The following is a 57671-nucleotide window of genomic DNA, read 5'->3' as shown; positions in this document are numbered from 1 at the left end:
GTGTTGATGCCGCCCAGCGGATCGACAACGCCCTGGTAGAGGAAATAGCCCCAGGCCGCCACGCACAGTCCGGTCGCGATCAGGTTGGCCACCCAAGACTCGGTGCGCTTGAGCGAGGGCACGAAGCTGCCCAGCAGGTCCTGCAGCATGAAGCGGCCGGCTCGGGTGCCGGCGTCCACGGCGGTCAGGATGAAGAGGGCTTCGAACAGGATGGCGAAGTGGTACCAGAAGGCCATCAGGGCTTTGCCGCCCACCACCTGGTGCAGGATCTCGGCCATGCCCACGGCCAGCGTCGGCGCACCGCCTGCCCGGGCCAAGATGGTCTTCTCCCCGACATCGGCCGCGGCCTGGGTCAGCATCTCTGGCGTCACAACAAAGCCCCAGGTCGACAACGTCTGCGCGACCGTGGCGGCGTCCTTGCCGACGACCGCGGCCGGGCTGTTCATCGCAAAGTAGACGCCCGGCTCGATGCAGGAGGCCGCCACCAGCGCCATCACGGCGACGAAGCTCTCGGCCAGCATGCCGCCGTAGCCGATGTAGCGGGCGTGGGCCTCGTTCTCCAGCAGCTTTGGGCTGGTGCCCGACGAGATCAGCGCATGGAAGCCCGACACGGCGCCGCAGGCGATGGTGATGAACAGGAAGGGGAACAGGCTGCCAGCCCAGACCGGCCCGCCACCCGACGCGAACTGCGTCAGCGCCGGCATCTTCAGCGGCGGCGCGACGATGACGATGCCGATGGCCAGCGCGATGATGGTGCCGATCTTCAGGAAGGTGCTGAGGTAGTCGCGCGGCGCGAGCAGCAGCCACACCGGGATGCAGGCGGCGACAAAGCCATAGCCGATCAGCAGGCCGACGAGTGTGGTCGGGGCCAGCGTGAAGATGGGCGCCAGCGTGGCGCTCTCGCTGACCGCCTGGCCGCCGAAGATGGCGCCCATCAGCAGCACGAAGCCGATGACCGACACCTCGCCGATGCGGCCCGGGCGGATGAAGCGCAGGTAGACGCCCATGAACAGCGCCACCGGAATCGTCGCCGCCACCGTGAACAGGCCCCAGGGCGAATCCGCCAGGGCCTTCACGACGATCAGCGCCAGCACCGCCAGGATGATGATCATGATCATGAAGGCGCCGAACAACGCGATCAGGCCCGGCACCGTGCCCATCTCCTGCTTGACGAGGTCGCCGAGCGACCGGCCATCACGGCGCGTGGAAATGAAAAGAACGATGAAGTCCTGCACTGCGCCGGCGAAGACGACGCCGGCCAGGATCCACAAGAGGCCCGGCAGATAGCCCATCTGCGCCGCCAGCACGGGGCCGACCAGCGGGCCGGCGCCGGCAATCGCCGCGAAGTGGTGGCCGTAGAGCACGTGCTTGTTGGTGGGCACGTAGTCCAGCCCATCGTTGTACTTCCAGGCCGGCGTCTGCCGCTTGGGGTCCAGCTCCAGCACCTTGTTCGCGATGAACAGGCTGTAGTAGCGGTAGGCGATGAGGTAGGTGCACAGGGCGGCAGCCACGACCCACAGTGCGCTGATCGTCTCGCCGCGGCTCAGGGCCACGGTGGCGAGGGATGCGGCACCCAGGATCGCAACGCCCGCCCACGCAAGGTGGCGGCGCAGATTCATGAGGTTTGTCTCCGTTGCGGTGCACTCCTCGACACGGGGCGCGACCGTGATGCAAGTCTCGGCAAACGGGCGCTCCGCGGCATCGGTCAAGCCACGCAGGCCTGGCGCGCGGCAATACCTAAGGGTCAACCCCGAAACACCCTCTTACGCAACGGCGCAGGACGGCGTCAACGTCGGGCGGGGCCTGGCGTTGTTCGAGCACGGCCAGCATCTTGTTCGGCCCTGTAGGAGTTCCGCCATGCTTCGTCCCCTCATCGCCGTTTTTGCCGCCACCGCCGCCCTGCTGGGCGCCGCTTCTGCCCAGGCGGGCACACACTGGTCCATCGGCGTCAGCCTGCCGGCCGCGGGTGTCGTCGTGTCGAACGGCGGTTACTACGCACCGGCACCCGCTCCGGTTTATTACGAGCCGGCACCGGTCTACTACGAGCCGGCACCCGTCGTGCGCTATGCGCCGGCGCGCCGCTATGTCGAGCGCGACGTCTACTACGCGCCGGCCCCGCGGGTGGTTTATGCCCCGTCCTACCGCGAGCGTCGCTGGGAAGGTCGCGACGACCGTTGGGACCATGGTCGCCACGAGCGCAACGACCGCTGGAGCCACGACCGGGACGACTCCGGCCCGCGCCGCGGGCACTGAGCCCGCGCCCGTCAGCGCCGCGCCATCTCGCCGCGGATCTCGGTCTGCAGCAGTTGCAGGTCGGGCAGGTCGAAGGGCTTGAGCAGCGCCCGCACATGGGGGCCGAAGTCCGACAGGTCCGAGCCCATCTCATAGCCCGACGAGAACACCACCCACGTGTCCGGCGCGTGGCGCAGGATGGCCCGGGCGAGGTCGATGCCTGACATCCCCGGCAGGCTGACGTCGGTCATGACGAGGTCGAACTTGTCGGGCGCATAGGCCGCCAGCGCTTCCTCTGCTGTCGCGCAGCTTTCGGGCTGCATCCCCACCTCCTCCAGCAAATAGGCGATCTGTTCACGCAGATCGGCGTTGTCCTCCACGAACAGCACCCGCAAGGCCGGCGCCTGCGTGGGCCGGGCAGCACTGAGCTCGGCCACGGCGCGGGCCAGCAGATGCGGGGACACTGCCTTGGGCACGCAGCGCTGGAAGCCTGCCTCGAGCGCGGCCTCGCGGTCGGTCGCGCGCACATAGGCCGTGACGGCCGCTGCGGGCAGCACGTCCGGGCCCAGTTCCATGGCCTGGCGCACATGTCGGATCAGGTCATAGCCCCCCATGCCGGGCATGCCGAGATCGCTCAGCAGCACATCGAAGCGCTGCTGCTGCAGCAAGGCTATTGCCGCCTCCGCCGACTCGGCCGTGACAACATCAGCGCCGCGCTCTGACAGCAGGCGGGCATGGGCCTCGAGCACGTCGGGGTGGTCATCGACGAGCAGCACCCGCACGCCAGAGATCAAGGGCTCGACACCGCCCGCCTCGGTTTCAACACCCGCCACGTTCGACTGGCCGGCGCGCGGCAGGCGCAGGCTGAACACCGAGCCCTGGCCGCGGCCCGCACTGTGGGCTGCCACCTCGCCGCCGTGCAGCTCGACGAGGTTCTTGACGATGGACAAGCCCAGCCCCAGGCCGCCATGCACGCTGGAGGCGGTGCCGTCGGCCTGGGTGAAGCGGTCGAAGAGCTGCGGCAGGAATTCAGGGTCGATGCCCTGGCCGGTGTCGCTGACCGCGACCTCGACGATGGTACCGTTCAGCTTCGTCGACAGCGTGATGCTGCCGCCCGTGGGGGTGAACTTCATTGCGTTGGTGATCAGGTTCATGACGATCTGCGTGAGCCGGCGCGCGTCGCCAAAGACCTCGGCGGCCTCGGGCACCAGCTGCAGCACGATCTCGAGCTGGCGGGACTGGGCTGTCGGGCGGGCCGTGTCGGCCGCGCCCGCAACGATGCCGTTCAGGTCCACCCGCTCGACATTCATCAGCTGCTTGCCGGCGACGATGCGGCTCATCTCCAGCAGGTCGTCGACCAGGACGGCCTGGGCCTGGGCATTGCGCGCGATGGCCTGGATGCCCCGTTGCAGCATGCCGGGCTGCACGCCGGGGTGGGTGAGCACGTTGACCCAGCCGAGGATGGCCGCCAGCGGCGTGCGCAGCTCGTGGCTGATCGCGGCGACGAACTCCTCCTTGGCGCGCGCGGCCTGGTCGGCGGCGCCGCGCGCGGCCTGCTCGGCGGACAGCAACTGATCGCGGCGCAGCTGCAGCTCGCGGCGGTCGGTGATGTCGTGGAAGTAGACGGACAGACCGTCGTGCGAGGGATAGCAATGGCATTCCAGCCAGCGCTCCGGGGCACCTGGCGCCATGGCCTCGAAAGACACGGCCTGACCGCCCTTGGACCGGGCCTTGTCGAAGCCGGCCTCGAACTCGCCGGCGCCAAAGACCTCGCCACTGCGCCGCCCGGTCAGCTCGTCGGCCCCACGGCCGAGCAGCCGGGCGCCCTGCTCGTTGACGTAGCCGATGCGCCCGTCATGCTCGATGAGCAGCAGGCCATCGGTGATGCTGCTCATCATGGCCCGCAAGCGGCGGTCGGCCACGTGGAAGGCCTCGGTCCGCTCGGTGACGCGCCGCTCCAGCGTCTCGTTGAGATCGCGCAAGCGCTCCTCGGCGCGGCGCCTCTCCTCCACCTCGGCCTGCAGGGCCAGGTTGGCGCGCTGCAGCTGGCGGGTCTTGCGGTCCAGTTCGGCAAAGACGGCCACCTTGGAACGCAGCACCGCCGGGTTCACGGGCTTGTGCAGATAGTCGACGGCGCCTGAGCCATAGCCCTGCAGGCGGTACTGGTCCTGATCGAAATAGGCGGTCAGGAAGATGATGGGCAGGTGGGCATTGCGCTTGCGCTCCTTGATCATCTGCGCCAGCTCGATGCCGTTCATGTCCGGCAGCTGGATGTCCAGCACCATGACGGCGAACTCCTGGCCCATCAGCGCGAGCAGGGCCTGGTCGGCCGACAGCGCCCGCACGATGCGGTAGCCCGGGTCCGCCAGCACGCTCTCCAGCACCAGCAGGTTGGCCGGTTCGTCGTCGACGATCAGGATGTTGGTCAGCTCTTCAGCGCCCGCCACCTGCTCCACGACGTCGATCGTTGTCGGCATCGTCATCACCGGTACAGCCACACGCGCATCAGCGACAGCAGCTGGGCCGTGTTGACGGGTTTGGAGATGTAGTCGCTGGCGCCCGCCTCCAGGCATTTCTCGCGATCACCCTTCATGGCCTTGGCGGTCAGGGCCAGGATGGGCAGGTTGCGGAACTCGGCGTGGGAGCGGATCTCGCGCATGGTCTCGTAGCCATCCATGTCCGGCATCATGATGTCCATCAGCACCAGGTCGAGATCGGGCGTGTGCTGGATGATCTCGACGGCGGCCCGGCCGCTGGTGGCGGTCAGTACCTGCATCTCCTGATTCTCCAGCAACGTCGTCAGCGCAAAGATGTTGCGGGCGTCGTCGTCCACCACCAGCACGCGTCGGCCATGCAGCATCTCGGCGGCGCCGTGCAGCTTGTGCAGGATCTCCTGCTTGCCCTGCGGCAGCTCGGTGACGACGCGGTGCAGGAAGAGGGCCGTCTCGTCGAGCAGGCGTTCGGGGCTCTGCACATCCTTGAGCACCACGCTCTTGGCCAGGGCACGCAGCTGCTTTTGCTCGGCGCTCGTCAGGTCCTTGCCGGTGAAGACGACGACCGGCACGGCCGCCAGGGAAGGGTCGGCATGCAGTTGCTCCAGCAGGCCGAAACCGCTGACGTCGGGCAGGCGCAGATCCAGCACGATGCAGTCGAAGGTCTGCTCACGCAGCATCTGCAACGCCGCCGCGCCGGTACCGACGGCCTGCAGCTCGATGTCGTCATGGCCGAGCAGCTCGATGATGGCCTGGCGCTCGATGTCGTTGTCCTCGATGACGAGCAGCTGCTTGGTGCGCGGCACCGTGAAGTCGCGGATGCGGTCCAGCGCCGCCTCCATCTCCTCGCTGGTGGATGACTTCACCACATAGGAGAAGGCGCCGTGCGCCAGGCCGTGGTTGCGGTCCTCCTCGGCGACGCTGAAGATCTGCACCGGGATGTGGCGGGTCAGCGGGTCGAGCTTGAGCTGGTTGAGCACCGTCCAGCCCAGCATGTCGGGCAGGAAGATGTCCAGCGACACGGCAGTTGGCTTGAAGCGCCGCGCCAGCTCCAGGCCTAGGCTGCCCTTGAGCGCCACCAGGCCCTTGAAGCCGCGGTCCCGCGCCAGGCCCAGCACGATGCGGGCGAAGTGAGGGTCGTCCTCGATGATGAGCAGGACCGAGTCGCCCTCCTCGATGTTCTCGCGGTCATCAGGTACCTGGGTTTCTCGCACCAGCGGCAGGTTGTTGCGCGCCGGGGCCATCGGGCGGCTGTGCGCGGGCAGGGGCACCATGCTGGCACTGTCCGCGCCGGCGAAGTGCAAGGGCAGGAACAGCGTGAAGGTGCTGCCATGGCCATGCACGCTGGTCAGGCGGATTTCGCCGCCGAGCAGGGCCGCCAGCTCACGGCTGATGGCCAGGCCCAGGCCGGTGCCGCCGTATTTGCGCGACGTGCCGGCGTCGGCCTGCTGGAAGGCCTCGAAGATCAGGCGCTGCTTCTCGGGCGCCACGCCAATGCCGGTGTCCTCGACGGCAAAGGCCAGCACATGCTGGGCCTTGCTCAGCACGGGATGCTCCGTGCTCCAGCCCTCGTTGGCCAGGCTGACGCGCAGCTCCACATGGCCGTGCGCCGTGAACTTCACCGCGTTGGACAGCAGGTTCTTCAGGATCTGCTGCAGCCGCTTGGCATCGCTTTCCATGCTGCGCGGCAGGTCGTCGGCGAACGTCAGGCGCAGCGGCAGGCTCTTGGCTTCGGCCACATGGCGAAAGTTGCGGTCGATGCTGTCGCGCAGCGACACAAACGAGATGTCCTCGATCTCTACCGTGACGGTGCCCGACTCGATCTTGGACAGGTCCAGGATGTCGTTGATGAGGTGCAGCAGGTCGGAGCCGGACGAGTTGATGTTGCGCGAGAACTCGACCTGCTTGCCTGAAAGGTTGCCGTCGTTGTTGCTGGCCAGCTGCTGGCTCAGGATCAGGATGGAGTTCAGCGGCGTGCGCAGCTCGTGCGACATGTTGGCCAGGAACTCCGACTTGTACTTGGACGTCAGCGCCAGCTCGGCCGCCTTGTCTTCCAGCGCGTGGCGGGCCTGCTCGACCTCGGCGTTCTTGCGCTCCACTTCCTCGTTCTGCTCGGCCAGCAGGCGGGCCTTGGTGCCGAGCTGCTCATTGGTCTCCTGCAGCTCGCTCTGGCGCGACTGCAGCTCCACCGTCAGCTGCTGCGACTGCGACAGCAGCGACTCGGTGCGCATCGTCGCCTCGATGGTGTTGAACACCGCGCCGATGCTCTGCGTCAGCAGTTCCAGGAAGGCCAGCGAAGCGCTGCTGAAGGGCTGCAACGTGGCCAGCTCGATGACGGCCTTGGTCTGGCCCTCGAACAGCACCGGCAGCACGATGACGCTGACGCGCGGCGCGTAGCCGAGGCTGGACGAGATAGCGACGAAGTCCGAAGCGATGTCGGCCAGCAGGGTGCTGCGCTTCTCCAGCGCGCACTGGCCGACCAGGCCTTCGCCCATCTCGATGGTGGGCGCCAGCCGCACGGTGCCGGATTGGGCGTAGCTGGCCAGCAGGCGCAGCTGCTGGCGGTTGTCGGCCTCGGCGCCGGCCACGTGATAGATGGTGCCCTGGTGCGCCTGCACCAGCGGTGCCAGCTCGGTCAGCAGCATCTGGCTGACGGTCTGCAGCTCGCGCTGGCCCTGCAGCATGCCGGTGAACTTGGCCAGGTTGGTCTTCAGCCAGTCCTGCTCGCGGTTGCGCTCGGTGGTCTCGCGCAAGTTGGAGATCATCGTGTTGATGTTGTCCTTGAGCTCGGACACCTCGCCCTTGGCCTCGACCTGGATGGCGCGCGTCAGGTCGCCCTTGGTCACGGCCGTGGCCACCTCGGCAATCGCGCGCACCTGTGTCGTCAGGTTGGCGGCCAGCAGGTTGACGTTGCCGGTCAGGTCCTTCCAGGTGCCGGATGCACCCGGCACATGCGCCTGGCCACCCAGGCGCCCGTCCACGCCCACCTCGCGCGCCACGTTGGTCACCTGCTCGGCGAAGGTGGCCAGCGTGTCGGTCATGTTGTTGATGGTGTCGGCCAGCGCCGCCACCTCACCCTTGGCCTGCACCGTCAGGCGCTGGGTCAGGTTGCCGTTGGCCACGGCCGTCACGACCTTGACGATGCCGCGCACCTGCTCGGTCAGGTTGGAAGCCATGAAGTTGACGTTGTCGGTCAGGTCCTTCCAGGTGCCGCCCACGCCGGCCACCTTGGCCTGGCCGCCGAGCTTGCCTTCGGTGCCCACCTCGCGGGCCACGCGCGTGACCTCGCCGGCGAAGGCATTGAGCTGGTCGACCATGGTGTTGATGGTGTTCTTCAGCTCGAGGATTTCGCCGCTGACGTCCACCGTGATCTTGCGGTTCAGGTCGCCCCGCGCCACGGCGGTGGTCACCTCGGCGATGTTGCGCACCTGGGCGGTCAGATTGGCGCCCATGGTGTTGACCGAGTCGGTCAGGTCCTTCCAGGTGCCGGCCACGCCCGGCACGACGGCCTGCACGCCCAGACGCCCTTCGGTGCCCACCTCACGGGCCACTCGAGTCACTTCCGACGCGAAGGAGCGCAGCTGTTCCACCATCGTGTTGATGGTTTCCTTGAGCTGCAGGATCTCGCCGCGCACGTCCACGGTGATCTTCTTGGACAGGTCGCCGTTGGCCACCGCAATGGTCACGTCGGCGATGTTGCGCACCTGGCCGGTCAGGTTGGACGCCATCGAGTTGACGTTGTCCGTCAAGTCCTTCCACGTGCCGGCCACGCCGGGCACCTGCGCCTGGCCGCCGAGCTTGCCTTCGGTGCCCACCTCGCGCGCCACGCGGCTCACTTCGGAGGCGAAGGCGCCGAGCTGTTCGACCATGGTGTTCATGGTCTCCTTGAGCTGCAGGATCTCGCCCTTCACGTCCACCGTGATCTTGCGGTTCAGGTCGCCGCGGGCGATGGCGGTGGCCACGTCGGCGATGTTGCGCACCTGGCCCGTCAGGTTGGACGCCATCGAGTTGACGTTGTCGGTCAGGTCCTTCCACACGCCGGCCACGCCAGGCACGGCGGCCTGGCCACCGAGCTTGCCTTCGGTGCCGACCTCGCGCGCCACCCGCGTCACTTCGGACGCAAAGGCGCGCAGCTGATCCACCATGGTGTTGATGGTTTCCTTCAGCTGCAGGATCTCGCCGCGCACGTCCACCGTGATCTTCTTGGACAGGTCACCATTGGCCACCGCGATGGTCACGTCGGCGATGTTGCGCACCTGGCCCGTCAGGTTGGAGGCCATCGAGTTGACGTTGTCGGTCAGGTCCTTCCACGTGCCGGCCACGCCGGGCACCTGTGCCTGGCCACCCAGCTTGCCCTCGGTACCCACCTCGCGCGCCACGCGGGTCACTTCACCGGCGAAGGCGTTGAGCTGGTCGACCATGGTGTTGATGGTGTCCTTGAGCTCCAGGATCTCGCCGCGCACGTCCACCGTGATCTTCTTGGACAGGTCGCCGTTGGCCACGGCCGTCGTCACCTCGGCGATGTTGCGCACCTGGCCGGTCAGGTTCGACGCCATGAAGTTGACGTTGTCGGTCAAGTCCTTCCAGGTGCCGGCCACGCCGGGCACCTGGGCCTGGCCACCGAGCTTGCCGTCCGTGCCCACCTCGCGGGCCACGCGGCTCACCTCGGAGGCGAAGCCGTTGAGCTGGTCCACCATGGTGTTCAGCGTGTTCTTCAGCGCCAGGATCTCGCCCTTGACCTCCACGGTGATCTTCTTGGACAGGTCACCGCTGGCCACGGCGGTCGCTACATCGGCGATGTTGCGCACCTGGCCCGTCAGGTTGGAGGCCATGAAGTTGACGTTGTCGGTCAAGTCCTTCCAGGTGCCGGCCACGCCGGGCACCTGGGCCTGGCCGCCGAGCTTGCCGTCCGTGCCCACCTCGCGCGCCACACGGCTCACTTCCGAGGCGAAACCGTTGAGCTGATCCACCATCGTGTTGAGCGTGTTCTTCAGCTCCAGGATCTCGCCCTTCACGTCGACCGTGATCTTCTTGGACAGGTCGCCGCCGGCCACAGCCGTCGCCACGTCGGCGATGTTGCGCACCTGGCCCGTCAGGTTGGACGCCATCGAGTTGACGTTGTCGGTCAAGTCCTTCCACGTACCCGCCACGCCGGGCACCTGGGCCTGGCCACCGAGCTTGCCGTCGGTGCCCACCTCGCGCGCCACGCGGCTTACCTCGCCGGCAAAACCGTTGAGCTGGTCGACCATGGTGTTGATGGTGTTCTTCAGCTCCAGGATTTCGCCGCGCACGTCCACGGTGATCTTCTTGGACAGGTCGCCGTTGGCCACGGCGGTGGTCACGTCGGCGATGTTGCGCACCTGGGCCGTCAGATTGGTCGCCATCGCGTTGACGGAGTCGGTCAGGTCCTTCCAGATGCCGGCCACGCCGCGGCCTTGCGCCTGGCCGCCGAGCTTGCCGTCGGTACCCACCTCACGCGCCACGCGAGTCACTTCGGAGGCAAAGCCGCCGAGCTGGTCGACCATGGTGTTGATGGTGTTCTTCAACTCCAGGATCTCGCCGCGCACGTCCACGGTGATCTTCTTGGACAGGTCGCCATTGGCCACGGCCGTCGTCACCTCGGCAATGTTGCGCACCTGGCCGGTCAGGTTGGAGGCCATGAAGTTGACGTTGTCGGTCAGGTCCTTCCAGGTGCCGGCCACGCCGGGCACCTGGGCCTGGCCACCAAGCTTGCCGTCCGTGCCCACCTCACGCGCCACGCGGCTCACCTCGCCGGCAAAACCGTTGAGCTGGTCGACCATCGTGTTCATGGTGTTCTTCAGGGCAAGAATCTCTCCCTTGACCTCCACGGTGATCTTTTTCGACAAGTCGCCGCTGGCCACGGCGGTGGCCACGTCCGCGATATTGCGCACCTGGTTGGTCAGGTTGGACGCCATCGAGTTGACGTTGTCGGTCAGGTCCTTCCAGGTCCCGGCCACGCCGGGCACGGCGGCCTGGCCGCCGAGCTTGCCCTCGGTGCCCACCTCGCGGGCCACGCGGGTCACTTCGGAGGAGAAGCCGTTGAGCTGGTCGACCATCGTGTTGATGGTTTCCTTCAGCTCCAGGATCTCGCCCTTCACGTCCACCGTGATCTTGCGGCTCAGGTCGCCGCGCGCCACGGCCGTCGTCACGTTGGCGATATTGCGCACCTGGGCCGTCAGGTTGGTCGCCATCGCGTTGACCGAGTCGGTCAGGTCCTTCCAGGTGCCCGCCACGCCGGGCACCACCGCCTGGCCGCCCAGGCGCCCGTCGGTGCCCACCTCGCGGGCCACCCGGGTCACTTCGGACGCGAACGAACGCAGCTGGTCCACCATGGTGTTGGTGGCTTCCTTGAGTTGCAGGATCTCGCCGCGCACGTCCACGGTGATCTTCTTGGACAGGTCGCCGTTGGCCACGCCAATGGTCACCTCGGCGATGTTGCGCACCTGGGCGGTCAGATTGCCGGCCATCTGGTTGACGGAGTCGGTCAGGTCCTTCCAGACGCCCGACACGCCCTTCACCTGGGCCTGGCCGCCGAGCTTGCCCTCGGTGCCCACCTCGCGCGCCACGCGAGTCACTTCACTCGTGAACACCGACAGCTGGTCGATCATGGTGTTGACCAGGCGCGCGGAGCGCAGGAACTCGCCCTTGAGCTCGCGGCCGTCCACCTCCAGCTCCATGGACTGGCTCAGGTCGCCCTTGGCCACCGCGCCGATGGTGCGCGCGATCTCGGCGGTCGGCCGCACCAGGTCGTCCATCAGCGTGTTGATCGAGTCCACCTTGGTGGCCCAGCCGCCCAGCGAGCCCGGCATCGACATGCGGTGCTTGAGCCGCCCTTCCTTGCCGACCGTGGCGGAGAGCCGCGACACCTCGGAGGCGATGCGCGCCTCCTGGGCGGTGATCTGGTTGAAGGCTGCGGCGATCTGGCCGTCGATGCCGTCCCAGCTGTTGGGCAGGCGGATCGTGAAGTCGCCGTCGCGCAGTGCGGACAACGCCGCCAGGATCTGGCGCGAGCGTGGAGCGCTCAGCTCGGCGCCGCCATTCAACACATCGGCCGTAGCGGCCGGAGTGGCCGCCTTGGGGTTGGCGCGCTTTCTGCGAGGTTGCTGCGCGATGTCGACACTCATGGTCCCGCCCGATTCAGAAATTAGGAGTGAGTTTCGCCCGGCGCCGGGTCATTTCAAACCGCTGTGCCAGGTACGAAAAGTGCCCGCTTCTAGCATGGCAATCTAGGGGGATCAAGTCCCTTTTCCGGGCCGCTCTTGCGCGAACGCGCGAGTCATTTCAATCCGGCTTCTCTCGCATGTTCGACCGCATACCGGATCAGCTCCGCCTGCCCGTCCAGCTCCAGCTTGCGCTTGATGCTCTGGCGGTGGGCCTCGACGGTGCGCACCGACAGGTCCAGGTCGCGGGCAATCTGCTTGCTCGACGCGCCCTGCCCCAGCAGGCTGAGGATCTCGCTTTCGCGCGGCGTCAGCACCGGCTTGGGGGCCTGGCCGCGGAATAGCCGGCCTGAGACTGCAGCGCTCAGGAAGGTGCCGCCCGCGGCCACCGCATCGATCGCCGACACGATCTCGGTCGCCGGCGCATCCTTGAGCACATAGCCTCGCGCACCGGCGGTTAGCGCACGTTGCACGTATTCGGGGTTGTCATACATGCTGAACATCAGCAGCCTGATGGACGGCCGGGCGGCCAGCATCTCGGCGCCCAGCGTGATGCCGTTGCCGTCCTTCAAGCCGACATCCATCAGCACGACGTCGGGCGCCGTGCGCATCAATTGCTCCAGGGCCTCGGCACGCCCGCCGGCCTCGCCGACGATCTCGAAGCGCGGCACGGCTGCCAGGCGCGCAACCAGGCCCTCCCGCACCATCGGGTGGTCATCGACGAGCAGGATGCGGATGGGTGTCGGGGTCATGCAGCAGCGCGAGCCAGGTCGGAAGCCGCTAGTTTGACCGTGAGGCGACTGCCCATGCCGGGCGAAGCGAAGAGACTCAGGCGGGCACCGAGGGCGGCCGCCCGTTCGCGCATGCTGCGCAGGCCCAGTCCCCGGTCGGCTGCGGCCTGGGCGGCGTCGGCGTCGAAGCCCTGGCCGTCATCGTTGATTTCCAGCGCCAGGCCACCGTCGCGCTCGAAACGCAGCAGCACGCTCACCGTCGTCGCGTGGGCATGCCGGGCCGCGTTGTTCAGCGCTTCCTGGGCAATGCGGAACAGGGCCGTGTTCACGGCCTCGGGCAAGCCCACCTCCTCACCCTCGACCGCCGCCGAGAAATGCGTGCCACCGGCAGCGTCGAACTCACCCGCCAGATGCTGCAGTGCCGCAGGCAGGCCGAGGGTGTCCAGCAGCGCCGGCCGCAGTGCGTGGGACAGGTGGCGCACCTCGGCCAGCGTGCTGTTCAGGCGCTTCAAGGCCAGCTCCTGCAGCCGCGCAGCGCCCTCGGGTTCGTGCTGGGCGGACTCGATCAGCAGCTTGGTGGCCACCAGCGCCTGGCTGACGCCGTCATGCAGCTCGCGCGCCAGCCGTGCGCGCTCGTCCTCCTGGCTCTGCACGACCTGGCGGGCCAGGGCACGCAGCTTGGCCTCGGCGCTGCGGTGCTCGCTCAGGTTCAGGGCCAGTGCACCGGCGCTGATCAGCGCGACGCCGAAGACGGCGACAGCGCCCACCCACAGCATGGTGGCCGTGATGTTCTGGCGCGCGCCGCGCTCCAGTTCGGCCATCGTGGCCTCGATGCCGTCCAGGTACAGGCCCGTGCCCAGCATCCAGTCCCACTGCGGCACGGTGACGACATAGCCCAGCTTGGGCGCCAGCAGGCTGCTGGACGGCTTGCGCCACAGGTATTCGACATAGCCGCCGCCGGCCTTGGCCTGATTGATGAGCTGCTGGATGGTGGGCCGGCCCTTGGGGTCGCGCATCTCCCAGAGGTTCTGCCCGATCAGATCGGGCTGGCGCGAATGCATCAGCACGTGGCCGTCCAGCGAATAGACGAAGAAATAGCCGTCGCGGCCGTAGTCCAACGAGGACAGGATGGCCAGCGCCCTCTCAGGCCCGCCCGGCTGGCCGAGCAAGGGCTGGATGGTGCTGACCGCCAGGTCGACGTAATGCTTGAGCTCGGTGCGCCGCGCGTCCATATAGCTGGCGCGCACCAGCGCATGCTCGCGCGCCGCCAGCTCGCTTTCCTGCTGGCGCACGGCCAGCGCGATCAGCGCCAACGACGCCAGCAGGGGCAGCAGCGCCAGCAGGAACAGGCGGCCCCGCAGGGACAGGGCCGCCCAGGCTTTCATCAGCGGCCCAAGGTTGCGGCGCTCGGCGCTGCCTTGCGCTGGATCGGCTTCCACCCCTCCAGGCGCTTCAGCACATCGGCAATCGCCGCATCCAGCTGCGTGTCATCGCCGCCGTTGACGGCCGCCGGGTCGAGTTCGACGTCGATGTCCGGCGACACGCCCTCGTTCTCGATGCGCCATTCGCCATCCGGTGTGTAGAAACGAAAGAAGGGCACGGTCAGGAAGCCGCCATCGGCCAGCGGCGGGTTGGCCGAGATGCCAATCAGGCCGCCCCAGGTGCGCTTGCCGATCAGCGGCCCCAGGCCCACGCGCTTGAAGGCATAGGGCATGAAGTCGCCACCCGAACCGGCGTCCTGGTCGATCAGCATGGCCTTGGGGCCGTAGATGGCACCGCCCGGCGTGTCGAAGACGAGGCCGTCACGGTCCTTCCAGCTGCCCAGATACGGCCGCGACAGCAGCTCCGTCACGTAGTTCGCCGCTTGCCCACCGCCATTGCGGCGGTCGTCGACGATCAGCGCCTGCTTGTCGATCTGCGCGAAGAACATGCGGTTGAAGTGCTCGAAGCCCTGGCCCGCAGTGTCGGGCATGTAGACGTAGGCGATCTTGCCGCCGCTCTTTTGCTCCACCTTCCTGCGGTTGCCGTCAATCCAGGCCCAGCGGCGCAGCAGGCTCTCGTTGGCAATGGGCTCGACGGTGATCTCGCGGCGACCCTTGCCGGCGGCGTCCCGCGCGATGGCAATGACGACCTGCTTGCCGACGGTATTTTCCAGCAGCGAATAGATGTTGGTCGGCTCCATCAGCTCATGGCCGTTGATGGCGAGGATGAAGTCCCCTTCCTTCACACCCAGGCCGGCCACCGTCAGCGGCGAGCGCAGATTGGGGCTGAGGCGGTCGCCGGCGTAGAGCCTGGCGACCTTGTAGCGCCCCTGCTCGACGACGAAGTCCGCGCCCAGCAAGCCGACGGCGACGGGCGCCTCCTGATGCACGTCACCACCGCCGGCACGGTTGTGGCCGACCTGCAGTTCGCCAATCATCTGCACGAGCAGGTCGTTCAGATCCTCGCGGCGCTGCACATGGGCCAGTTGCGGCAGGTAGCGGTCATAGACGGCCTGCCAGTTCAACCCATGCATGGCCGGGTCGTAGAAGAATTCCTTCTCCATCCACCAGGCCTCGTCGAAGATCTGCTTCCACTCGGCCCTGGGGTCGACGCGGGCACGCAGGCCCGACAGGTCCAGCGGCTTGCTGTCGCCCTTGTCATTGGCATCGCCCACCTCCAGCTTGCCGCCGGCCACGGTCAGCAGCAGCTTCTTGTGGTCTTCGCTCAGCGAGAACTCGGCAATGCCGGTGCGCAGCAGTTTGGGCTTGCGCTCCTCGAAGTCGAAGCGCCACAGCTCGGCCGTCGCGCGACGCTCGGCCTGCGGCGGCTCGTTGCTGGCGCCGGGTTGCGGGCGCTGCAGATAGAAGAGCGCGCCGTCCGAGGCGACCGCCAGGTTGTCGTAGTTGCGCTCGGCCACCGGCAGGGCCACGACGCGATCGGCCAGGCCATCGAGGTCGACCTTGATCGGCTTGACCGGCTCGGCCTTGGGCTTCTCGTCCTTCTTGGCGTCAGCCTTCTTGTCGTCCTTTTTGTCGTCCTTCTTTTCTTCCTTTTTCTCGTCCTTGTTCTCGTCCTTCTTGTCGTCCTTCTTGCCATCCTCGTCACCCGCCTTGGGCGCCAGCGGCGACTTGCCGTCGGCCGCCAGCACCACGGCGTAGAGGCCGGCGCGGCGCGGGCGCTCCTGTGTGGACAGATCCAGCCCAACCTGGCTGGGGCCGGAGTTGATGGACGCCGTGAAATACAGGTAGTCGCCCTTGGCCGAGAAGGCCGGGTTGCCGGCGTGGGCCAGGCCGTCGGTGACGGCATGGTTGCGGCCGGTCGCCAGGTCGTGCAGCACGATGCGGCTGAAATAGTTCTCGCCCGAGGTCGTGTAGGCCAGCCAGCGGCTGTCCGGCGAGAAGGACACGGCATAGCCGTCGGCGCCGAAGCGGCGCACGTCGGTGGCGACCCTGACGAGCTGGCCGCGCTGCGGGCCGGGCACCAGGCTCAGCCGATAGAGGTTGAGGTGGTTGTCCTGCAGCACGAACTGATTGCCGTCAGGGGACCAGTCCATCAGCGCGAAATAACCCTCCTTGGGCAGCAGGAAGCGCTCCTTCGCCCCCAGGCCGGTCTGGTTCTGCAGCACCAGCTCATGGCGCATGCCCGGGGCGTCGGACAGGTAGGCCACGCGCTGGCCGTCGGCGCTCCACAGCGCGTCCTTCTCGCGCACGCCGGGGCTCTCGGTCAGGTTGCGCACGCTGCCGTCCTTGACCGGCACCGTGAATACCTCGCCGCGGGCGCTGACGACAACGCGCTTGCCGGTGCTGGACAGCTGAGCATGGGTCAGCGTCTTGCCAGCATCCTTCCACTGCGGCCGCGTCTGAGGCGCGATGCTGGTGAGCTGGATGTCGAGCACACGCGGCGTGCCGCCTGCCAGTTCAATCTGCTTGATGCGGCCACCGGACTCGTAGACCAGGGTCGTGCCGACGGCGTCGACGCTGCGCACGTCCCATTGCGTCTCGCGGGTCAGTTGGCGCAGCGATTGGGTCGCCGGGTTGAAAGCGAAGAGATTAGCCGCGCCGTCGGCACGGTCGGAGATGAAAACGACCTCGCTGCCGGCCCAGACCGGTGCGGAGTCGGTCGCATTGACGTGGGGAATCTGCTGCCACTTCTGGCTGGCGACATCCATGACCCACACCGGTGGCGTCGAGCCACCGCGGCTCTGGCGCCAGCCGCTCATGCCGGCATAGGCGGCGTTGTAGGGGCGGTAGGCCAGCTGCTTGCCGTCGGCCGACCAGGCGCCCTCGAAGGCCACGGCCTTCATGACCTGCTTCTCGTAGCCGCCTTCCACGCTGACCTCGTAGAGCTGGTTGCTGCGGTTGTTCAGCACCTCGCGCGGCGAGGCGAACAGCACGCGCTTGCCATCAGGGCTCCAGCCGCTGACGACGTCAGCCGTCGGGTGCCAGGTCAGGCGCTTGGGCGCGCTGCCGTCCAGGCCGATGACGTAGACGTCGGTATTGCCGTCATAGCTGGCCGAGAAGGCGATGCTCCTGCCGTCCGGCGAGAAGCGCGGCGCGAACTCGGCAGCCGCATGGCTGGTCAGGCGCCGGGCATTGCCGCCACTGCGGTCAGCCAGCCAGAGATCGCCGGCATAGACGAAGGCCAGGTGGTCCTTGGAGACGGCGGGCTGGCGCAGCATGAGCGTCGGTTCGGCCGCCAAGGCCGCGCCGGAGGTCATCCAGGCACAGGCCAAAGCCATGGCGATACGGGTCAGGGTCATCGGGATCTCCGATCAGACGAAAACCCGCGACTCTAGTGCGCCTTGGGCGCGGCTCCGAAAGTCAGCGCCGGGCTGAGTTGGCCGTGCCGAGTCAGCCCGGCTGGCGCTTGAACCTGGCCTTCAGGCCGCCGGCGATGATGACCAGGCCGGGTATGAGAATCATGGCCCAGATGATCTTGTCCAGGTTGGTTTTGACCCAGGGCACGTTGCCAAAGACATAGCCGATCAGCGTGACGCCGCAGACCCACAGCACGCCGCCGCCCACGTCATACAGCGTGAACTTGCGCCGCGTCATCTGCGCCACGCCGGCCACGAAGGGCGCGAAAGTGCGCAAAAAGGGCATGAAGCGGGCCGCAACGAGGGTGATGCCGCCGTACTTCTCGTAGAAGGCATGGGCCTTCTCGAAGGCGGCCTTGTTGAAGAAGCGCGAGTCCTCCCACTGGAAGACGCGCGGGCCGAAATGCCGGCCGATGCTGTAGTTGCTCTGGTTGCCGAGGATGGCCGCCGCCGTCAGCAGCGCCATGGACAGGCCCAGGTCCATCAGCCCGACGCCACACATGGCGCCGACGACAAACAGCAGGGAGTCCCCCGGCAGGAAGGGCATGACGACCACGCCGGTCTCGACAAAGATGATCAGGAAGAGCAGCGCATAGACCCAGGCGCCGTAACTCGCGACGAAGTTGGCCAGGTGCTGGTCGACGTGCAGGACGAAGTCGATGAGGAAGGGAAGGAAATCCATGGGCGGCGATTATCCCGGCCCGGACGTGACAGCCGGACGGCGCCGATAATCCCGTCGATGGATTTGCCCCTGCCCGAACTCCCTGCCCCGCGCGCCATCCGCGAACTGCCCGATGAGCTGATCAGCCAGATCGCCGCCGGCGAGGTCGTCGAGCGCCCGGCCTCGGTGGTGCGCGAGCTGGTGGACAACGCGCTGGACGCCGGCGCGAAGAACATCCAGGTCAAGCTGATGGCCGGCGGCGTGCGGGCCATCGTCGTCGAGGACGACGGCTGCGGCATCCCTGTCAACCAGTTGCCCTTGGCGCTCAAGCGCCATGCAACGAGCAAGATCGCCAGCCTGAGTGACCTGGAATCCGTCGCGACGATGGGATTCCGCGGCGAGGCCCTGGCCGCCATCTCGTCGGTCTCCGACATGGCCATTGCCAGCCGCACGGCCGCCGACGCTCACGCCCACCGGCTGGACGCCCGCAGTGGCGAGCTGCAGCCGGCCGCCCGTGCGCGCGGCACCAGCGTCGAGGTGCGCGAGCTGTTTTTCGCCACCCCCGCCCGCCGCAAGTTCCTCAAGACCGACGCCACCGAGCTGGCCCATTGCGTTGAAGCCGTGCGCCGCCATGCGCTGGCGCGTCCCGACGTCGGCTTTGCGATCTGGCACGAAGGCAAGCTCGTCGACCAATGGCGCGCCGCGTCCAGCGAGCAGCGCATTGCCGATGCGCTGGGCGCAGACTTTGTCACCGAGAGCCGCCCCTTCGAGCACAGCTTCGGCCCTCTGGCCCTGACCGGCCGCGCCGGCCTGCCCGAGGCGGCGCGCTCGCGGGCCGACCAGCAATACGTCTGGGTCAATGGCCGCCATGTGCGCGACAAGCTCATCAGCCACGCCGTGCGCTCGGCCTACGAGGACGTGCTGCACGGCCAGCGCCAGCCCAGCTATGTGCTCTTCATCGAGATCGCGCCCGAACTGGTGGATGTGAACGTGCACCCGACCAAGATCGAGGTGCGCTTTCGCGACGGCCGTGCCATCCATCAATCCGTGCGCCGCGCCTTCATCGACGCGTTGGCCCAGTCGCGTGCGGACGCCGCCGGCGTCGAATCGGCCATGGCGCCGCTTGGCTTCGAGCCGACGATGCCGGCCACGCTCTTCGTCTCGGAGCCGCGCCCGGCCTACCAGTCCTATGTGCCGCCCGTGCCGCCGACGGCCGAGCAGGTCAGGCTGTCCCTGGTCCAGCACGAGGCCTTGTGGGCCCCTGGTGAAGCTCCTAAGCCCGCACCTGCGACAGCCGCGCCGACGATCAGCTTGAAGATGAAGTTGCCGGACGAGGACTGGCCGCTGGGCCGCGCCATCGCGCAGATCCAGGGCGTCTACGTCCTGGCCGAGAACAAGCAAGGCCTGGTCATCGTCGACATGCACGCCGCCCACGAGCGCGTCGTCTACGAGCGGCTCAAGGCCAGGCTCGGCGCGACCCAGATCGAAAGCCAGCCGCTGCTGATCCCGGTCAGCTTCGCCGCTACGGCCGAGGAGGTCGCCGCCGCCGAGCAGCATGCCGACACGCTGTCAAAGCTCGGCCTGGATGTCGCCCCGCTGTCCGCCCGCACTTTGGCCGTGCGCTCCCGCCCCGCCCTGCTCGCGGCCTCCGACCTCGTCGCGCTGACCCGCGAGTTGCTCGCCGAGATGGCCCAGTTCGACGCCAGCTCGGTGCTCGAACGCGCCCAGCATGAAATCCTCGCCACCATGGCCTGCCACGGCGCCGTGCGCGCCAACCGGCAATTGACGCTGGACGAAATGAACGCGCTGCTGCGCGACATGGAAGCCACCGAACGCGCCGACCAATGCAACCACGGCCGCCCCACCTGGCGCCAGCTCGACATGCGCGAGCTGGACGCTCTTTTCCTGCGCGGACGCTGAAAGAAAACGATGGCCACCATCACCCTCAAGGGCAAGCCCAAGCCTGCTGCCAAGACTCGCAACGCCGAGGGCGAGAAGCGCGCGCCGGTGCGCGGCAAGGGCGTCTCCAAGCCCCGCACGACGCTTGCCAAGGCGCAAGCCGACCGGGCCGAGCGCGAGGAGCAGTTCCAGAAGTCGCAAGCGCAGCGCGCCGAGCGGCCTGCACCGGCTCGCGACGAGCGGCCGGCTCGCCCGAAGCCGACGGGTTTCAAGTCTGACTGGCAGCAGCAGCCGCGTGGCGATGCGCCGCCGCGCCCCGAGCGTGGCCCGCGTGCACGACCCGACGAGCGCCCGCCGCAATACCGCGGCGACGCGCCACAGCGCCCAGAACGCGCCCCTCGCGCCCGCCCGGACGAACGCCCTCCTGCTGACCGCCCACCGCGCGTCGACCAACGCCGTGTGGCTAACCGCGGCCCCAACTTCGAGCCGCCGCAGCGCCCGCAGCAACGCCGCAACCCGGCTCGCGAAGTCGCGCCCGAGGACGGCGAACGCCTGTCCAAGCGCATGGGCGAGCTCAAGCTCGCCTCGCGCCGCGAGGCCGACGACTGGATTGCCGCCGGCTGGGTGCGCGTCAACGGCAAGGTCGCCGTGCTGGGCCAGCGCGTCGGCCCCGACGTGCAGATCGACATCGACCCCGCCGCCCGCAACCAACAGGCCCAGCTTGTCACCGTGCTGCTGCACAAGCCCATCGGTTACGTCTCGGGCCAGGCCGAAGACGGCTACGAGCCGGCCGTCGTGCTGTTCCAGCCCGAGAACCGCTGGGCGGAAGACGCCTCCGGCATCAAGCCCAACGCCGGCCACCACCGCAACCTGGCTCCCGCCGGGCGGCTGGACATCGACTCCACCGGCCTGCTCGTGCTGACGCAGGACGGCCGCATCGCCCGCGTGCTGATCGGCGACGACTCCGACGTCGAGAAGGAATACCTCGTGCGCGTCGAGTTCGTCGGCCTTCCCGGCGCTGAAGCCGTGCCAGAGGGCACGCTGCCCAACGCGGCGCTGTCGAACAACAAGCTCGCCCTGCTCAACCACGGCCTGGAGCTGGACGGCGAAGAACTCAAGCCCGCCAAGGTCAGCTGGCAGAACGAGCATCAGCTGCGCTTCGTGCTGCGCGAGGGCAAGAAGCGCCAGATCCGCCGCATGTGCGAACTGGTCGGCCTCAAGGTCGTCGGCCTGAAGCGCGTGCGCATCGGCCGCATTCCGCTGGGCCATCTGCCCGTCGGGCAATGGCGCTATCTCGCGCCATGGGAGAAGTTCTGAACCTCGCCGCAGGAAACACAGCCACAGAGGCACAGAGCCACAGAGGAACAGCCTCTTGCTACTGAATTTCTCTGTGCCTCTGTGGCTCTGTGGCTGTGTTGGGCTGTATTGATGAGCGCGCCCTTGTCACCCATTTGCATCGCCGGCCCCACCGGTTGCGGCAAGACGGCAGCGGCTCTCGCCATCGCCGAGGTGCTGCCGGTCGAAATCATCAGCGTCGACTCGGCCCTGGTCTACCGCGGCATGGACATCGGCACGGCCAAGCCCACGGCCGCTGAGCAGGCCGCGGTGCCGCACCATCTCATCGACATCCTTGACCCGACCGAGAGCTATTCGGCCGCCGAGTTCGTGCGCGATGCCAAACGGCTTGCTGCGGAGATCAGCGCGCGTGGCAAGCTGCCGCTGCTGGTGGGCGGCACGATGCTGTACTTCAAGGCGCTGTTCGATGGCCTGTCGACGCTGCCCCAGGCCGACGCCGACCTGCGTGCCGCCATCGACGCCGAGGCGGCCGAGCGCGGCTGGCCAGCGATGCATGCGGAGCTGGCCAAGCTCGACCCTGAAACGGGCGCCCGCTTGGCACCCAACGACAGCCAGCGAATCCAGCGCGCGCTGGAAGTCATCCGCCTGACCGGCCAGCCGCTGAGCGCGCTGCATGCCGCCTCGCGCGACGAAGGCGTGGACTGGCCGCTGTTCTCGCTGGAGCCCAGCGACCGCGCTTGGCTGCACGAGCGCCTGGCGCAGCGTTTCGACGTCATGTTGGCCCAAGGGCTGGTCGACGAGGTCAAGAGCTTGCGGGCCCGTGGCGACCTGAGCCTGGCCTTGCCATCGATGCGTTGCGTCGGCTACCGCCAGGCCTGGGAAGCGCTGGACGCCAACAACTTCTCCGACCTGCGCGAGCGCGGCATTGCCGCCACGCGCCAGTTGGCCAAGCGCCAGATCACCTGGCTGCGCAGCATGCCGCAGCGCCGCGTCATCGCTTGCGACGGCCCCCAACCCATCCCCGAGCTGCTGGTCGGCTTGCAGAGGTTGCTCGCTTGATTCCCCCGCGGGCCGGCGCCGCGCGCAAGGACCCAGAATCCGGTCCATGAGTCTTCTGAGTGCGCGCCGCCTGGCGAAGTCCTACGGCGAGGTGGCCGTGTTTTCCGATGTGGATCTGGACCTGGACGCCGGCGAGATCGTCGCCCTGCTCGGCGAGTCCGGCAGCGGCAAGTCCACGTTGCTGAACTGCCTGGCCGGGCTGGACGAGGCCGACGCCGGCACCATCACGCTGGTGGGCCAGGACCTGCGGGCGCTGGACGATGAGGCCCGCTCGGCGCTGCGGCGCCGCGAGCTGGGATTCATCTTCCAGGCCTTCCATCTGCTGCCGCATCTGAACGTGGCCGACAACGTGGCCCTGCCGCTGCGCCTGCTGGGCCAGCGCGATGACGAACGGGTGCGGCAGATGCTGACGGCGGTGGAACTGGCGCCTCTGGCCGCGCGCATGCCCAGGCAGTTGTCGGGCGGGCAGTTGCAGCGCGTGGCGATCGCGCGGGCCCTGGTGCACCGCCCTCGCCTCGTGCTGGCCGATGAACCCACTGGCAACCTCGACCCGCGCCATGCCGGCGAAGTGCTGGCCCTGCTGCGCCGCTGCACGCAGGAAGCCGGTGCGGCCTGCCTGCTGGTGACGCATTCCGAGCGTGCGGCCGAGGCGGCACACCGCAGGCTTCGGCTGGATGCCAGCGGGCTGCATAGCGCATGACCCTTTGGCGCCATTTCACCTGGCCCGCCTGGCGGGACCAGCCCGGCCGCGTCCTTTTGGCCGTCATCGCCGTCATGCTGGGCGTGGCCCTGGCCTTCGGCGTACATCTGCTCAATGGCGCCGCCCTGACCGAATTCGCGCGTGCGGCGCGCGGCGTCAACGGCCAGCCCGATCTGGTGCTGACGGCCCGCTCCGGCCCGCTGACCGATGCCGACCTCGTCGATCTGCTGAACCGCCCCGAAGTCGCCGCCGCCAACCCCGTCGTCGAGGCCATGGCGCTGTGGCCGGGCCAGGTCGGCCCAGGCGGGCGGGGCCTGTCCATCCGCCTCATCGGCCTGGACCCACTGGCGCTGCTGGCCTCGGCCGCTGCCGGCCGTCCGCTGGCGGCTGAACTGACGCCGCAGGTCGAAGGTGGGCCGGCGGCGCTGCTGAGCCCGCATGTCGTCCACCTGAACGCTGCTGCCCGCAAGCTGCTACCTGGCGGCGCCACCCAGCTGGCGCTGCGCCTGCCAGGCGAAGGCACGCCGCGCGACATCGAGCTGGCCATCGGTGGCCGCGTCGCCGCCGACAACACGCCGCTGGGCGTGCTGGACATCGCCGATGCGCAAGCCCTGTTCGGCCGCGTGGGCAGCCTGGACCGCATCGACGTGCAACTCGCGCCCGGCGTGGACGCCACGGCCTGGACCGCCCGCCTGCCCGCGCGCTGGCTGGCCACGCCGCCGGCCGATACCGGCGCCCGGCTGTCCGACATGACGCGCTCCTACCGCGTCAACCTCGGCCTGCTGGCCCTGATGGCCCTGTTCACCGGCAGCTTCCTCGTCTATGCCGTGCTGTCCCTGGCCACGGCCCAGCGCCTGGCGCAATGGGCGCTGGTGGGCGTGCTCGGCGTATCGGCGCGCATGCGCTGGCGGTTGATCCTGGCCGAAGGCCTGGTCATCGGCCTCGCGGGCACGGCGCTGGGGCTGGCCCTGGGCGTCGGCCTGGCCGCGGGGGCGCTGAAGCTGATGGGCAGCGACCTGGGCTTGCACGGCGCCACCGATTCATCGGCCGAACTGCTGTTCAACCAGCCACTGCTGCTGCCGGCCCTGGTCTACGCGGCACTGGGGCTGGCGGCCACCCTGGTCGCGGCGCTGGCACCCGCACTGACGGTGCGCCGCATCGCGCCCGCGCTCGTGCTCAAGGGCCTGGGCCTGCCGGCGGCGCGCACCTTGCCCGCCTGGGCCGGCCTGGCGCTGCTGGCTGTGGGGGCGTCGCTGGCCTGGCTGCCGCCCGTCTGGGGTGACACACCGGTCGCTGCTTATGCGGCCATGTTCTTTCTGCTGATGGGCGGCCTGGCCCTGGTGCCCGCCCTGGTGCAGCTGATGACGGCGCTGCTCTCGCGCCTGCCGGCAGGCGCCCTGCTGCTGCTGGCCCGCGAACGCAGCCGCGACCAGGCGACCGAAGCGCGCCGGTCGCTGGCCGGCGTCCTGGTTGCCCTGGCCCTGGCCGTGGCCATGACGGTCATGATCGGCAGCTTCCGTGAATCCCTGATGCGCTGGCTGGACCAGGCCCTGCCGGCCGACCTCTACGTGCGCAGTGCGCTGCGGGGCGCCAACGGCATTCCCACACCGCTGCCGCCACCCCTGCTGACGGCGTTGTCGCGCCTGCCCGAAGTCGCCCGCACCTCGCCCCAGCTCACGGCCCGGCTGCGGCTGGCGTCCAGCGGCGAAACCGTGGCCCTGACTGCGCGCGACATCCGGGCCGGTGGCCTGCCTCTCGTCGAACGCTGGACGGGCGCAGCCGCGGAGGGCACTCTGGCGGTCTGGGTCAACGAGGCCGCGCGGGACCGCGACGGGCTGAAGCCGGGCCATGTCTTCCAGGGCGAGCTGGTCGACGGCGGCCGCGCGCTGAAGCTGCAGGTGCGCGGCGTCTGGCGTGACTATTCACGCCAGAACACCGCGCTGTGGATGGCGCTGGACGACTACCGCCGCGCCAGTGGCGACACCAGCACGGCCGAGCTGGCACTCTGGCTGGCACCGGGCCGGTCGCTGGAATCGGCGCGCACCGCGGTTCGCCAGCTCGGCGGCGACAACGTCGAAATGGCCGCGGCGGGCGAGCTGCGCGCGCTGTCGCTGAAGATCTTCGACCGCAGCTTTGCCATCACCGTGTGGCTGCAGGCCGTGGCCCTGGCCGTGGGTCTGTTCGGCGTCATCGCCAGCCAATCGGCTCAGGCCCTGGCGCGCAAACGCGAGTTCGGCCTGCTGCGCCATCTCGGCCTGTCCAGGCGCCAGTTGCAGCGGCTGCTGCTCATCGAGGCAAGCCTGTCGGGCGGCGCGGGCGCGCTGGCCGGGCTGGCGCTGGGCCTGGGCCTGAGCGTGGTGCTCGTCTACGTCGTCAACCCGCAAAGCTTTCACTGGAGCATGGAGATGCATTTGCCGGTTGCGCGCCTAGCAGCCCTGGTCGGCCTGGCCTTCGCGGCGGCGGTCGGCGCTTCGCTGCTGGCCGGCCGGCGCGCCCTCGGCGCTGACGCCGTGCGCGCCGTGAGGGAGGACGCATGAAGCGCCGCGCCCTGTTGCTCGCCGCCCTGCCACTGCCCGCGCGCGCCGCCCTCAACTTCCCGCACGACTTCGGCGCCCACCCGGCCCAGGGCATCGAGTGGTGGTATTTGACGGGCCTGCTCGGCGACAGCAAGAGCGCACCGCCGCGCTTCGGCTACCAGCTGACCTTCTTCCGCCTGCCCGGCCCGGCAGCGGCCGACCATCCCAGCGGACTCGCGGCCAGGCAGTTGCTGCTCGGCCATGTCGCCTTGTCCGACCTGGGTGCGAAGAAGCAACGCCACAGCCAACGGTTGCTGCGCGGCCTGCCCGGCGCGGTGCAGGCCATGGAGGGTGACAGCGACGTCAAGCTGCGCGACTGGACGCTCAAGCGCAGCGGCGACGGCTATCGCGCCGCCTTCAACGGCCCGGGCTTCGCGCTGGCGCTGAACCTGTCCACGCCCGACGCGCCACTGCTGCAGGGCGAGGCCGGCCTGTCCCGCAAGGGGCCCGATCCCGCGCAGTTCAGCCGCTACTACTCGCGCCCCCAACTCGCCACCGAGGCCATACTGACCCTGGACGGCCAACGCCAGCGCCTCACCGGCCGCGCCTGGCTGGACCATGAATGGAGCGACAGCCTGCTGGGCCAGGCGCAAGGTTGGGACTGGCTGGGCATCAACCTCGATGATGGACGCGCGCTGACCCTCTTCCAGCTGCGCCGCAAGGACGGCAGCCGGGACTGGGCCGGCGGCAGCCTGCGCAGCCCCGGCCAGCCCGACCGCAGCTTCACGCCCCAGGAGGTCGAGATGACGCCGCTGCGACACTGGACCAGCCCCGCCACGGGCGCGCGCTACCCGGTCGAGTGGCGGCTGAAGAGCCCAGCTGGCGACATGCTGCTGAGCACGTACTTCGACGCCCAGGAGATCGACGCGCGAAACAGCAGCGGCCTCGTCTATTGGGAAGGTGTCGCCCAGTTGTTCGACCGCGAAAAACGGCCACTCGGCGCCGGCTACCTGGAGTTGACCGGCTACGCAGGGCGCCTGCCACTACCGTGACCCACAATGCGCGCCGAATGTAGCCACGGCAACCCACTCGCCCGACCTTTGGCTGGGACAACCCGGCGCAGCCATGCGCTGCAACTGCTCTGCCACCAGGACCTTGACGACGCGATGCTGGCCCGCACCTACGCCGTGCTGACTGAAAAGCTGTAACCCCATGAGTTCCACGACCGAACGCCCCGCGTCCAAGCAGGCCCGCTCCTTGAGCGGCCTGCTGCCCTTCCTGCGCCCCTACCGCGGCCGCATCGCGCTGGCCTTTGCAGCCCTGTTGCTATCTGCCATGGCCACGCTGGCCTTCCCGCTGGCGCTGCGCGGCCTCATCGACGCCGGATTCGAGGCCGCCAACCCCGGCGAGAAGCTGATGGCGTTGCGCGAGCATTTCCTCGCGATGTTCGCCGTCGGCGCCGCACTGGGGCTGTTCTCGGCGTCGCGCTTCTACATGGTCACCTGGCTGGGCGAGCGCGTGACGGCCGACATGCGCAACGCCGTCTACACCCATGTGCTGCGCCAGAGCCCTGAGTTCTTCGAGACGACGCAGACCGGCGAGGTGCTCTCCCGCATCACGACGGACACCACCGTCGTGCAGACCGTCGTCGGCTCCAGCCTGTCCATGGGACTGCGCAACATGGTCATGGGCATCGGCGCGCTGGTCATGCTCATCGTCACCAATCCCTATGTGATGGGCCAGGTGCTGGGCATCCTGGTGCTGGTCGTGGCGCCGGCGCTCTACTTCGGCCGCCGCGTGCGCAAGCTCTCGCGCGCCAGCCAGGACCGTGTGGCTGACACCTCGGCCATCGCCGCCGAGGTGCTGAACGCCGTCACCGTCGTGCAGAGCTACACCCAGGAGGCCGCCGAGGCCAAACGCTTCTCCGCCGCCAGCGAGGCCGCCTTCGATACCGCACGCAAGCGCACGCGCATCCGCAGCTTCATGGTCGCCTTCATCATCACGGCCGTCTTCGGCGCCATGCTGTGGGGCCTCTACCAGGGCACGCAGGCCGTCATCGCCGGCAAGATCTCGGCCGGCCACCTGGGCCAGACCGTCGTCTACGTGACCCTGCTGGTCAGCAGCGTGGCCGTGCTGGCCGAAGTCTGGGGCGACGTGCTGCGCGCGGCGGGTGCGACCGAGCGCCTCATCGAGCTGATGGAAGCGCGCTCCCCGGTGGCCGAACCCGCAGCGCCGAAGGCCTTGACGGCCGCGCAGGGCGGCAGCCGTGTCGAGTTCGACGCCATCACCTTCAACTACCCCTCACGGCCCGCCACGGCGGCGCTGGACCGGCTCAGCCTGAACATCGCGCCCGGCGAGACCGTCGCCCTGGTCGGCCCCAGCGGCGCCGGCAAGAGCACGGTGCTGCAACTGCTGCTGCGCTTTTACGACCCGCAGTCCGGCTCGATCCGGCTCAACGGCGTCGAGACCCGCGAACTGAGCCTCAAGGACCTGCGCGCCAACATCGGCCTGGTGCCGCAGGACAGCGTCATCTTCTCGACCTCGGCGATGGAGAACATCCGCTACGGCCGCCCCGCGGCAACGGACGAGGAGGTCATCGCCGCCGCCAAGGCCGCCTTTGCCGACGACTTCATTCGCGCCCTGCCCGAGGGCTATCAAAGCTTCCTGGGCGAGCGCGGCGTGCGCCTGTCCGGCGGCCAGCGCCAGCGCATCAGCATCGCCCGCGCCATGTTGAAGAACCCGCCGCTGCTGCTGCTGGACGAAGCGACGAGCGCGCTGGACGCCGAAAGCGAACGCGTTGTGCAGGCCGCACTGGAAGCAGCCATGCAGCACCGCACGACGCTGGTCATCGCCCACCGCCTGGCCACCATCCAGAAGGCGGATCGCATCGTCGTGCTGGACGCCGGCCGCATCGTCGACATCGGCCGTCATGATGAGCTGGTAGCGCGGGGCGGGCTGTATGCGAAGTTGGCGTCGATGCAGTTTGGGCTGAAGGCCGACGCGCAAGCCGCTGCTTGAACGGCTGGTCCTGGGGGCGGGACGCCCCCCGTCCTGCGCCATGCGCTTGGCCGGGCCTTAGAACGAATCTTCCCGCATGAAAAAACTCGCCTTTGCATTGATCCCCACACTGCTGCCCATGGCCATCGCGGCCCAGACGCTGGTCTATGTCGGCACCGACACCGGCGGCGAGAGCAAAGGCATCTACGTCTCCACCCTTGACGAGACCACCGGCGCGCTGTCCCCGCCGCTGCTGGCCGCCGCCATCGGCAACCCGGGCTTCCTCACCACGCACCCGAGCAAGCCCTTTGTCTACTCGGTCGCAGCCGGCCGCGCCGCGGATGGGTCCTGGAAAGAGGAAGTTGCCGCGTTCACCGTGCAGGACGACGGCCGCCTGGTGCTGCTCAACACCCGGCCCTCGGGCGGCAACGGCCCTTGCCACATCTCCGTCGATGCCGGTGGGCGCGTGCTGCTGCTGGCCAACTACAACGGGGGCGACGTCGTGTCCTACCCCATCCAGGGCGACGGCAGCCTGGGGCCGGCGGCCTCCACGGTCCAGCATGAGGGCGCCAGCGTCAACCCACAGCGCCAGCAGCAACCCCACCCGCACGGCATCTACCCCGGCCCGACCCAGACCCGCGCCTACGTGCCCGACCTGGGGCTGGACAAGGTGGTTATCTATCGGCTGGACGCGGCGAGCGGCCGGCTCTCGCCGAACGTTCCTGCCTACGCCACCACCGAGCCCGGCGGCGGCCCGCGCCACCTCGCCTTCCATCCGAATGGCCGCTACGCCTACGTGAACCTGGAGCTGACCTCCCGCGTGGCCGCCTACCGCGTGGATGCGGTGACCGGCGCGATGGAGGGCTTTCAAGTGCTATCCAGCCTGCCGCCCGGCACCAAGGCCGAAGGCAACAGCACCGCCGAGATTCTGGTCCACCCAGGCGGCCGGTTCCTCTACGTGTCCAACCGCGGACACGACAGCATCGCGATGTTCGCCATCGACGCGCAGGACGGTTCGCTGCGCTTCATCGAGGCGACGAGCACCGGCGGGCACATGCCGCGCAGTTTTGGCATCGTGCCGGGCGGGCGCTTTCTGGTGGCGGCCAATCATGACAGCGGCAACGTCACCGTTTTTCGCATGAATCCCGAGCACGGCACGCTGTCACGCGTTGGCGGCGAGGTAACGGTTGACCAGCCTGCGTACGTTCGCTTCTTGCGGCGCTAGACGATAGTCATCGCGGCGGCCAAGGCCCCCCTGGGCTATGCCAACCTCCTTGGCGAGGGCAGCGAGCGCCTGTCTGGCGGCCAGCGCCAGCGCATCAGCATCGCTCGTGCGATGCTGAAGAACCCGCCGCATTGGGCGCCACGAAGAGCTGGTGGCTCGCGGCGGGCTGTATGCGAAGCTGGCGGCGATGCAGTTTGGGTTGGTCACGAACGCAGGAGCGGCTTGAGCTATTCCGGCAGCCGCCGCATCCAGCGCGACATGTGGCTCTGGTGGGCGAAGCCGGCCATCAACGCGATCTCACTGAGCGCCCCCGCCCGCTGCTGCACCAGTTGCCGGGCACGTTCGACACGCCGCGACACCACGTAGCGATGCACCGGCATGCCGACGCCGCTGCGAAACAGCCGCTGCAGGCTCCACGGGCTGACGCCCGCCACCCGCGCCAGGCTGGGCAGCGACAGCGGTAGTTCGAGATTCGCCTCGATGTAGTCCTGCACGCGCTGCAGGGCCGGGGCTGCGGGCGCCTCCTGCAATGACGGCGCGCGCAGCAGCACCGCCGTGGCAACCGACTGCACAAGGCCGTCGCGGAAGTGCTCGCCAAAGGGAGCGTCGGATTGCAGGTCCTGGGCCAGCGTATAGAGCAGCCCCTGCAGGCGCGGCTCGCGCGCCATGTGGACCATGCCGACTTCGACATGCCGGCCGCCCAGGCCCAGCTCGCCCGCCATCCGCTCCAGCCGGGACGGGGCGATCAACACCTCCAGGCTGCTGAAGTCGGACTGGGCCTCAAACCCGTCGGCGGCCCCAGCCGGCACGATGTCCACGTCGCCGCGCGTGCGCAGGAAGGGCAGCCCCGTGCGCAGACAGGCCGTCTTGGTGCTGGCACTGAGATGGAGGACGACGCGGTGGTGGTCCAGCGGTGTGGCGAGCGCCCGACCCGCACGTTCGTGCCGCGCCCGCAACGCCATCCCGCTCCGGTTGATCAGCTCTGAATGCATGGCGGCAATCTAGCGGGCCGGCCAAATCCCCAGCCGCCGAGGGGCCGTGCCCGAATGTGCCGTCCGCTGCTCTTTTCGTGCGCGACAGGGCATGCCCACCGCCCCTACAAACTCGGCATGAACAACATCCTTGTCATCGGCGCGGGCCCCACGGGCTCAAACACTGCGGCCCTCCTTGCGTCGAAGGGCCATCACGTCACGCTGGTCAGCCGGCGCGGAACGCCTGCATCCCACCCGGGTGTGAGGCACGCGGCGGCGGACGTCAACGACCCGCAAACCATGCGCGAACTCGCCGCGGGCGTCGACACCCTCATCAACTGCGCGATGCCGGCCTACGACCGCTGGCCCGAGGAATTCCCGCCGATCGGGAGCGCCGCGCTGTCGCTGGCGGCGGCCGTGGGCGCCCGGCTCGTGACCCTGAGCAACGTCTACGGCTACGGCCCTGTCGAAGGACCGCTGCGCGAGAACCATGCGCTGGCGCCCCATACCGTCAAGGGGCGGGTGCGCGCCGGCATGTGGGACCTGGCCCGGCGCAGCGGCGTGCCGGTGGCCGAGGTCCGCGCGAGCGACTTCCTGGGCCACGCGTCGGTGGGCTACTTCAACCTCTTCGTGCTACCGGCGCTGCTGAAGGGTGAGGAGAGCGTCTTTCCCGGCGACCTCGACGCCGCGCACAGCTGGAGCTTCACGCTGGACGTCGCGGCCACGCTGGCCGCGGCGGCGACGTCGCAGCAGTCCTGGGGTCGGGCCTGGCATGTACCGTCCTGCACGGCCTCCGTGCACGAGCTGGCCACCGCCACCGCCCGCTTGGCGAAGCTGGGCGCACCCAGGCTGCGGCGCATGACGGCCGAGGAGCTCCGGCAAGCGGCCGAGGCTGACACCATGATGGCGGAGGTGGCCGAGATGGTCTACCTGTTCGAGCGCCCGTTCCTGCTGGATGCCAGCGAGACGCAACGCCTGCTGGGCGTGTCGGCCACGCCGCTGGAGCAGGTGCTGGCTGACAACCTGGGGCCCTGCTAGACCAGGCGCCTGCGGAGACAATAGGGGCATGAGCACCCCGCCCCGTCCTCCGCAGCAATACGAAGACTTCATGCGCCATGTGTTCGAGCATGGCGTGCAAAAGAGCGACCGCACCGGCACCGGCACGCGCAGCGTGTTCGGCCACCAGATGCGCTTCGACCTCGCCCAGGGCTTCCCGCTGGTCACGACGAAAAAAGTGCACCTGAAGTCCATCGTGCTGGAGCTGCTGTGGTTCCTGCGTGGCGACAGCAACGTCAAGTGGCTGCAGGAACGCGGCGTGACGATCTGGAACGAATGGGCGCGCGAGGATGGCGACCTCGGGCCGGTCTATGGCGTGCAGTGGCGCTCCTGGCCGACGCCGGACGGTGGCCACATCGACCAGATCGCCGATGTCGTGAAGCAGCTGAAAACCAACCCGGACTCACGCCGCATCATCGTCAGTGCCTGGAACGTGGCCGAGCTGTCCAAGATGGCGCTGATGCCCTGCCATGCGTTCTTCCAGTTCTACGTGGCAAACGGGAAACTGAGCTGCCAGCTGTACCAGCGCAGCGCCGACATCTTCCTGGGCGTGCCGTTCAATATTGCGTCATACGCGCTGCTGACGATGATGCTGGCTCAGCAGTGCGACCTTGCCTTGGGCGACTTCATCTGGACCGGTGGCGACTGCCACATCTACGACAACCACGTCGAGCAGGTGCAGACCCAGCTCGCCCGCGAGCCGCGGCCTTACCCGACGATGACAATCAAGCGCCGGCCGGCGTCGATCTTCGACTACGCGTTCGAGGACTTCGAGCTGAGCGGCTACGACCCGCATCCGGCGATCAAGGCGCCGGTGGCGGTATGAGCAAGATCACGTTGGTGGCAGCCGTTGCGAAAGACGGCGCGATCGGGCGCAACAACGCGCTGCTCTGGCACCTCCCCGAGGACATGGCGCACTTCAAGGCGCTGACCCTGGGCAAGCCGGTCATCATGGGCCGCAAGACCTGGGACTCCATCCCCGCGAAGTTCCGCCCGCTCCCGGGCCGCCGCAATCTCGTCATCAGCCGTTCGGGGGTCGAACTGCCCGGTGCCGAGATGTTTGCGAGCCTGGACGCCGCGCTGGCCGCCTGCCAGGACGCGCCCGAGGCCTGCGTCATCGGCGGCGGCGAGATCTACGCGCTGGCCTTGCCGCTGGCTGACAAGCTGGCGTTGACCGAGGTGGATGCCGTCTTCCCGGATGCGGACCGGCATTTCCCGGCCTGGCCGCGAGACCGCTTCATCGAAGACCGACGCGAGCCGCACACCGGCGCCAACGGTCTTCGTTTCGATTTTGTTGATTACGTTCTCAAGGAGTAACCCCATGTCCGGACACGGCTTCCACGTCCACGGCCCGCACGAGCACGAGCTGGAGCACGCGGCCCAGCACGATGCCAAGGGCTTCGCCGGCCAGCTGGCCGTCATCACGGCCATCCTGGCTACGCTCGGCGCCGGCTTCTCGTACATGGGCGGCGCGACCCAGGCCAATGCCGGCATCCTGAAGAACGATGCGGCCATCAAGAAGACCGAGGCCGGCAACCAGTGGAACTACTACCAGTCCAAGAGCAGCAAGCAGAACCTCGCGGAGCTCGCGCTGGAGCTGAGCCCTAGCGAAGAAGCCAAGACCAAGTACCGCGACAAGGTCGCCCGCTACGAGAAGGAAAAGGCCGACATCAAGCTGGCGGCCGAGGCGCTGGAAGCCGAGTCCAAGCACTTCGACGAGAAGAGCGAGGCGCAGCTGCACATGCATCACCGCTGGGCCCAGGCGACGACGGCGCTGCAGGTGTCCATCGCGCTGGCCGCCATCGCGCTCCTGACCAAGCGTCGCTGGATGGAATGGGCCACCATCGCCGCGGGCGGCATCGGCATCGTGCTGGGTGGATTGGCCGCGGCGCACATCTGACGCCGCCCCAGGACGCCCGGCATGCTCCATCGCATCGACGAAGAGATCACCTTCCGCAAGCTGGAGATCCTGCTGGCCTTCATGGAGAGCGGCAATCTCGCGCGGGCGGCGGAGCGGCTGGGCATCAGCGCGGTCAGCGTGCACCGGGCGCTGCATTCGCTGGAGACGGGCACGCGCTGCAGCCTGTTCCGGCTGGAAGGCCGCAACCTGCAGCCCAATGACGCGGCCCACGCACTGGCCGACGTGGCCCGCGAGGTGCTGCAGGCGATGGCCCACGGCATCCGCTCGACGCGTGAGATCGCTGGCTACGCGGCCGACCGCATCCGCATCGGCTCGCTGTACTCGCTGACCAGCGGCACCGTGCCGGCCCTCATCATGGCGCTGCGCCTGCGCAAGCCCGACATCCAGACCGAGCTGGTGCTGGGCTCCAACAGCGACCTGCTGCGCAAGCTGCGCGACGGGGCCGTGGACGCGACGGTGATGGGCTTTCCCGAGGGCGCGGCTGACGTCGAGTCGCAGCTGCTGTTCGAGGACGAGATCTTCTTCGCCGCACCCGCCGACTCGGCCTACGCCCGCCAGACCGAGGTGGACCTGGGCGCCTGCGCGGACGAGCGTTTCGTGTCGCTGAACGAGGGCTATGTGACGCGCGACCGCTTCGTCGAAGCCTTCCAGGTGGCGGGCTTCGAGCCCAACGTCGTCATGACCACCAGCGACATCTTCTCGTTGATGAATCTGGTGGGCGGCGGCATCGGCTGCACGCTGCTGCCCGGCCGCGTGCGCGGCGTGCTGCCGCGCAGCGTCTGCCTCGTGCCGCTGGCGGCGCGCTATCAGATGCGGCAGAAGATCAGCGTCGTCTTCCTGCGCACGCGGGAGCGTGACCCCAACCTGCTGTCGCTGCTGGCCGCCTGCCGCAGCCACACGGCGGAGCTGGAAGCCAACCTCCCGCCGCCGTTGATGCCGGGGCACGGTGGGTAGGGACTGCCGCCCACCGAGTCGGCACGCTTCTCAAGAACCTTCGGTCAATCGACCAGCGCCTGCAGCGCCTTCAGGTCGAGCTGCTGCAGCACGCGCTGCATCGGTTCGGTGAAGACGTCGCCGCCATTCACGGCCACCTTCAGCATCTGCGGCCGGCCGGGGTGGCTGCGGTCCCAGGGGAAATCCGGGTCGGGCCTGACCAGGCGCGGGTAGCGGTCCAGCGGCACGGCGGCGTCGTGCAGCCCGTTCAAGCCCAGCAGCGCAGGCGCGGCCAGTTGCTGCGGCGACAGGCCGGCGCGCCAGGCCTCGACGCGGCGAAGCATGGTCTGCAGCGGGTTGGTGTCGACACCGGCGGCTGCCTTGCGGCGGGCCGTGCGTGCCTCCGCTTCGCGGGTGGCGCGCAGTTGGTCGCGCAACTCGACAGTCATCTTTTCGGCCGCAGCCGGGTCCACCTTGCGCAGGCCGGCGGTCACCTTCTGCACCTGGGATTCGTCAAAGGCCTCGCGCGCGGCAGCGTCGCCCTCGGCCGGCAGGCCCGCGCGAGCGCTGCTGTCCTCCTGCACGCGGCGCTTCAGGTCGCGCAGCGTGAAGTCCACATACTCGGCGGTGGTCACCGCCACCCAGGGCAGGCGGCCACCGCGCGTGAACACCAGCTGATGGCCGCCGTACAGCGTGTAGCCGTTGAGTTGCCCGGTGGCGGGAAGCTCGCGCCAGGCCTGCAGCTGTTCGTCGCGCAGCTCGGCATGGGGAGATTCGAAGAAGCTGGTGGGCGCGTTGATGGCCACCACCACCGCGGCCATCGACCCGAGGCGGTCGGCCTTGGGGTTGACGTCGCAGCGACCGGGCAGCCACATGCTTTCGCGGTGGTCGCGCAGCAGCAGGCTGCCGCTGCGCGCGGGAGCGTCCCACTGCCCGCCCACCTGCCAACTGCTGCGCAGCCGCGTGCGCGGCAGCTCGTGCAGTTCACGCTGGGCGTGCAGCACGGCGTTGACCCGTTGCAGCGCCTGCCGCATCGGCGCGACGGCGGGGTCGGTGACGCGGCGCTGGTCCGCCGTGGTGGGGTGCTCCGCATCCACCCAGCAATCGATGGCGGCTGCGGCGGGCTGCGGCACGGCCAGCAGCGCCAACGTGCTCATCGCGGCAGCAGCGCGCGGCAAGGTGTCGTTCAGGAACAGGCGCAGGGCCTTGGTGACTGGCATCTGAAGGTCGAAGCGGAATGAGGGATTCATGGTCGACGGATGGCGATAGCGAGGCGCCAGTGTTGCGAGCCGCCAGGGCGCTGTCATCGCTCTGAAGAGCCATCGCGGCCGTGGCATGCATGGCTCTCCGATGACTGCCGCCATGGCCTGTCGGGCGGATGGCAGCCGCGCACCTGGTCGGCACAGTGCCGCCACCCCAATCGACCGGAGTCCACATGACCACCACTGCTTCCCGTTTCCCCCTCTCCCTGCTGATCGCCGCTGCGTTGACCGCCTGCGGCGGTGGCGGCACCGATGCCGCCACCGGCAGCCCGGCCCCCACGCCGCAAACGCCACAAACGCCGACGCCCACCACACCGCCGCCCGCCGCAGCTGGGTTCAGCTTCACGCTGGACACGAGCAAGGCCCTCGTCTGGCAGGGCCAGCAGGCCAGCGTCGCCGTCGCCGTGCAGCGCGATGCCGGCTTCACGGACGCCATCCAGTTCAGCGCCGAAGACATGCCCGCCGGCGCAACGACCGCAGCGCTCAGCGTGCCCGCCGGCAGCAACGCCGGCACGCTGACGCTGCAGGCAGCCACCACGGCACCGCACTCGCTGCCGACCAGCGTCACGATCAAGGGCGCTGGCGGCACGGCCAACGCCAGCAAGCCCCTGACGGTGACGGTGCGCGGCCAGGCGGGTGACATCGACACCAGCTTCGGTGGCGGCACGCTGGTGACGCCGGGCGGCATCACCGACGACTACGTGCGCGGCGTGGCGGTGCAGGCCGACGGCAAGGCCGTCGTGGCCGGCTTCGGTGTCTTCGGCGCCGCCACCGGCACCGACTTCATGCTGGTGCGCCACTTGCGCGACGGCGGCCTGGACCCCAGCTTCGGCACCGGCGGCAAGGTCAGCACCGCGTTCAACAACGGCGGCCGCAGCGATGAGGCCCAGGCCGTGGCCGTGCAGGCCGACGGCAAGATCCTCGTTGCCGGCAGCAGCGACCAGGGCGCCACCGGCTACGACTTCGCACTGGCCCGCTACAACGCCGATGGCACGCTGGACACGACCTTCGGCAGCGGCGGCCGCGTGACGACCTCCTTCGGCAACGGCGCCGACAAGGCCTACGCCCTGCTGCTGCAGCCCGACGGCAAGATCGTCCTCGGCGGCGACAGCAGCCAGGGCGCCAACGGCAGCGACTTCGCACTGGCCCGCTACAACGCTGACGGCAGCCTCGACGCCGGCTTCGGCAACGGCGGCAAGGTGCTGACGGCTATCGGCAGCGATGGCGCGCGCGAGACGATCTATGCGCTGGCGATGCAGACGACGGGCGGCGTCTCCCGCATCGTCGCCGCTGGCGGTGAGGGCGACTTCATCGCCGCCGCCTACCGCGCCGACGGCACGCTGGACGCCGGCTTCGGCACCGCGGGCATCGTGCGCGGCCTGTTCGGCAGCGTCACCGGCGCCGCGCGCGGCGTCGTTGTCACGGCCGACGGCAAGCTTGTGCTGGCCGGCCACCGCGACCATGACTTTGCGGCCGTGCGCCTGCTCCCGGCCGGCGGGCTCGATGCCAACTTCGGCACCGGCGGTCGCGCCGTCGTCGCCGTCAGCGCCGACAACTGGGACGAAGCCACCGCCCTCGTGCAGCAGGCCGATGGCCGGCTGTTACTCGGCGGCTGGATGTACACCGGCAACAGCTCCAGCGCCGACACCGTGCTGCTGCGGCTGAACAGCGACGGCAGCCGCGATACCGGCTTCTCACCCAACGGCATCCGCGTCACCGCGGTGGCCAGCGGTATCCGCACCGACAGCGGCCGCGCCTTGGCCCTGCAGCCCGACGAGCGCGTACCCACGGTGCGCGTGCTTCAAGCCGGCGAAGCCAGCGGCAACAGCGACCTCGACATCGTGCTGATGCGCCACTGGCTCTGAGCCCCGACGCGCCGCCGCAAACTTCCTGGAGCCCTCATGTTCTCGTCTCGACGCCTGGCACCCCTGTGTGCCGCCCTGTTCATCCTCGCCGGCTGCGGCGGTGGTTCCGACCCGGCCACGCCTGGAAATCCGGGCACGCCCCCCACCCCGTCCACACCGGCCCCCGGCGCGCAGATGTCGGCGCTGTCCGGCTCGGCGCAACACGCCACCGTCTCCTGGACCGGCGGCAATGCGGGTACCGCCTGGCGCCTGGAGCGCCGCCGCGAAGACGGTGGCGACTACGCCCTCGTCGCCGAGGTGGACAGCGGCGCGGGCCTCTGGCTGGACGGCGGCCTCAGTGCCGACACCGGCTACAGCTACCGCCTCAGCCGCACTGACGGCAGCGTGCTGGCCACGGCCACGGCCCGCACCGGCACCGAGGCGGTACTGACAACGGCCGCCCCGACGGCGGTGGGCGCGGGCATCCCGCTGCGCTTCACGCCCACCACGAGCAGCCTGCGCCTGGCGGACGGCAGCCTGCAGCTCGACCTGCCCGCCGGCAGCCTGAGCCAGGCCGGCACTGCGACGCTGCAGCCCGTCACCAATCCCCTGCCCGATGGCGTCGGCCCGGGGCTGAGCCTCAGCCTACCCGAGCGCCCGGCCCGCACGCTGACGCTGTCGATGCGCTACGGCGCCGACGAGGATGTCGACGAGGTGCTGCAGGACCGCATCGCACTGCAGCAGGCCGACGGCAGCTGGTGGCTGCTGCCGCTGGCCGCCCACGATGAGGGCCAGCGCCTGCTGCAGGTCAGCCTGCCACCCGGCCTGTGGGTGGAGGAGCAACCGGCCGCGTCTGCGCAAATGGCCCGTGCGGCGGCCACCACGGTGCGCGGCGTGAAAGGCCAGTTCGTGCGCGTCAAGGCGCACAAGCTGCTGCCCGCCTCGGCCAGCGTGCGCGTCCTGGGCAGCCAGCGCTTCGTGCCCGTCAGCATCTATGTGGTACGCCAGGGTCAGGGTTGCGAAGCGCAGGCGGCCGAGGAGTTCTGCCTGCCCACGCCGGTGCTGCGCGACGTCCAGGTGCCGGTGCTGAACACCAAGGCCGGCTTCCAACGCCAGTGGACGCTGGAAGGCAGCACGACGCCCGCCGCCACCTTGGGCACGCTGGCCACCGAGCCCCAAGCCGGCATGGTCTACACCGCGCCGGCCCTGGTACCGGCCACCAATCCGCTCACGCTGCGCTTCAGCAGCATCAACAACAGCAACGGGCGCCGCCTGGCGTTGAGCGCGAAGATCCGCGTCACCGAAGATGCCTGGGTCGGCAAACTGGAGGCCTTCGTCGGCGATCTCGGGGCGGGCCACAAGTACAACCTCGACACGCGTTGGACCCTTGATGCCGCGCTGAGCACCGCGACCCGCCGCGTCTACCACCCCACCGGCAATGCCGAGCACCTCTACACGGTGGTGGATCCAGTCTGCCAGCACACGGTCACGCCCACGCACATCCCGCTGGCGCAGGCCCAGGCCACCGGCCAGCTCATCGTCGATGAATCCACCAGCCCGGCGCGCTACAAGCTGGACCTGGCCACGCTGTGGAATTCGACGATGACCGTCAGCTGCCCGACCGGCAGCACCAGCGCGCCGACCAAAGCCGGGCATGTGTGGACCGCCGAGGGCGTCGTCACGCAAGGCCGCATCGCGGGCTCCGACAACGGTCTGGGTGAGCGCAGCTGGGCACTGGGGCGCCCGCAGTGAAATCGTTCGTCGCGTTCAGGGTTTACCCAGAATCGTTGCGGTCGGCGTAAACGTCAGCCGGCGAGGTTGATTGATCGTCCTGGGGGCCGCTCCCACACTGCGGCCGCATACCGCCACTGAATGGCGGACCTGGAGACATCAAGTGACCCTCAATCGACGTCAATGGCTCGGCAGCACCGCCGGCACCGCCGCCTCCCTCTGGCTGCCCAGCGCCCAGGCCCAGACCGGCGCGCTGAAGATCTCGCACCAGTTCCCCAGCGGCACGCTCACCGAGGGCGACTTCCGCGACCGCTTGTGCCGCAAGTTCGCCGCCGAGGTGGAGAAGCGCAGCAGCGGCGCATTGAAGGCCTCGGTCTACCCAGGCTCGTCGCTGATGAAGACCAATGCCCAGTTCTCGGCCCTGCGCAAGGGCGCGCTGGACATGAGCCTGGTGCCGCTGTCCTATGCCGGCGGCGAGGTGGCCGAGACCAATGCCGGGCTGATGCCGGCCCTGGTGCCCAGCTACGAGCAGGGCGCGGCGTGGAAGACGGCGGAGGTGGGCAAGCTGTTGTCCAAGGTGCTGGACGACAAGGGCGTGCTCATCGTCAGCTGGGTCTGGCAGGCCGGCGGTGTGGCCAGCCGCGCGCGGCCGCTGGTGACGCCGGACGATGCCAAGGGCCTGAAGGTGCGCGGTGGCAGCCGCGAGATGGACATGATGCTGAAGCAGGCCGGCGCCTCGGTCATCACCTTGCCGTCCAACGAGATCTACGCCGCCATGCAGACCGGCGCCATGGACGCGGCCATGACCTCGTCCACCAGCTTCATCTCCTTCAAGCTCGAGGAGATCGCCAAGCACCTGACCTCGGGCCGCCAGCGCACTTACTGGTTCATGTTCGAGCCGCTGATGATCTCCAAGGAGGTCTTCAACAAGCTGCCCAAGGCCCAGCAGGACATCGTCATGGCCGTCGGCGCCGAGATGGAAGTCTTTGCGCGCGACGCCGCCAAGGCCGATGACCAGGCTGCGGCTGCGATCTACGCCAAGGCCGGCGCCAAGGTCTACGACATGGACGAGCCGACGTTGAAGAAGTGGCAGGCCATCGCACGCGACACCGCGTGGAAGGACTTCGGCGAGAAGAACGAATCCTGCGCCGCCATCCTCAAGGCCGCGCAGAAGCTGCTCTGAGGCCGCCATGAGCCACGGTTTTGAATTGCAGCCGGCGGCGGTGGCCGGCATCGACCCCGACACGCCCGCCCTGCTGCGCCCCATCGCGCGCGGCCTGAACTTCATCAACCACGCCATGGTCGTGCTCGGCATGCTGGCCCTGCTGGTGGCCTCCTGCGTGCTGACCTACAGCGTCGTGTCGCGCTATGTGATGAAGGCTTCGACCGACTGGCAGGACGAGGCAGCCGTGTTCTGCCTGGTCGGCGCCACCTTCCTGTGCGGCGCCTTCGTGCAGTCGCTGCGCGGCCACGTCGGCATCGAGGCCATCGCCGGCCTGCTGCCCCGCGCCGTGAACCGCCTGCGCCTGATGCTCGTGGACCTGATGGGCACCGCCTTCTGCGCCTTCTTCGCCTGGAAGTCGTGGACGCTGTTCCACGAGGCCTGGGTCGACGGCCAGACCACCTCGTCTTCCTGGGCCCCGCCGCTGTCGATTCCCTACGGCCTGATGTCCGTGGGCATGACGCTGCTGAGCCTGCAGCTGCTGGTGCAGCTCACGGCGCGCGTGAACGGCCTCTTCAAATCCAATTCAGGAGTCGCAGCATGAGCATGCTCGTCCTCGGCTCGCTGTTCGGCGTCGTCACGCTGCTGTTCATGTTCTCGGGCGCGCCGATCGCGTTCGCGCTCGGCAGCGTCGCGGTGCTGTTCATGGCCATCTTTATGCCGGCCTCGGCGCTGGACACGGTCACGCAGAACGTCTACGAGGAGATGGCCAGCATCACGCTGCTGTCCATTCCCCTCTTCATCTTGAAAGGCGCGGCCATCGGCAAATCGCGCGCGGGCCAGGACCTGTACGCCGCCATGCACGTGTGGATGGGCCGCATCCCCGGCGGCCTGGGTATTGCCAATGTGTTCGCCTGCGCGCTGTTCGCGGCCATGGCCGGCTCCAGCCCGGCCACCTGCTCGGCCATCGGCAGCGCCGGCATCCCGGAGATGCGCAAGCGCGGCTACTCGCCCGGCTTTGCGGCCGGCATCATCGCTGCCGGCGGCACCCTGGGCATCCTGCTGCCGCCGTCCATCACGATGATCCTGTACGCAGTGGCGGCCGAGCAGTCGCTGGGCCGGCTGTTCCTGGCCGGCATCATGCCGGGCGTGCTGCTGGTGGCGCTGTTCGCCGGCTACGCGGCGCTGCGCTACCGCAAGGAGTACGCGCTGGCCGAGGCCGAATACAAGCGCACCGGTGCCGCCTCGGCGCTGCTGGCCAACGAGACCTTCACCAACCGCCAGAAGTTCGAGATGCTGCCGCGCGTCGTGCCCTTCGTGCTGCTGCTGATCGGCGTCATGGTGGCGCTGTATGGCGGCTTCGCGACGCCGTCGGAAACCGCCGGCCTGGGTGCCCTGCTGGCGCTGGCGCTGATCGCCGTCATCTACGGCGTGTGGCGGCCCAAGGACGTGGCGCCCATCCTCCAGTCGACGCTGAAGGAGTCGACCATGCTGATGCTCATCATCGGCATGTCGCTGCTGTTCTCCTACGTGATGAGCTATCTGCACATCAGCCAGTCGGCGGCGGAGTGGATCGTCGGCATGCAGCTGTCCAAGTGGGTGCTGCTGGCCGCGGTGCTGCTGATGGTCATCCTGCTGGGCTTCTTCCTACCGCCGGTCAGCATCATCCTGATGACGGCACCCATCATCCTGCCGCCGCTGAAGGCCGCCGGCTTCGACCTGATCTGGTTCGGCATCCTGATGACCATCGTCATGGAGACCGGCCTCATCCACCCACCGGTGGGGCTGAACATCTTTGTCATCAAGAACATCGCGCCCGACATCGACCTGCGCGACATCATCTGGGGCGTGCTGCCCTTCGTCGTGCTGATGTTGCTGGCGGTGCTGCTGATCTGCATCTTCCCGGGCATTGCCACTGCTCTGCCGGACGCGGTCATGGGCGTCGCCGCCAAGGCGCATTGAGGAGCCGGCCATGAATGCTCCCTCCTGGAATCTGCGCGACCGCCAGCGCCGCGAGCGGCTCTCGCGGGCGGCCGAACTCACCGGCGTACAGGGCCGGCGCGTGGCGACCGACGCCATCGTGCCGCTGCTGGAGGCCGTGCTGCAGCCCGGCGACCGTGTCTGCCTGGAAGGCAATAACCAGAAGCAGGCCGACTTCCTCGCCCAGTCGCTCACGCAGGTGGACCCGCAGCGCGTGCGCGACCTGCACATGGTGCAGTCGGTGCTGGCCCTGCCCGAGCACCTGGACGTGTTCGAGAGCGGCATCGCCAAGCGGCTCGACTTCAGCTTCTCCGGCCCGCAGGGCGCGCGCCTGGCCAAGCTGGTCAGCAGCGGTGGCATCGAGATCGGCGCCATCCACACCTACCTGGAGCTGTTCGCGCGCTACTTCGTCGACCTGACGCCCAAGGTTGCCCTCGTGGCCGCGCATGCCGCGGACGCGCAAGGCAACCTCTACACCGGCCCCAATACTGAAGACACGCCGGCCATCGTCGAGGCCACGGCCTTCTCGGGTGGCATCGTCATCGCCCAGGTCAACGAGATCGTGGACGTGCTGCCGCGCATCGACATCCCGGCCGACTGGGTGGACTTCGTCGTGCAGGCGCCGCGCCCCAACCTCGTCGAGCCGCTCTTCACCCGCGACCCGGCGCAGATCAGTGAGATCCAGGTGCTGATGGCCATGATGGCCATCAAGGGCATCTATGCCGAGTACGGCGTGCAGCGCCTGAACCACGGCATCGGCTTCGACACCGCGGCCATCGAGCTGCTGCTGCCCACCTATGCCGAGTCGCTGGGGCTGAAGGGCAAGATCTGCAAGCACTGGGCGCTGAACCCGCACCCTGCTCTCATTCCTGCCATCGAGGCCGGCTGGGTGGAGTCCATCCACTCCTTCGGTTCCGAGCTGGGCATGGAGGACTACATCCGCGCCCGCTCCGACGTCTTCTTCACCGGCGCCGACGGCAGCTTGCGCAGCAACCGCGCCTTCTGCCAGGCCGCCGGTCATTACGCCTGCGACCTCTTCATCGGCTCGACGCTGCAGATCGACTTGCAGGGCAACAGCTCCACCGCGACGCTGGGCCGCATCACCGGCTTTGGCGGCGCTCCCAATATGGGCGCCGACGCGCGCGGCCGCCGCCACGCCAGCCCCGCCTGGCTCAAGGCCGGCGCCGAGGCCCGTGCGGGAAGGCAAGGTGCCGCCGGCACGCCTCGCGGCCAGAAGCTGGTGGTGCAGATGGTCGAGACCTTCCGCGAGCACATGCAGCCCGCCTTCGTCGAAAGCCTGGACGCGTGGACGCTGCAGGAACAAGCCGGCATGGCCCTGCCGCCGATCATGATCTACGGCGACGACGTCAGCCACATCCTGACCGAGGAAGGCATCGCCAACCTGCTGCTGTGCCGCAGCGATGAGGAGCGCGAGCAGGCCATCCGCGGCGTGGCCGGCTACACGGCGGTGGGGCTGGCGCGGGATGCGCGCATGGTGGAGAACCTGCGCGATCGTGGCGTCGTCAAGCGACCTGCCGACCTCGGCATCGACCCGCGCGACGCCACACGCAACCTGCTCGCCGCGCGCAGCATGCGCGACCTCGTGCGCGCCTCGGGCGGCCTGTACAGCCCGCCCAAGCGCTTTCGCAACTGGTGAGGATTTGATGACCACCCCTGGCCTCGAAACCCTGGACTACGCCTTCACCGGCACGCGGCCTGCTGGTGCCTTCGCGCCAGTGCTGGTCGGCGTCGTCGGCTCCGGCAACCTCGAAGTGCTGCTGGAGCCTGCGCCCGGCAGCGATTGCCGCGTCCACATCGAAACCTCGGCGCGTGGCTTCGGCACCATCTGGTCGGCAGTCGTCAGCGACTTCCACCAGCGCCACCAGCTCGCAGGCGTGCTGCTGTCCATCCACGACATGGGCGCCACGCCCGCCGTCGTCAGCCTGCGGCTGGACCAGGCCGCGCAGGAGCTGCAGCCGTGATCACCTCCTACGCTGAATGCTCGGCGCGCGAGCGCCTGGCCGGGGTTGTTGATACTGGCAGCTTCCACGAGTGGCTGCCGCCCGCGATGCGGCTGACCAGCCCCCACCTGGCGCAGCTTGGCGTGCCCTCCTCTTTCGACGACGGCGTGGCCATTGGCCGCGCAACGCTGGCTGGTCAGGAGATCTTCGTCGCCGCGCAGGAAGGCCAGTTCATGGGCGGCGGCGTCGGCGAAGTGCATGGCGCCAAGCTCGTCGGCCTGCTGAAGCGCGCGCTGCGCGACCAGCCACGGGCCGTGCTGCTGCTCGCCGAGTCGGGTGGCGTGCGCCTGCACGAAGCCAACGCCGGGCTCATCGCTGTCTCCGAGGTGATGCGCGCGCTGCTTGATGTGCGCGCGGCAGGCATCCCGGTCATCGTGCTGATCGGCGGCGCCAATGGCTGCTTCGGCGGCATGGGCATCGTCGCGCGCTGCGCCGACCACATCGTCATGAGCGACCTGGGCCGCTTGGCCATGTCCGGCCCCGAGGTCATCGAGGCCTCGCATGGCGTCGAGGAGTTCGACTCACGCGACCGCGCGCTGGTGTGGCGCACCACGGGCGGCAAGCACCGCTGGCTGACTAGCGACTGCGACGTGCTGGTGGAAGACGACGTGGCCGAGTTCCGCGCGGCAGCCATTGCGGCGCTGGATTCGGGGCGGCCGGTCACGCTGGAACTGCTGGAAGCCGAGCACGCGCGGCTGAGTGCGCGGCTCACTTTCGACGGCTCCGAAGCCATTGCGTTGTGGGCTTCGCTCGGCGTGCAGAGCGCCTCCCACGTGCCCGACCTCGACGTGGCCGGTGTGCTGGCCCTGGGAGCCCGCTGATGGACTGGCAGACGCTTGCAACCCAACTCTTCGGCGCCGATCACGGCATCACGCGCGACGGTGATTTCCTGCGCGGCGAGGTCGAGTTCGACGGCGAGCCCATCGCCGTCATCGGCACCACCAACCACGCACCCATCGGCGTGCAGCTCGCGCTGACCCAGGCCCGCGCAGTGCTGGACACGATGGCCCAGCACCCCGGCCGCGCCATCCTGCTGCTGATCGACACCCAAGGCCAGCAGCTGCGCCGCCGCGACGAGCTGCTGGGCATCAACCGCGCGATGGCCCATCTGGGCATGACGATCGACCTCGCCCGCCGGCGCGGCCACCGCGTGCTGGGCCTCGTCTACGACCAAGCCTTGTCCGGCGGCTTCATCACCTCGGGCCTCATCGCCGACGCCTGCGACGCACTGCCCGAGGCCGAGATCCGCGTCATGCGCCTGCCGGCCATGGCGCGCGTGACCAAGCTGCCCGAGGCGCTGCTGGCGCAACTGTCCGAATCCAATCCGGTGTTCGCGCCCGGCGTGGACAACTACGTCGCCATGGGCGGCGTGCGGCGGCTCTGGCAAGGCGACTTGACCCAGGCGCTGCGCGAGGCCCTGGCGGATGCGCCGACCGATGACCGGCGTGCTGAAGATGGCGCCGCGCGCGGCGGGCGGCAGATGGCCGCAGCGGTCGCGCAGCGGGTGCTCGACGCCGCCTGAACCATGGCCGCGCTACATCGCCACCAGATCGCCTGGCTGTCGGCCGTGGGCTGGCAGGGCCTGCTCGGCGGCAGTTGGGACGCCGAAGCCCTCGACTGCCTGGGTCACTGGGCTGCGCGAGGCCTGCCCCTCGTCGTCACGCGCCAACGCGACGACGACGGCATTGCGTTGGGCCTGTGCGCGCCGCGCCGCTGGGGCCATCGACGCATTGCGCTGCGCGTCGAGCGCACCGAGGTGCTGTACTTCGACGAGTTCCCGCGCCTGGACCAGGTCCTCACCCAACTGCCTCAGAGCACCCGCGCACCCGCCCGCCAGCTGGCCCTGGCCCTGCAGGCCTGCGGCGCAACGGCCCGCGTCTACGGCAGCCATGGCTGGCAACACATCACCGGACTGCAGCACGTGCGCGAGGGCTCGGATCTCGACGTGTGGGTAGGAGTCGGCAGCAAGGAACAGGCCGATGCCGCGGCCGCCGCATTGAACGCCTTCGCCTCGCCCTCCCGGCGGATCGATGGCGAACTCGTCTTCGACGGCAACGCCGCCGTTGCCTGGCGTGAGTGGCTCGCCTGGCGCAGCGGTGGCCCGCAGGCTCTGTTGGTGAAACGGCTCAACGGCGCTTCGATGGAGGCGCTGGCATGAGGCCACATCGCGCGCTGGCGCCCAGCGCCCCCACGCCCCAGCAGATCGGCCGCGCCGCCACGCTCGCGCTCTATGACGAGCTCGCGCTGTCACCCAAGCCCGGCCTCGTCACGCTGACCGACCGCGGCAGCCATGCCGACATGGACGCCCACAGCTTCATGCGCAGCCTGTTCGCGCTGCGCAGCTACTTTGTTCGCATCGCCGAACTGGGGGCCGCTGGCGCGCCCTTCGAGGCGCTGGAGCGCTGCGGCATCGCGGCCGAAGCCCGCATGCTGGCCGCCACGGGCGGCATCAACACGCACCGCGGCGCGATCTTCATGCTGGGCTTGCTGTGCGCTGCAGCGGGCGCGCTGGGCCAACAACCCACTCCTGCCCTGATCAGGCAGACGCTGCTGACGCGCTGGGGCGAGACGCTGGCCGCTCGCGCGCAGCGCCCTCCCACGCTGCCCGGCGGGCTGGCTGCGCAGCGCTTTCAACTGCGCAGCGCTTCGACCGAAGCCGCTCTGGGCTTTCCGACGCTGTTCGAGACGGCCGAGCCAGCCTTGCGTTCGGCCCGGGCGCGCGGCCTTTCGGCGGCCGCGGCCCGGCTCGACACCTTGTTCGCCGTCATGGCCGTGCTGGACGACAGCAACCTCGCCCACCGCGGCGGCCTCGAGGGGTTGCGCTTCGCGCAGGCCACCGCGCGAGACTTCCTCGCCACGGGTGGTGCATCCCAGGGCCTCGAAACGGTCCAAACGATCAGCGCCGAGTTCGTGCGCCAGCGCCTGTCCCCCGGTGGCGCGGCCGACACACTCGCCGCCGCCTGCTGGCTGGAACGCCTGAGCTGAATGGGCCTGGCGCTGCTCTTCCCCGGGCAGGGCGCACAGCACCCGCAGATGCTGCCCTGGCTGGACGCACAGCCCGCTGCCAGGCCGGCGCTGGATGCCCTGGCCCGGCACCTGGGGCCGGGCTGGCGTGATCGCCTGGGTGACTCGGCCTGGCTGCATGCCAATCCAGTGGCCCAGCCGCTGCTGACGGGTGTTGGCATCGCGGCTTGGCAGGCGCTGGCGGCGCGCTTGCCGCCACCCGTGGTGGTGGCGGGCTACAGCGTCGGCGAGCTGGCCGCATTCGCGGCGGCGGGTGTGTTTGACGCCTCAACCGCCCTCGATCTCGCGGCTGTTCGCGCGCAGGCCATGAGTGACAGCGTGGCCGGCCAGGACACGGGGCTGCTTGCTGTTCAGGGCCTGAACGCGCTGCGCCTGGCCCAAGCCTCCGCAGCCTCGTTGGCGATTGCGATCCGCATCAGCGCGGAGCGCGTCATCGTCGGCGGCGTTGCGGCCGAACTCGACGCCAACGCAGCCCGCTGGTCCGCCGCTGGCCTGCGCTGCACGCGCCTGCCCATTGGCATCGCCTCGCACACGCCGGCCATGGCGGCTGCGGCGACGGTATTCGCACGGCACCTGGCGACGGTCAGTCTCCAGGCGCCACGCACCGCCGTGGTCTGCAACTTCACCGGTGCTGCCAGCAGAGTCCCCCCCGCGCTGGCGGCCGCACTTGCCGGCCAGATTGCCAGCACTGTGCGATGGGACGACTGCATGGACAGCATTGCCGAACGCGGCGTTCGCTGCGTGCTGGAAATCGGCCCCGGTGCCGCATTGGCCTCCATGTGGCGCGAGCGGCACCCCGACATCCCGGCGCGGTCGATCGACGAGTTCCAGGCGCCGGACGGCGTGCTGGGCTGGCTGGGCCGGCAACTCAGCTGAGCTGTAGGTGTTTTCTCTGGTATGACCACATTGGGTATAAATGAGAAACTGGTAATACCGCAATGAGCTCTGGCTCAGACGTCACCAGGCAACTCAAATCCCACGGGCGTCTCGCCCGGTCCGCTAACAACACGCAGGAGACCATCGTGCATCGATTCAAGTACGTCATCAGCGCAGCACTGCTCGCTGTTTCGCAAGTGGCCGCCGCGGATACCGCCGAAGCGAGCATCAGCAACATCAACTTCAGCACTTCCCAGGGATGGGCCCAGGTGTTCAAGGGAGTCACTTGGCTGCCGCTGCCATCGGGCGCATCGGTTGCGCTGGCGGATCCAAGTTTCAGCGACACCGCCAGCGGCTGGCAGGGAGATGTGATCGGTGCATCGGTTGCCTCTGCTGGCTCCATCGCGGAAGCCAAGTTGACTGCGACAACCGCCACCGACAACTCCCGCAGCTTGAACGGCGTGTCCGCTTCGGCGAAGGTCAACGTCACCGGAGGACAGTCCGGTTGGGCCAACGCGAAGGTTTTTGATGGTTTGTTCCAGGCCAGCGAAAATGCAACCGTCACCGTGACCGTCGCCTTGAGCAGCCTGCAGGTCAGTGGCCCTCACGGGCAGGCGAATGTCTACATCGACTTTTGCAGTTGGGCGGAAACCTGCGCTCCCGGCAACTACACGGAAGCCTTCATCGACTCGTCCTTCCCGAACTACACCGGCCCGACGCTTTTGAGCGCCACCTGGACGAATCCGGGAGAGGCGGGCTTTTTCAGAATGGCCATCGGTTTGGCGGTGTCTGCCGACTCCGTGACCGCCGTTCCGGAACCGGCGACCATGGCCCTCTGGCTGGCCGGCCTGGCAGGTGTAGGCGCACGTCTTCGCCGCCGCAAAGATTAGTTGGCTCGTCTCCGAGTCGGCCAGGCACACGTTGACCTGGTTTGGTCGCGCGATCTCCAACGGGATCGCGCGACGCATTTTTTCCTTTGACAAATCAAGCGCCTGGCTCGGACAGCCGCAGCAGCGCTTGCCTTGAATCAGCAGTTCGATCGACGGGAAACCAAGTTATGTCACGCGCGCCGCGCATTCTTCATTGGCTCAGCCTCATGCTCTTCGCGGCGCTCGCGCTCGCGGCTACTGCTGTCCAGGCCGCCGGCCGCGAACGCCTGTCACTCGACAGCGGCTGGCTTTTCCATCGCGGCGACGTCTCAATGCCCGTGGTCAAGGGTCACGGCATGAGCTATCACAACGGCAAGGCCAACGGCGCCTGGGGTGCGGCTGCCGCAGACTTCGATGATTCCGGCTGGCGGCGCCTGGACCTGCCGCATGACTGGGCCGTCGAGAACCCGTTCGACCGCAACGAGAACGCGTCTCAGGGCTATCGCCAGCGCGGCATCGGCTGGTACCGGCGCTATCTGCCGCTGCCCGAATCCGACCGCGGCCGCCACATCGAGCTGCAGTTCGACGCGGTCGCCACGCACAGCACGGTCTGGGTCAACGGCATCGTCGTCGACCGCAACTGGTCGGGTTACAACGGCCGCAGCATCGACATCACGCCCTATGTCCGTTACGGCGCCGACGCCAACACCATCGCCGTGCGCGTGGACGCCGACGCACAGGAAGGCTGGTGGTACGAAGGCGCCGGCATCTACCGCCACACCTGGCTGGTCAAGCGCGACGCGCTGCACATCGCCACCGACGGCCTGCATGCCAACCCGGTCCAGCGCAACGGTCGCTGGAGCCTTCCGGTCGAAGTGACGTTGCAAAGCAGCGCCAAGGCCGAGCGCAGCGGCACCATCGACGTGGTCGTGATCGATCCGTCGGGCCGCGAAGTGGCCAAGGGCAGCGCCCGAGCGCGGGTTGCCGCGCTCGAATCGGCCGTCGCCCACATCAAGCTCGACGTGCGCGAGCCCAAGCTGTGGTCGCTTGCGCAGCCCCACGTCTACCGTGTGCGCGCGACGCTGCGCGACGGCGCGAACGAACTCGACCGCACCGAAACGCAGACCGGCTTCCGGTCCATCCGCTTCGACGCGGACCGCGGCTTCTTCCTCAACGACCAATCGGTCAAGCTGCAGGGCGTCTGCGTCCACCAGGATCACGCTGGTGTCGGTGTTGCCGTGCCCGAAGCCATCTGGGAGTTCCGGCTGCGTCGCCTCAAGGAGATGGGTACCAACGCGATCCGCTTCTCGCACAACGCGCCGGCGGCCGAGGTGCTGGACATCGCCGACCGCCTGGGCCTGCTCGTCATGGACGAGAACCGCCACTTCAACCCCTCGCCCGACTACCTGAAGCAGCTGACGTGGATGGTGCGGCGCGACCGCAATCATCCGAGCGTGATCCTGTGGTCCATCTTCAACGAGGAGCCTCTGCAGAGCACCGAGCCCGGCTATGAGATGGCGCGCCGCATGGTTTCCGAGATCAAGAAGCTTGACCCGACGCGGCCAGTGACGGGCGCCATGCACGGCGGCCTGTTCACCGACCTGAACGCCGCGGATGCGCTCGACGTCGTCGGCGTGAACTACCAGATCGGCGCCTACGACCCGTATCACAAGAAGCACCCGAAGCGCCCGATGACGAGCACCGAGGACACCGCGGCCTACATGACGCGTGGCGAGTTCGCCAGCGACCGCGCCGGCCAGGTGTTCGGCAGCTACGACGACGAGCCCTCGTCCTGGGGCAACACGCACCGCCAGGCCTGGCGCGCCATCGGCGAGCGGCCCTTCATCGCCGGCAGCTTCATCTGGACGGGCATCGACTACCGCGGCGAACCCACGCCGTATGAGTGGCCCAGCGTCGGCTCCTTCTTCGGCGCGATGGACCTGGCCGGGTTCGCCAAGACGGCGTTCTGGATCCACCAGGCCCAGTGGGTCAAGGATCGCCCGGTCGTCAAGTTGGTGCCCCACTGGAACTGGACCGGGCGCGAAGGCCAGGCCGTGCACGTGATGGTCGCCAGCAACGCGCCGCGCGTGCGCCTGCTGCTCAACGGCACGGCCGTCGGCGAGCAGGATGTCGACCCCTATGAAATGGCGCACTTCAAGGTGGCCTATGCGCCGGGACGCATCGAGGCCGTGGCCCTGCGAGACGGCAAGGAGATCGCACGCGATGCGGTCGAGACCAGCGGAGCGCCCACCCGCCTCGTGCTGACGCCGGACCGCAAGGCGCTGATCGGCGACGGGCTGGATGCCATGCCGGTGACGGTCAGCGTCGTCGACGCCCAAGGGCGACCAGTGCCGACGACGAACGCCCACGTGCGCTTCGAGATCGATGGCCAGGCCCGCATCATTGGCGTCGGCAACGGCGACCCGAACTCCCACGAGCCCGACAAGGCCAGCGAGCGCAGCTTGTTCAACGGCCTGGCGCAGCTCATCGTACAGGGCCGGCGCGACGGCCGCGGTGAGCTGAAGTTGCGTGCCTTCGCCGAGGGCCTGCAGGCCGCCGAAGTCGTGCTGGCACTGCAGCCCGCCCCAGCGCCGCCGAGCGTGCCGACCGCCGAGCCGACGACGCCGCTGCTGGGCTGGCGCGTCTCGCCGGCCTACGCCACCCGGCCCGACCCCAACGTCGTGCTGGCCGAGACCGACATGAACTCCTGGGGTTGGGACGAGCCGCCGATGCGCCATGACGCTGGGGCGAAATCCTTCCGTCTGTACCGCAGCAGCGTGTCGGTGCGTGCGGATCGCAACGACGGCCGCGCGCAACTGGGCTTCGGCAGCATTGCCGGCAAGGCCGAGGTCTGGGTGGACGGCGTCAAGCTGGGCGAGAAGAACACCGTCGAGCCCGCACAATTTGCCGTGACCCTGCCCCAGGGCGGGCCGCGCCGCCAGGTGACCGTGCTGGTCGAAGCAGCGCCGGGCCAGCCCTCGGGCCTGTGGGGTCGCGTGGTGCTCGAGCCAGGGGTACGCTGAACCGGCGCCGCCCGCTCACCCTCGGGCATTTCCGATGGCCGCGTTCCGGGCGGGCGTGGCGTCGCCGACAACATCGAACGGGAATTCCTGCCTTGAACGTGAACCTTCGCGCGCCGCTGGCGCTCTGCCTGGCCTGCGTCCTGAGTCTTGCCGGCTGTAGCACGCCGTCGCACAGCCCCATCGCGCAGCCGCAACAGTCCGCTGAGATCGACACCCAGGCCATACAGCTGAACCAGGTGGGCTATCTGCCCGAGAGCGCGAAATGGGCAGTGCTGCGCGATGTGCCCGTGAGCAGCTTTGCGCTGGTCGACGCAGTGACTGGACAAGAAGTCTGGCGCGGCCCGCTGCGCAGCGCGCAACGCTGGGAGGCGGCGCAGGAGGCACTGCGCCTGGCCGACTTCTCTGCCTGGCGTCAGCCCGGCCGATACCGGCTGAAGGTTGCAGGGCTTGCGCCTTCAGCTCCTTTCGTCATCGCGGCAGACGCCTATGTGTCGCTGAATGCCGCCGCGCTCAAGTTCTTCTACTACAACCGCGCCAGCATCGCGCTCGACCCTGTCCACGCGGGTGTCTGGGCGAGGCCCGCAGGTCATCCGGACGACCGCGTGCTTGTTCATGCGTCAGCCGCTGGCCCTGGCCGGCCTGAGGGCACCGTCTTCTCAGCGCCAAAGGGTTGGTATGACGCTGGCGACTACAACAAGTACATCGTCAACTCCGGCATCACCGTCTACACGCTGCTGGCGGCCTATGAACATTTCCCGGCCTTCTTCGATGCGCAGCGCCTGACCATCCCCGAGAGCGGCAACGGCCTGCCGGACGTTCTCGATGAAGCACTGTGGAACCTGGAGTGGATGCTGTCCATGCAGGACCCGGTCGATGGCGGCGTCTATCACAAGCTCACCGACAAAGGCTTTGACGGCATCGTGATGCCCCATGAGGCCCGGCACGACCGCTATGTCGTGATGAAGGCGACGGCGGCCACACTCGACTTCGCCGCCGTCATGGCACAGGCCAGCCGCGTATTCGCTGCGTTCGAGGCGCAGCGCCCGGGGTTGTCGGCACGCATGATGACCGCCTCCAAGCGTGCCTGGGACTGGGCCAAAGCGCATCCCGACGTCATCTACCGCCAGCCGGCCGACATCCACACCGGCGGTTATGACGACAACCAACTGGCTGACGAACTTGCCTGGGCCGCCGCAGAGCTCTACATCAGCACACGCGAGGACGGCTATTGGCACGCGCTCAAGCAAGCCGTGCCGCGCATCGAGATTCCGGGCTGGAGCAGCGTCGGGGCGCTGGCATGGGTAAGCCTCGCCCAGCATCGCGACCGATTGACCCCGGTAGCGGACCGCAGGCTCATCGAGGGCCAGATCCGGTCCTTGGCCACCGCGCTCGCCGAGCGTTGGGATCGATCGCCCTATCGCCTGGCCATGCAGACCGAGGACTTCATCTGGGGCAGCAATGCCGTGGCCCTGAACCAGGCCTTGATGCTCATTCAGGGATACCGCCTCGGCAGTGACCGCCGCATGCTCGATGCCGCACAGTCGGCACTTGACTTTGTTCTCGGGCGGCACCCCAGCGGATATGCCATGGTGACCGGCTTCGGAACGCGCTCGCCGCTGCATCCGCACCACCGTCCGTCCGGCGCGATGCCGCAACAGCCGCCGGTACCCGGCATGATCGTCGGCGGCCCGAACCCCGGCTCGGGCGACGATTGCCCCGGCGCCTATCCTTCCAAGGTGCCGGCCAAGGCCTACCTCGACGCCTTGTGCAGCTACACCACCAACGAGATCGCGATCAACTGGAACGCACCGCTGGTGTACGTATCAGCGGCCGTTCAGACGCTGACTCCCAAGCCATGAGTCACAAGCCGCGCATCGCACAAACGACAAACCCGGCTCAAGGCCGGGTCTGACGATTCGGATTGGTGGGCGGTGCAGGGTTCGAGCCTGCGACCCCTGCCGTGTGAAGGATGGGGTTTTTGATCTCATCACGAGTTCACCGAGCCCTGCTCATTTGCCTCGTCGCCGAAGTTCTCGCCAGCTTCAACGCCTGAACTCGTCGGCGGCAATGCCGAACTTGCGCAGCTTGTCGTACAGCGTCTGCCGGGCGATGCCGAGGGCCGCGGCGGTGGCTGGTTGGTCGCCCTTATGGCGCCGCAGTTCCTCGAGGATCACGGTGCGCTCGAAATGCTCGACCTGCTGCGGCAGTCCGTGCGCCAGCAGGCCGCCCTGCTCATCGACGCCACGGGCCTGGGTCAGTCGGGTGCCCAGCAGTCCCAGCACGAAACGGTCCGCCACGTTGCGCAGCTCGCGCACGTTGCCGGGCCAGGCGTAGGCCATCAGGTCAGCGAGCTGATCGCTGCTCAGCAGCGGTGCCGCACGCCCGTGGCGGCTGGCCGCCAGCAGGGTGAAATGCTCAAACAGCAGAGGGATGTCTTCACGCCGTTCGCGCAAGGGCGGCAGTTCGATGAAGGCGACGCCGATCCGGTAGTACAGGTCGGCCCTGAACTTCTGCTGCTCACTCAGGCGGACGAGGTCATCCTTGCTTGCGGCGACCACGCGGCAGTCGAAGGGGATGGCCTTGTTGGAGCCGATGCGCTCGATGCTGCGCTCCTGCAGCGCCCGCAGCAGCTTGATCTGCACGGCCATCGGCATGCTTTCAATCTCGTCGAGGAAGAGCGTGCCGCCGTGCGCATACTCGAACTTGCCCACCCGCACGCGGTTCGCGCTGGTGAAGGCGCCAGCCTCATGGCCGAACAGCTCACTCTCGGCCAGCGCCTCGGGCAGGCCGCCGCAGTTCAAGGGCACGAAATGATGGCGCCGGCGCTCGCTGTGGTCGTGCAGGCAGCGCGCGACGAGTTCCTTGCCGGTGCCGGTTTCGCCGTAGATCAGCACGTCAGCGGATGTTTCCGCCAAAGCCATGACCGTGCGGCGGACCTGCTGCATCTGGGTCGAACGGCCAATCAGCACCGACTGGATGCCATGCCAGTTTTCCAGCGCATCGTGCAGCGCCCGCACCTGCAGGCTCAGCTGGCGCTGCTCCACCGCATGGCGAACGATGGCGATCAGCCGCTCGGAGTTGAAAGGCTTTTCGATGAAGTCGTAGGCGCCTTCGCGCATGGCCTTCACCGCCATCGCGATATGGCCATGGCCGGTCACGAGGATCACCGGCAGCTCGGGGTCGATGCGGCGGATATCTGGCAGCCAGTCGGTGCCGCTCAAGCCGGGCAGGCGCACGTCGCAGACCACGATGACCGGCGCGTCAAAGCTGACCTGGCTGCGCGCTCGCTCTGCGCTGGCGAAGACCTCGACGTCGAAGCCGGCCAGGTTGAGCGCCTGGGCGGTGCTCATGCGGACGTCGTCGTCGTCCTCGACGAGCAAGACTCGAATCGCTGGGGCGGCGGTGGCTGTGTTCATTCCTGTGGCTGGGCGGTAGGCATGTCGAGTGTGAAACACGCGCCGCCATCGGCGCGGTTGTGGGCCTGGAGCGTGCCGCCGACGGACCGCGCCAACTCGGCCGAAATGACCAGGCCCAACCCCAGGCCGGCGCCGGCGGGCTTGCTGGTCACGAAGGGCTCGAACAGGCGCGGCAGGATGTCGGCACGGATGCCTGGGCCGGTGTCGGCGACGGTGAGGATCACGCGTTCCTCCTGCAGCCGGGCGTGCACCCGCAGCAGGCGCCGGGGCGCGCCCCGCATTGCATCGATGGCATTGCGCATCAAGTTGCTGAGCAGGCTGCCCATCGCGGCCTCGTCGGCCAGCACTTCCAGCCCGGGCGGCTGCACATCGGCCTCGAAGTGGATGTCTAGCGCCTGCAACTCGGCGCCAAGGCCGGCCTGCGCATCGGCAATACAGCGCGCCAGCGGCAGCATGGTGCGCGGCAGATCACTCTTGTAGGCGAAAGTCTTGAGCTGCGTGGTCAGTCGCGCCAGGCGGTCCACCATGCCGGTGATGCGTTGCAGATTGCCGCGCACGTCGTCCGGGCGGCCCTGGTCCAGCAACACGCAGGCGCTGTCCGACAGCGTGCGCAGCGCCGTCAGCGGCTGGTTCAGCTCATGCGCCATGCCGGCCGACATCTGGCCCAGCGCCACCATCTTGCCGGCGTGGACCAGCTCGCTCTGCGCGGCCCGCAGCTGTGCCGTGCGCGCCACCACGGTCGACTCCAGGCTGTCATGCGCCGCTTGCAGCGCGGCCTGGCTGGCCAGCTTGTGGCGCACGGCGCGGCGGCGCTGCCACAGCGTCACGGCCACCAGCAGGAGCACGGCCACGCCCAAGCTGGCGGTGATGGCGGCGTAGCGCGCGGCGGCATGCAGCGGCGCCAGATCATCAAGCGCCACCAGGCGCCAATGGCTGCGCTGAAGTGGGCGCGTCGACGCCAGATGCGCCATGCCGTCGAGCGCCACGAGCCGCGTGTCATTCGAGGGCGCCTGCAGCGGCACCCAGTCCAAGGGCTGCATCGCAGCAGAGCCATAAGGCCGCGAGCGCTGCACCTCGGCGCGCTGACCGGCGTCCAGCGGCGCCAGCGGGCGGTAGCGGAGGTCGTCTCGGGTGGACAGGATCACGACGCCGCGCTCGTCGATCAGCAGCACTTCACCAGGCAACTGGCGCCAGGCCTTCACCGCTTGCTCGATGTTGACCTTGACGGCCACCACGCCGTGCACCTCCGTACCGCTGCGCAGCGCGTACGACATGTAGTAGCCGGGCTTGCCGCTGGTGATGCCAACGCCGTAGAAGCGGCCCCGGCCGTGCTGGATCGCCTCGCCGACATAGGGCCGGAACGACAGGTCCTGTCCGATGGTGGTGCCCGGCTGATCCCAGTCCGAGGCCGCCAGCGAGACGCCGCTCGCATCAAGCACGTAGAGCATCTCCGCGCCCGTCGTCGCCATGACGCCGTTCAGGTAGCGATTTGCGGCTTCCCGGTGCGCCGCCTTTGACGGGCTCTCCAGCAGCGCCGGCACCACCGGGTTGGTCTCAAGCAGGGCGGGCAGATAGTCGAAGCGCGCCAGGTCGGCTTCGAGCCCGGTGGCGAACATGTCCAGCCGATGCGCTGTCGCCTCGCTCAGCCGCGACAGGCCGGTCCGCAGCGCCATCTCGTGGCCTGCATAGGCAGCAGCCGCGACCAGCAAAAGTGCGGCGCCCCAGCGCGGCAGGCCGCGCCAGCGGCGCCTGGCGGCGGTGTCGGAGCGCAGGACCGGATCGCGTGGAGTCATCT

40 protein-coding genes and 1 pseudogene (1 of these 41 only partly in view) are annotated in these 57671 nt (G+C 68.7%); 30 read left to right on the top strand and 11 right to left on the bottom strand.

Annotation, left to right across the window (positions count from 1 at the left end):
* Nucleotides 1-1619: the 5' portion of a carbon starvation CstA family protein gene (locus ASC91_RS21255; RefSeq protein ID WP_056202452.1), read on the bottom strand. Its footprint begins 445 nt before the window's first position; the window shows 1619 of its 2064 coding nt (coding positions 1-1619); its start codon is at nt 1617-1619; its stop codon lies beyond the left edge, outside the window.
* 238 nt (nt 1620-1857) lie between these two features.
* Between ASC91_RS21255 and ASC91_RS21250 the strand changes: the two genes are divergently transcribed.
* Nucleotides 1858-2253 carry a hypothetical protein gene (locus tag ASC91_RS21250; RefSeq protein WP_056201597.1) on the top strand — a complete coding sequence of 132 codons (396 nt, stop codon included), beginning with the start codon at nt 1858-1860 and terminating at the stop codon, nt 2251-2253.
* Nucleotides 2254-2264: 11 nt separating this feature from the next.
* Here the strand turns inward: ASC91_RS21250 and ASC91_RS29660 are convergent, their stop codons facing one another.
* The 6 genes from ASC91_RS29660 to ASC91_RS21220 form a co-directional block, all read right to left on the bottom strand.
* On the bottom strand, nt 2265-4709 hold the full coding sequence (locus ASC91_RS29660; protein ID WP_162247839.1) for a response regulator: 2445 nt from the start codon (nt 4707-4709) through the stop codon (nt 2265-2267).
* A gap of 5 nt (nt 4710-4714) precedes the next feature.
* Nucleotides 4715-11869 carry a HAMP domain-containing protein gene (locus tag ASC91_RS21240; RefSeq protein ID WP_200955316.1) on the bottom strand — a complete coding sequence of 2385 codons (7155 nt, stop codon included), beginning with the start codon at nt 11867-11869 and terminating at the stop codon, nt 4715-4717.
* A gap of 152 nt (nt 11870-12021) precedes the next feature.
* Complete coding sequence (locus ASC91_RS21235) at nt 12022-12657, bottom strand: response regulator transcription factor (protein ID WP_056201590.1); 636 nt, start codon at nt 12655-12657, stop codon at nt 12022-12024.
* Nucleotides 12654-14021, bottom strand: coding sequence for a cache domain-containing protein (locus ASC91_RS21230; RefSeq protein ID WP_235532047.1), 1368 nt, complete (start codon nt 14019-14021; stop codon nt 12654-12656). The genes ASC91_RS21235 and ASC91_RS21230 overlap by 4 nt, the downstream gene beginning before the upstream one ends.
* On the bottom strand, nt 14021-17377 hold the full coding sequence (locus ASC91_RS21225; RefSeq protein ID WP_082532889.1) for a S41 family peptidase: 3357 nt from the start codon (nt 17375-17377) through the stop codon (nt 14021-14023). The genes ASC91_RS21230 and ASC91_RS21225 overlap by 1 nt, the downstream gene beginning before the upstream one ends.
* 91 nt (nt 17378-17468) lie before the next feature.
* Nucleotides 17469-18116 (bottom strand): DedA family protein, encoded by a 648-nt coding sequence (locus tag ASC91_RS21220; RefSeq protein WP_056201588.1) that lies wholly within the window; start codon nt 18114-18116, stop codon nt 17469-17471.
* Nucleotides 18117-18173: 57 nt separating this feature from the next.
* Between ASC91_RS21220 and mutL the strand changes: the two genes are divergently transcribed.
* From mutL to ASC91_RS30965, 9 genes and pseudogenes are all read left to right on the top strand, one after another.
* Complete coding sequence (gene mutL / locus ASC91_RS21215) at nt 18174-20015, top strand: DNA mismatch repair endonuclease MutL (protein WP_056201585.1); 1842 nt, start codon at nt 18174-18176, stop codon at nt 20013-20015.
* Between the two features lie 9 nt (nt 20016-20024).
* Nucleotides 20025-21311, top strand: coding sequence for a pseudouridine synthase (locus ASC91_RS21210; RefSeq protein WP_056201582.1), 1287 nt, complete (start codon nt 20025-20027; stop codon nt 21309-21311).
* Nucleotides 21312-21422: 111 nt separating this feature from the next.
* Nucleotides 21423-22349: a tRNA (adenosine(37)-N6)-dimethylallyltransferase MiaA gene (gene miaA / locus ASC91_RS21205; RefSeq protein ID WP_056201579.1), complete on the top strand. Its 927-nt coding sequence runs from the start codon at nt 21423-21425 to the stop codon at nt 22347-22349.
* Nucleotides 22350-22395: 46 nt separating this feature from the next.
* Entirely contained in the window at nt 22396-23049 is a 654-nt protein-coding gene (locus ASC91_RS21200) for an ABC transporter ATP-binding protein (RefSeq protein ID WP_056201577.1), read from the top strand.
* Nucleotides 23046-25586, top strand: coding sequence for an ABC transporter permease (locus ASC91_RS21195; RefSeq protein WP_056201574.1), 2541 nt, complete (start codon nt 23046-23048; stop codon nt 25584-25586). The genes ASC91_RS21200 and ASC91_RS21195 overlap by 4 nt, the downstream gene beginning before the upstream one ends.
* The gene (locus ASC91_RS21190) at nt 25583-26617 is read left to right on the top strand and encodes a lipocalin-like domain-containing protein (protein ID WP_056201570.1); all 1035 of its coding nucleotides are present in this window, start codon (nt 25583-25585) and stop codon (nt 26615-26617) included. Before ASC91_RS21195 ends, ASC91_RS21190 begins: the two co-directional genes overlap by 4 nt.
* Before the next feature lie 160 nt (nt 26618-26777).
* Entirely contained in the window at nt 26778-28583 is a 1806-nt protein-coding gene (locus ASC91_RS21185) for an ABC transporter transmembrane domain-containing protein (protein WP_056201566.1), read from the top strand.
* Between the two features lie 76 nt (nt 28584-28659).
* Entirely contained in the window at nt 28660-29787 is a 1128-nt protein-coding gene (locus ASC91_RS21180) for a lactonase family protein (RefSeq protein WP_056201564.1), read from the top strand.
* 6 nt (nt 29788-29793) lie between these two features.
* Nucleotides 29794-29916, top strand: a pseudogene (locus ASC91_RS30965) (ATP-binding cassette domain-containing protein); the annotation flags it as partial.
* A 98-nt stretch (nt 29917-30014) separates the two neighbouring features.
* Here the strand turns inward: ASC91_RS30965 and ASC91_RS21175 are convergent.
* Nucleotides 30015-30779 (bottom strand): AraC family transcriptional regulator, encoded by a 765-nt coding sequence (locus ASC91_RS21175; protein ID WP_056201561.1) that lies wholly within the window; start codon nt 30777-30779, stop codon nt 30015-30017.
* Nucleotides 30780-30896: 117 nt separating this feature from the next.
* On the opposite strand from ASC91_RS21175, the gene ASC91_RS21170 reads away from it, so the two are divergent.
* Genes ASC91_RS21170 through ASC91_RS21150 form a run of 5 tightly spaced genes read left to right on the top strand, consistent with a single transcriptional unit; the run spans nt 30897 to nt 34689 of the window.
* Entirely contained in the window at nt 30897-31796 is a 900-nt protein-coding gene (locus ASC91_RS21170; protein WP_056201558.1) for an NAD-dependent epimerase/dehydratase family protein, read from the top strand.
* A 28-nt stretch (nt 31797-31824) separates the two neighbouring features.
* Nucleotides 31825-32640, top strand: coding sequence for a thymidylate synthase (locus ASC91_RS21165; RefSeq protein ID WP_056201555.1), 816 nt, complete (start codon nt 31825-31827; stop codon nt 32638-32640).
* Nucleotides 32637-33131 carry a dihydrofolate reductase gene (locus ASC91_RS21160; protein WP_056201552.1) on the top strand — a complete coding sequence of 165 codons (495 nt, stop codon included), beginning with the start codon at nt 32637-32639 and terminating at the stop codon, nt 33129-33131. Before ASC91_RS21165 ends, ASC91_RS21160 begins: the two co-directional genes overlap by 4 nt.
* Before the next feature lie 4 nt (nt 33132-33135).
* The gene (locus tag ASC91_RS21155; RefSeq protein WP_056201550.1) at nt 33136-33714 is read left to right on the top strand and encodes a DUF4337 domain-containing protein; all 579 of its coding nucleotides are present in this window, start codon (nt 33136-33138) and stop codon (nt 33712-33714) included.
* A 21-nt stretch (nt 33715-33735) separates the two neighbouring features.
* Entirely contained in the window at nt 33736-34689 is a 954-nt protein-coding gene (locus tag ASC91_RS21150) for a LysR family transcriptional regulator (RefSeq protein ID WP_056201546.1), read from the top strand.
* A 44-nt stretch (nt 34690-34733) separates the two neighbouring features.
* On the opposite strand, the gene ASC91_RS21145 is transcribed toward ASC91_RS21150, so the two are convergent.
* A complete protein-coding gene (locus ASC91_RS21145) occupies nt 34734-35918 on the bottom strand; it encodes a hypothetical protein (RefSeq protein ID WP_157281912.1) in 1185 nt (394 codons plus the stop codon).
* A gap of 185 nt (nt 35919-36103) precedes the next feature.
* On the opposite strand from ASC91_RS21145, the gene ASC91_RS21140 reads away from it, so the two are divergent.
* The 15 genes from ASC91_RS21140 to ASC91_RS21070 all read left to right on the top strand — a co-directional run bounded on the left by ASC91_RS21140 (nt 36104) and on the right by ASC91_RS21070 (nt 54319).
* Nucleotides 36104-37795, top strand: coding sequence for a hypothetical protein (locus ASC91_RS21140; protein ID WP_056201541.1), 1692 nt, complete (start codon nt 36104-36106; stop codon nt 37793-37795).
* Nucleotides 37796-37831: 36 nt separating this feature from the next.
* On the top strand, nt 37832-39526 hold the full coding sequence (locus ASC91_RS21135; protein ID WP_056201539.1) for a hypothetical protein: 1695 nt from the start codon (nt 37832-37834) through the stop codon (nt 39524-39526).
* 142 nt (nt 39527-39668) lie between these two features.
* Nucleotides 39669-40688, top strand: coding sequence for a TRAP transporter substrate-binding protein DctP (gene dctP, locus ASC91_RS21130; RefSeq protein ID WP_056201536.1), 1020 nt, complete (start codon nt 39669-39671; stop codon nt 40686-40688).
* Between the two features lie 7 nt (nt 40689-40695).
* The gene (locus ASC91_RS21125; RefSeq protein ID WP_056201533.1) at nt 40696-41271 is read left to right on the top strand and encodes a TRAP transporter small permease; all 576 of its coding nucleotides are present in this window, start codon (nt 40696-40698) and stop codon (nt 41269-41271) included.
* A complete protein-coding gene (locus ASC91_RS21120; protein ID WP_056201531.1) occupies nt 41268-42629 on the top strand; it encodes a TRAP transporter large permease in 1362 nt (453 codons plus the stop codon). The genes ASC91_RS21125 and ASC91_RS21120 overlap by 4 nt, the downstream gene beginning before the upstream one ends.
* 10 nt (nt 42630-42639) lie before the next feature.
* Nucleotides 42640-44304: a malonate decarboxylase subunit alpha gene (gene mdcA, locus ASC91_RS21115; RefSeq protein WP_056201528.1), complete on the top strand. Its 1665-nt coding sequence runs from the start codon at nt 42640-42642 to the stop codon at nt 44302-44304.
* Nucleotides 44305-44311: 7 nt separating this feature from the next.
* Nucleotides 44312-44629, top strand: a complete 318-nt coding sequence (gene mdcC, locus ASC91_RS21110; RefSeq protein ID WP_056201526.1) for a malonate decarboxylase acyl carrier protein — start codon at nt 44312-44314, stop codon at nt 44627-44629.
* Nucleotides 44629-45489 (top strand): biotin-independent malonate decarboxylase subunit beta, encoded by an 861-nt coding sequence (locus tag ASC91_RS21105; RefSeq protein WP_056202439.1) that lies wholly within the window; start codon nt 44629-44631, stop codon nt 45487-45489. Before mdcC ends, ASC91_RS21105 begins: the two co-directional genes overlap by 1 nt.
* Nucleotides 45489-46190, top strand: coding sequence for a biotin-independent malonate decarboxylase subunit gamma (locus ASC91_RS21100; protein ID WP_056201524.1), 702 nt, complete (start codon nt 45489-45491; stop codon nt 46188-46190). The genes ASC91_RS21105 and ASC91_RS21100 overlap by 1 nt, the downstream gene beginning before the upstream one ends.
* Before the next feature lie 3 nt (nt 46191-46193).
* Nucleotides 46194-46826 carry a malonate decarboxylase holo-[acyl-carrier-protein] synthase gene (mdcG, locus tag ASC91_RS21095; RefSeq protein ID WP_056201521.1) on the top strand — a complete coding sequence of 211 codons (633 nt, stop codon included), beginning with the start codon at nt 46194-46196 and terminating at the stop codon, nt 46824-46826.
* Nucleotides 46823-47653 (top strand): triphosphoribosyl-dephospho-CoA synthase MdcB, encoded by an 831-nt coding sequence (gene mdcB, locus ASC91_RS21090; protein WP_056201517.1) that lies wholly within the window; start codon nt 46823-46825, stop codon nt 47651-47653. The genes mdcG and mdcB overlap by 4 nt, the downstream gene beginning before the upstream one ends.
* Nucleotides 47654-48568 (top strand): ACP S-malonyltransferase, encoded by a 915-nt coding sequence (locus tag ASC91_RS21085; protein WP_056201515.1) that lies wholly within the window; start codon nt 47654-47656, stop codon nt 48566-48568.
* A 146-nt stretch (nt 48569-48714) separates the two neighbouring features.
* A complete protein-coding gene (locus ASC91_RS21080; protein ID WP_056201512.1) occupies nt 48715-49458 on the top strand; it encodes a PEP-CTERM sorting domain-containing protein in 744 nt (247 codons plus the stop codon).
* A gap of 206 nt (nt 49459-49664) precedes the next feature.
* Nucleotides 49665-52460 (top strand): beta-galactosidase GalA, encoded by a 2796-nt coding sequence (gene galA, locus ASC91_RS21075; protein WP_157281908.1) that lies wholly within the window; start codon nt 49665-49667, stop codon nt 52458-52460.
* Nucleotides 52461-52558: 98 nt separating this feature from the next.
* The gene (locus ASC91_RS21070; protein ID WP_082532934.1) at nt 52559-54319 is read left to right on the top strand and encodes a glycoside hydrolase family 9 protein; all 1761 of its coding nucleotides are present in this window, start codon (nt 52559-52561) and stop codon (nt 54317-54319) included.
* 183 nt (nt 54320-54502) lie between these two features.
* Here ASC91_RS21070 and ASC91_RS21065 read toward each other — a convergent pair whose 3' ends face one another.
* Both ASC91_RS21065 and ASC91_RS21060 read right to left on the bottom strand, forming a co-directional pair.
* Nucleotides 54503-55876, bottom strand: coding sequence for a sigma-54 dependent transcriptional regulator (locus tag ASC91_RS21065; protein ID WP_056201505.1), 1374 nt, complete (start codon nt 55874-55876; stop codon nt 54503-54505).
* Nucleotides 55873-57669, bottom strand: a complete 1797-nt coding sequence (locus tag ASC91_RS21060; protein WP_056201504.1) for an ATP-binding protein — start codon at nt 57667-57669, stop codon at nt 55873-55875. The genes ASC91_RS21065 and ASC91_RS21060 overlap by 4 nt, the downstream gene beginning before the upstream one ends.
* Nucleotides 57670-57671 lie beyond the last annotated feature (2 nt).

The organism is Pelomonas sp. Root1237 (assembly GCF_001425055.1).
In the GTDB taxonomy this organism is placed as follows: Bacteria; Pseudomonadota; Gammaproteobacteria; order Burkholderiales; family Burkholderiaceae_C; genus Pelomonas.
Note: the sequence above shows the minus strand (reverse complement) of the source record. Positions and strands in the feature narration are given on the sequence as shown.

Coding starts and splice junctions, on each gene's coding strand:
- ASC91_RS21250 (WP_056201597.1), top strand. CDS start 1,858: ATGCTTCGTCCCCTCATCGCCGTTTTTGCCGCCACCGCCGCCCTGCTG.
- ASC91_RS29660 (WP_162247839.1), bottom strand. CDS start 4,709: ATGCCGACAACGATCGACGTCGTGGAGCAGGTGGCGGGCGCTGAAGAG.
- ASC91_RS21240 (WP_200955316.1), bottom strand. CDS start 11,869: ATGAGTGTCGACATCGCGCAGCAACCTCGCAGAAAGCGCGCCAACCCC.
- ASC91_RS21235 (WP_056201590.1), bottom strand. CDS start 12,657: ATGACCCCGACACCCATCCGCATCCTGCTCGTCGATGACCACCCGATG.
- ASC91_RS21230 (WP_235532047.1), bottom strand. CDS start 14,021: ATGAAAGCCTGGGCGGCCCTGTCCCTGCGGGGCCGCCTGTTCCTGCTG.
- ASC91_RS21225 (WP_082532889.1), bottom strand. CDS start 17,377: ATGACCCTGACCCGTATCGCCATGGCTTTGGCCTGTGCCTGGATGACC.
- ASC91_RS21220 (WP_056201588.1), bottom strand. CDS start 18,116: ATGGATTTCCTTCCCTTCCTCATCGACTTCGTCCTGCACGTCGACCAG.
- mutL (WP_056201585.1), top strand. CDS start 18,174: ATGGATTTGCCCCTGCCCGAACTCCCTGCCCCGCGCGCCATCCGCGAA.
- ASC91_RS21210 (WP_056201582.1), top strand. CDS start 20,025: ATGGCCACCATCACCCTCAAGGGCAAGCCCAAGCCTGCTGCCAAGACT.
- miaA (WP_056201579.1), top strand. CDS start 21,423: ATGAGCGCGCCCTTGTCACCCATTTGCATCGCCGGCCCCACCGGTTGC.
- ASC91_RS21200 (WP_056201577.1), top strand. CDS start 22,396: ATGAGTCTTCTGAGTGCGCGCCGCCTGGCGAAGTCCTACGGCGAGGTG.
- ASC91_RS21195 (WP_056201574.1), top strand. CDS start 23,046: ATGACCCTTTGGCGCCATTTCACCTGGCCCGCCTGGCGGGACCAGCCC.
- ASC91_RS21190 (WP_056201570.1), top strand. CDS start 25,583: ATGAAGCGCCGCGCCCTGTTGCTCGCCGCCCTGCCACTGCCCGCGCGC.
- ASC91_RS21185 (WP_056201566.1), top strand. CDS start 26,778: ATGAGTTCCACGACCGAACGCCCCGCGTCCAAGCAGGCCCGCTCCTTG.
- ASC91_RS21180 (WP_056201564.1), top strand. CDS start 28,660: ATGAAAAAACTCGCCTTTGCATTGATCCCCACACTGCTGCCCATGGCC.
- ASC91_RS21175 (WP_056201561.1), bottom strand. CDS start 30,779: ATGCATTCAGAGCTGATCAACCGGAGCGGGATGGCGTTGCGGGCGCGG.
- ASC91_RS21170 (WP_056201558.1), top strand. CDS start 30,897: ATGAACAACATCCTTGTCATCGGCGCGGGCCCCACGGGCTCAAACACT.
- ASC91_RS21165 (WP_056201555.1), top strand. CDS start 31,825: ATGAGCACCCCGCCCCGTCCTCCGCAGCAATACGAAGACTTCATGCGC.
- ASC91_RS21160 (WP_056201552.1), top strand. CDS start 32,637: ATGAGCAAGATCACGTTGGTGGCAGCCGTTGCGAAAGACGGCGCGATC.
- ASC91_RS21155 (WP_056201550.1), top strand. CDS start 33,136: ATGTCCGGACACGGCTTCCACGTCCACGGCCCGCACGAGCACGAGCTG.
- ASC91_RS21150 (WP_056201546.1), top strand. CDS start 33,736: ATGCTCCATCGCATCGACGAAGAGATCACCTTCCGCAAGCTGGAGATC.
- ASC91_RS21145 (WP_157281912.1), bottom strand. CDS start 35,918: ATGAATCCCTCATTCCGCTTCGACCTTCAGATGCCAGTCACCAAGGCC.
- ASC91_RS21140 (WP_056201541.1), top strand. CDS start 36,104: ATGACCACCACTGCTTCCCGTTTCCCCCTCTCCCTGCTGATCGCCGCT.
- ASC91_RS21135 (WP_056201539.1), top strand. CDS start 37,832: ATGTTCTCGTCTCGACGCCTGGCACCCCTGTGTGCCGCCCTGTTCATC.
- ASC91_RS21125 (WP_056201533.1), top strand. CDS start 40,696: ATGAGCCACGGTTTTGAATTGCAGCCGGCGGCGGTGGCCGGCATCGAC.
- ASC91_RS21120 (WP_056201531.1), top strand. CDS start 41,268: ATGAGCATGCTCGTCCTCGGCTCGCTGTTCGGCGTCGTCACGCTGCTG.
- mdcA (WP_056201528.1), top strand. CDS start 42,640: ATGAATGCTCCCTCCTGGAATCTGCGCGACCGCCAGCGCCGCGAGCGG.
- mdcC (WP_056201526.1), top strand. CDS start 44,312: ATGACCACCCCTGGCCTCGAAACCCTGGACTACGCCTTCACCGGCACG.
- ASC91_RS21100 (WP_056201524.1), top strand. CDS start 45,489: ATGGACTGGCAGACGCTTGCAACCCAACTCTTCGGCGCCGATCACGGC.
- mdcG (WP_056201521.1), top strand. CDS start 46,194: ATGGCCGCGCTACATCGCCACCAGATCGCCTGGCTGTCGGCCGTGGGC.
- mdcB (WP_056201517.1), top strand. CDS start 46,823: ATGAGGCCACATCGCGCGCTGGCGCCCAGCGCCCCCACGCCCCAGCAG.
- ASC91_RS21085 (WP_056201515.1), top strand. CDS start 47,654: ATGGGCCTGGCGCTGCTCTTCCCCGGGCAGGGCGCACAGCACCCGCAG.
- galA (WP_157281908.1), top strand. CDS start 49,665: ATGCTCTTCGCGGCGCTCGCGCTCGCGGCTACTGCTGTCCAGGCCGCC.
- ASC91_RS21065 (WP_056201505.1), bottom strand. CDS start 55,876: ATGAACACAGCCACCGCCGCCCCAGCGATTCGAGTCTTGCTCGTCGAG.
- ASC91_RS21060 (WP_056201504.1), bottom strand. CDS start 57,669: ATGACTCCACGCGATCCGGTCCTGCGCTCCGACACCGCCGCCAGGCGC.